Annotated in this window: 47 protein-coding genes and 1 pseudogene (1 of these 48 running past the window's edge); 16 read left to right on the plus strand and 32 right to left on the minus strand. The window is 66.4% G+C overall.

Annotated elements, in window-relative coordinates; genetic code table 11:
• Positions 1-1353, minus strand: a 1353-nt coding sequence (locus tag G3O06_RS08490) for a serine/threonine-protein kinase (RefSeq protein ID WP_241019616.1), incomplete at its 3' end; no start/stop codon positions are given.
• Positions 1354-1793: 440 nt separating this feature from the next.
• Between G3O06_RS08490 and G3O06_RS08495 the strand changes: the two genes are divergently transcribed.
• Positions 1794-2012, plus strand: a complete 219-nt coding sequence (locus G3O06_RS08495; RefSeq protein ID WP_205815718.1) for a hypothetical protein — start codon at positions 1794-1796, stop codon at positions 2010-2012.
• Positions 2013-2042: 30 nt separating this feature from the next.
• On the opposite strand, the gene G3O06_RS08500 is transcribed toward G3O06_RS08495, so the two are convergent.
• Together G3O06_RS08500 and G3O06_RS08505 are read right to left on the minus strand one after the other, a co-directional pair.
• Positions 2043-2285 (minus strand): hypothetical protein, encoded by a 243-nt coding sequence (locus G3O06_RS08500; protein ID WP_241019623.1) that lies wholly within the window; start codon positions 2283-2285, stop codon positions 2043-2045.
• Between the two features lie 42 nt (positions 2286-2327).
• The gene (locus G3O06_RS08505; protein WP_205815719.1) at positions 2328-2873 is read right to left on the minus strand and encodes a lecithin retinol acyltransferase family protein; all 546 of its coding nucleotides are present in this window, start codon (positions 2871-2873) and stop codon (positions 2328-2330) included.
• A 480-nt stretch (positions 2874-3353) separates the two neighbouring features.
• Here G3O06_RS08505 and G3O06_RS08510 point away from each other — a divergent pair, with 480 nt between their 5' ends.
• Both G3O06_RS08510 and G3O06_RS08515 read left to right on the plus strand, forming a co-directional pair.
• The gene (locus G3O06_RS08510; protein ID WP_174966837.1) at positions 3354-3638 is read left to right on the plus strand and encodes a hypothetical protein; all 285 of its coding nucleotides are present in this window, start codon (positions 3354-3356) and stop codon (positions 3636-3638) included.
• 82 nt (positions 3639-3720) lie between these two features.
• Positions 3721-4491: a protein phosphatase 2C domain-containing protein gene (locus tag G3O06_RS08515; RefSeq protein ID WP_254608993.1), complete on the plus strand. Its 771-nt coding sequence runs from the start codon at positions 3721-3723 to the stop codon at positions 4489-4491.
• Positions 4492-4516: 25 nt separating this feature from the next.
• On the opposite strand, the gene G3O06_RS08520 is transcribed toward G3O06_RS08515, so the two are convergent.
• The 8 genes from G3O06_RS08520 to G3O06_RS08555 form a co-directional block, all read right to left on the minus strand.
• Positions 4517-5827 (minus strand): sigma-54 dependent transcriptional regulator, encoded by a 1311-nt coding sequence (locus tag G3O06_RS08520; protein WP_205815720.1) that lies wholly within the window; start codon positions 5825-5827, stop codon positions 4517-4519.
• Entirely contained in the window at positions 5824-8895 is a 3072-nt protein-coding gene (locus G3O06_RS08525) for a peptidase domain-containing ABC transporter (RefSeq protein ID WP_174996817.1), read from the minus strand. The genes G3O06_RS08520 and G3O06_RS08525 overlap by 4 nt, the downstream gene beginning before the upstream one ends.
• 18 nt (positions 8896-8913) lie before the next feature.
• Positions 8914-9666, minus strand: a complete 753-nt coding sequence (locus tag G3O06_RS08530; protein WP_174966841.1) for a peptidylprolyl isomerase — start codon at positions 9664-9666, stop codon at positions 8914-8916.
• A 107-nt stretch (positions 9667-9773) separates the two neighbouring features.
• A complete protein-coding gene (locus G3O06_RS08535; protein WP_174966842.1) occupies positions 9774-11183 on the minus strand; it encodes an HlyD family efflux transporter periplasmic adaptor subunit in 1410 nt (469 codons plus the stop codon).
• Positions 11161-13029: an FHA domain-containing protein gene (locus tag G3O06_RS49640; protein WP_205815721.1), complete on the minus strand. Its 1869-nt coding sequence runs from the start codon at positions 13027-13029 to the stop codon at positions 11161-11163. The genes G3O06_RS08535 and G3O06_RS49640 overlap by 23 nt, the downstream gene beginning before the upstream one ends.
• A 191-nt stretch (positions 13030-13220) precedes the next feature.
• Complete coding sequence (locus G3O06_RS08545) at positions 13221-14648, minus strand: efflux transporter outer membrane subunit (protein ID WP_241019645.1); 1428 nt, start codon at positions 14646-14648, stop codon at positions 13221-13223.
• 378 nt (positions 14649-15026) lie between these two features.
• A complete protein-coding gene (locus G3O06_RS08550; RefSeq protein WP_174966844.1) occupies positions 15027-15452 on the minus strand; it encodes a DUF4399 domain-containing protein in 426 nt (141 codons plus the stop codon).
• 42 nt (positions 15453-15494) lie between these two features.
• On the minus strand, positions 15495-15923 hold the full coding sequence (locus G3O06_RS08555) for a DUF4399 domain-containing protein (protein ID WP_174967220.1): 429 nt from the start codon (positions 15921-15923) through the stop codon (positions 15495-15497).
• 324 nt (positions 15924-16247) lie between these two features.
• Here G3O06_RS08555 and G3O06_RS08560 point away from each other — a divergent pair, with 324 nt between their 5' ends.
• Both G3O06_RS08560 and G3O06_RS08565 read left to right on the plus strand, forming a co-directional pair.
• Positions 16248-18215 carry an SUMF1/EgtB/PvdO family nonheme iron enzyme gene (locus G3O06_RS08560; RefSeq protein ID WP_205815722.1) on the plus strand — a complete coding sequence of 656 codons (1968 nt, stop codon included), beginning with the start codon at positions 16248-16250 and terminating at the stop codon, positions 18213-18215.
• 701 nt (positions 18216-18916) lie between these two features.
• Positions 18917-20287 (plus strand): MFS transporter, encoded by a 1371-nt coding sequence (locus G3O06_RS08565; RefSeq protein WP_205815760.1) that lies wholly within the window; start codon positions 18917-18919, stop codon positions 20285-20287.
• A gap of 333 nt (positions 20288-20620) precedes the next feature.
• Here G3O06_RS08565 and G3O06_RS08570 read toward each other — a convergent pair whose 3' ends face one another.
• The 6 genes from G3O06_RS08570 to G3O06_RS08595 form a co-directional block, all read right to left on the minus strand.
• Positions 20621-20809 carry a hypothetical protein gene (locus tag G3O06_RS08570; RefSeq protein WP_069249558.1) on the minus strand — a complete coding sequence of 63 codons (189 nt, stop codon included), beginning with the start codon at positions 20807-20809 and terminating at the stop codon, positions 20621-20623.
• Between the two features lie 349 nt (positions 20810-21158).
• Positions 21159-21839 (minus strand): Fe2+-dependent dioxygenase, encoded by a 681-nt coding sequence (locus G3O06_RS08575; protein ID WP_174980257.1) that lies wholly within the window; start codon positions 21837-21839, stop codon positions 21159-21161.
• Positions 21840-21882: 43 nt separating this feature from the next.
• Entirely contained in the window at positions 21883-24255 is a 2373-nt protein-coding gene (locus tag G3O06_RS08580; protein WP_205815723.1) for a TonB-dependent siderophore receptor, read from the minus strand.
• Positions 24256-24291: 36 nt separating this feature from the next.
• Entirely contained in the window at positions 24292-25122 is an 831-nt protein-coding gene (locus tag G3O06_RS08585) for an ABC transporter ATP-binding protein (protein ID WP_205815724.1), read from the minus strand.
• Positions 25119-26201: an iron ABC transporter permease gene (locus G3O06_RS08590; protein ID WP_205815725.1), complete on the minus strand. Its 1083-nt coding sequence runs from the start codon at positions 26199-26201 to the stop codon at positions 25119-25121. Before G3O06_RS08590 ends, G3O06_RS08585 begins: the two co-directional genes overlap by 4 nt.
• The gene (locus G3O06_RS08595; protein WP_205815726.1) at positions 26198-27403 is read right to left on the minus strand and encodes an ABC transporter substrate-binding protein; all 1206 of its coding nucleotides are present in this window, start codon (positions 27401-27403) and stop codon (positions 26198-26200) included. The genes G3O06_RS08590 and G3O06_RS08595 overlap by 4 nt, the downstream gene beginning before the upstream one ends.
• A 157-nt stretch (positions 27404-27560) precedes the next feature.
• On the opposite strand from G3O06_RS08595, the gene G3O06_RS08600 reads away from it, so the two are divergent.
• Complete coding sequence (locus tag G3O06_RS08600) at positions 27561-28274, plus strand: response regulator (RefSeq protein WP_174966851.1); 714 nt, start codon at positions 27561-27563, stop codon at positions 28272-28274.
• A gap of 5 nt (positions 28275-28279) precedes the next feature.
• Positions 28280-29689, plus strand: a complete 1410-nt coding sequence (locus G3O06_RS08605) for a HAMP domain-containing sensor histidine kinase (RefSeq protein WP_205815727.1) — start codon at positions 28280-28282, stop codon at positions 29687-29689.
• Positions 29690-30022: 333 nt separating this feature from the next.
• Here the strand turns inward: G3O06_RS08605 and gabD are convergent, their stop codons facing one another.
• From gabD to G3O06_RS08650, 9 genes and pseudogenes are all read right to left on the minus strand, one after another.
• Positions 30023-31486: an NADP-dependent succinate-semialdehyde dehydrogenase gene (gabD, locus tag G3O06_RS08610; RefSeq protein ID WP_205815728.1), complete on the minus strand. Its 1464-nt coding sequence runs from the start codon at positions 31484-31486 to the stop codon at positions 30023-30025.
• A gap of 189 nt (positions 31487-31675) precedes the next feature.
• Positions 31676-32383, minus strand: a complete 708-nt coding sequence (locus G3O06_RS08615) for a GntR family transcriptional regulator (RefSeq protein ID WP_174966858.1) — start codon at positions 32381-32383, stop codon at positions 31676-31678.
• 14 nt (positions 32384-32397) lie between these two features.
• Entirely contained in the window at positions 32398-33486 is a 1089-nt protein-coding gene (locus tag G3O06_RS08620) for an ABC transporter ATP-binding protein (protein ID WP_205815729.1), read from the minus strand.
• A 16-nt stretch (positions 33487-33502) separates the two neighbouring features.
• Positions 33503-34297, minus strand: coding sequence for an ABC transporter permease (locus tag G3O06_RS08625; protein WP_205815730.1), 795 nt, complete (start codon positions 34295-34297; stop codon positions 33503-33505).
• 1 nt (position 34298) lies between these two features.
• Positions 34299-35183: an ABC transporter permease gene (locus G3O06_RS08630; RefSeq protein WP_205815731.1), complete on the minus strand. Its 885-nt coding sequence runs from the start codon at positions 35181-35183 to the stop codon at positions 34299-34301.
• A gap of 96 nt (positions 35184-35279) precedes the next feature.
• On the minus strand, positions 35280-36311 hold the full coding sequence (locus tag G3O06_RS08635; protein WP_205815732.1) for an ABC transporter substrate-binding protein: 1032 nt from the start codon (positions 36309-36311) through the stop codon (positions 35280-35282).
• Positions 36312-36474: 163 nt separating this feature from the next.
• Positions 36475-36906: pseudogene (locus G3O06_RS08640) on the minus strand (flavin reductase); the annotation flags it as partial.
• Positions 36907-37170: 264 nt separating this feature from the next.
• Positions 37171-37857: a GntR family transcriptional regulator gene (locus tag G3O06_RS08645; protein ID WP_174966863.1), complete on the minus strand. Its 687-nt coding sequence runs from the start codon at positions 37855-37857 to the stop codon at positions 37171-37173.
• Between the two features lie 141 nt (positions 37858-37998).
• Entirely contained in the window at positions 37999-38289 is a 291-nt protein-coding gene (locus G3O06_RS08650) for a DUF1330 domain-containing protein (RefSeq protein WP_174966864.1), read from the minus strand.
• Between the two features lie 110 nt (positions 38290-38399).
• Between G3O06_RS08650 and G3O06_RS08655 the strand changes: the two genes are divergently transcribed.
• The 7 genes from G3O06_RS08655 (at position 38400) to G3O06_RS08685 (ending at position 45291) form a co-directional block, all read left to right on the plus strand.
• On the plus strand, positions 38400-39002 hold the full coding sequence (locus tag G3O06_RS08655) for an amino acid synthesis family protein (RefSeq protein ID WP_174966865.1): 603 nt from the start codon (positions 38400-38402) through the stop codon (positions 39000-39002).
• Positions 38971-39789, plus strand: coding sequence for an alpha/beta hydrolase (locus G3O06_RS08660; RefSeq protein ID WP_174966866.1), 819 nt, complete (start codon positions 38971-38973; stop codon positions 39787-39789). Before G3O06_RS08655 ends, G3O06_RS08660 begins: the two co-directional genes overlap by 32 nt.
• A gap of 1 nt (position 39790) precedes the next feature.
• The gene (locus tag G3O06_RS08665) at positions 39791-40726 is read left to right on the plus strand and encodes a flavin reductase (RefSeq protein WP_205815733.1); all 936 of its coding nucleotides are present in this window, start codon (positions 39791-39793) and stop codon (positions 40724-40726) included.
• Between the two features lie 11 nt (positions 40727-40737).
• Positions 40738-41775 (plus strand): LLM class flavin-dependent oxidoreductase, encoded by a 1038-nt coding sequence (locus G3O06_RS08670; RefSeq protein ID WP_205815734.1) that lies wholly within the window; start codon positions 40738-40740, stop codon positions 41773-41775.
• Positions 41776-41787: 12 nt separating this feature from the next.
• Complete coding sequence (locus G3O06_RS08675; RefSeq protein ID WP_205815735.1) at positions 41788-43257, plus strand: aldehyde dehydrogenase; 1470 nt, start codon at positions 41788-41790, stop codon at positions 43255-43257.
• 109 nt (positions 43258-43366) lie between these two features.
• Entirely contained in the window at positions 43367-44779 is a 1413-nt protein-coding gene (locus G3O06_RS08680) for a cytosine permease (RefSeq protein ID WP_174966869.1), read from the plus strand.
• A 122-nt stretch (positions 44780-44901) separates the two neighbouring features.
• Positions 44902-45291: a carboxymuconolactone decarboxylase family protein gene (locus tag G3O06_RS08685; RefSeq protein WP_175032740.1), complete on the plus strand. Its 390-nt coding sequence runs from the start codon at positions 44902-44904 to the stop codon at positions 45289-45291.
• A 121-nt stretch (positions 45292-45412) separates the two neighbouring features.
• On the opposite strand, the gene G3O06_RS08690 is transcribed toward G3O06_RS08685, so the two are convergent.
• From G3O06_RS08690 to G3O06_RS08705, 4 genes are all read right to left on the minus strand, one after another.
• Positions 45413-47743 (minus strand): EAL domain-containing protein, encoded by a 2331-nt coding sequence (locus tag G3O06_RS08690; RefSeq protein WP_174966875.1) that lies wholly within the window; start codon positions 47741-47743, stop codon positions 45413-45415.
• 53 nt (positions 47744-47796) lie between these two features.
• Positions 47797-49899, minus strand: coding sequence for an EAL domain-containing protein (locus tag G3O06_RS08695; RefSeq protein ID WP_205815736.1), 2103 nt, complete (start codon positions 49897-49899; stop codon positions 47797-47799).
• Positions 49900-50260: 361 nt separating this feature from the next.
• Positions 50261-52231: an FAD-dependent oxidoreductase gene (locus tag G3O06_RS08700; RefSeq protein ID WP_205815761.1), complete on the minus strand. Its 1971-nt coding sequence runs from the start codon at positions 52229-52231 to the stop codon at positions 50261-50263.
• Positions 52228-53010 carry an SDR family oxidoreductase gene (locus tag G3O06_RS08705; RefSeq protein ID WP_174967224.1) on the minus strand — a complete coding sequence of 261 codons (783 nt, stop codon included), beginning with the start codon at positions 53008-53010 and terminating at the stop codon, positions 52228-52230. Before G3O06_RS08705 ends, G3O06_RS08700 begins: the two co-directional genes overlap by 4 nt.
• A gap of 776 nt (positions 53011-53786) precedes the next feature.
• On the opposite strand from G3O06_RS08705, the gene G3O06_RS08710 reads away from it, so the two are divergent.
• Positions 53787-54527, plus strand: coding sequence for a carboxymuconolactone decarboxylase family protein (locus tag G3O06_RS08710; protein ID WP_205815737.1), 741 nt, complete (start codon positions 53787-53789; stop codon positions 54525-54527).
• Positions 54528-54537: 10 nt separating this feature from the next.
• Here G3O06_RS08710 and G3O06_RS08715 read toward each other — a convergent pair whose 3' ends face one another.
• Positions 54538-55449 carry an NAD(P)-dependent oxidoreductase gene (locus G3O06_RS08715; RefSeq protein WP_205815738.1) on the minus strand — a complete coding sequence of 304 codons (912 nt, stop codon included), beginning with the start codon at positions 55447-55449 and terminating at the stop codon, positions 54538-54540.
• Between the two features lie 152 nt (positions 55450-55601).
• Positions 55602-57269 carry an NAD(P)/FAD-dependent oxidoreductase gene (locus G3O06_RS08720; RefSeq protein WP_205815739.1) on the minus strand — a complete coding sequence of 556 codons (1668 nt, stop codon included), beginning with the start codon at positions 57267-57269 and terminating at the stop codon, positions 55602-55604.
• 218 nt (positions 57270-57487) lie between these two features.
• Here G3O06_RS08720 and G3O06_RS08725 point away from each other — a divergent pair, with 218 nt between their 5' ends.
• Positions 57488-57671 carry the beginning of an IclR family transcriptional regulator gene (locus G3O06_RS08725; protein ID WP_254608990.1) on the plus strand. 737 nt of this gene lie beyond the right edge of the window, so the window shows 184 of its 921 coding nt (coding positions 1-184); the start codon lies at positions 57488-57490; its stop codon lies beyond the right edge, outside the window.

Below are 57671 nucleotides of genomic sequence, written 5' to 3' on the forward strand. Positions count from 1 at the left end.
TGCCGCGGCGCCAGCCGTCACGCCACTGCCTGCGCCGGCAGACGCGTGCACGGCCGTGTCCGCGGCGGGGCGCCTTTCGCCGCTGCGCGAAAGCGCCTGGTAGCCGTACCAGAGCACGGCGATCGCCGCCACCGTGCAAGCGCCCACGGCCGCCCCGGTGCGTGCGCCCGATGCACGCATGGGGCGCTTGAGCACGCCCATGCCTTCCAGGAACAGGTTGACGCTGGGCGTGCGCGTTGCGCGGTCGAACGACAACGCGGCGCTCAAGGTGCGCCATTGCGTGCGATCGAGACCGGGGTGGCGCTCGGGCCGCAAGTGGTCGTGACGCGCCTGGGTGGCCGACAACCGGTTGAACGGATGGTGTCCGGTCAGCAATTCGTAGGTGACGCAGGCGAGCGCGTAGACGTCGTCGCGCGGATCCGGCTCGAGATGCTCGAACATCTCCGGGCTCGCGTAGGCCGGCGTGATGCCGCCGAGGCTCGCCGGGTCGAACACGGTGACGTCGGGATCCTCGTCGCGCCGCTGGAATGCGCGTGCGATCCCGAAGTCGATCACCTTCACTTCGCCACGGTCGGTGAGAAACACGTTGGCAGGCTTGAAATCGCAGTGAACGAAGCCGCGTTCGTGCGCGTAGGCCAGCGCCTGGCCCATGCCGGCAATGATCGGCAACGCGGCATCGAGCGGCATGCCCTTGAAGTCCGGCGCGCGCAGCACCTTGCTGAGCGGCCGGCCCGACAGATACTCCATCGTGAGATAGACGAGCGGACCGTCCCGATCGAAGTCGTAGACGGTGACGATGTTGCGATGGGCGAGCGTCTGCGCCTTGCGGGCTTCGCGCTGAAGCGCGATCAGTGAAGTCGGCTGGCCGCGAAACTGCACGTTGAGCACCTTGATCGCAATGTGGGGCTTGCGATCCGACGCCTCCAGCTTGCGCAGGTCGAGCGCCTTGTACACGGTACCCATCCCGCCGACGCCGAGGCACTCCTCCAGCACGAAGCGTCCGTTCAGCGTATCGCCGATGCCTTTCACGCGTTCGCTGTCGACGGACATTGCGCCGTCCGACGGCCCGGGCGGAGGGGCCGGACGCGCCGCCGGCCGAGGCGGGCTCTCGTGGATCCGGGTTGCGTCGCCCGCGGATGCCGTTCTGTCATGACATCGCTCGATGCGCTTCAGCACTTCCGCATAGATATCGTCCGACAGCGGCTGCGTGGTTTGCGTCTGGTCGAGTACTTCGCGCAGACGGGCGCAATCGACCTGATCGGTTGCCAGCACCCGGTCGATCTCCGAGAAGAACGCGTCCTGCGACAGCGTCCCGCTCTGGAATGTCTGAATCAGCTCCGCAAAGCTCATCATTCGTATGCCGTGTACTCAGCTTCAGCTTGCCGACCCGTTACGGCGCCTCACGGTGCCGCCAGGGCAAGGACTGTCCATGGCGGCACCCTGCAGCGCGACGTAGCGGCGATGCACCGGACACGATCGATCCCGCCGCCACGTCATCGTCAGACGAATTCGACTGCGCGCCGCACCGGCCGCGGGCCTTCTGACAGGACGTCTAACAAATCATACTAGTCTGCGGTAACGCCCTGTGCAATCGGTGCCGGAACTAGAATTCGGGCAGATTCATCGCGAACCGGCTTCGGGTGTTCACCGTCCGCATCGCCTGCGCCCCGCCTTCCATTTTCCGGCGCGCGTGGCCGTGCGGCGAACCTATACTGGACAGATCCCCGGCACGCCCGCGCATCGCATGATGCCGCGCGGCTGCCCTTCTCCCGTCCGATATCGTGGAGCCAACCATGGGCGTGCTCGTCATCAACGATCTTCCCGAAAGCGTCGACCTCGACAGGCAGGCGATGGCCACCATCACCGGTGGTGCGAAGGTACGCGCGCATCAGACGATGCTTGCGCCGCAACCTTTCCCCTACCTGCACACCGACGCCCGCGATGCTGCGTTGGCGCGTGCACCGGTGGCCGAAGCCGTGGCACCCCCGGCGCGTCCGACGCTGTTGCGTTGACGGACGCACCGCTCGACCCGGCGCGCACGCTCAGGTCGCTCGCGCCGTCATCGCTGGCCGCCGGTCGGCCGGCGGGAACACCCACCATGAGCCGTCGTCGTGACGAAAGAAGAAGATGGCGATCGTGCCGGCCGGATGCACGGCCTCGACGCAGACAAAGCGCCGCCGTTGCGCAGGCATGCGGCTGAAGCGCACGACGCGCGCCGGCACGCGCGCGCTTGGCGCGAGCCACTTGTCGACCTGCATGCGCAGCGAAGATACGATCCCGTTCATGTGAGCCTCCTCGTGGCGATGTCGTACGTGTCGCGACGTCGCTCATGCGGTGGCGACGGCGGCTGCGGCACCCCGTCCGCCCGCATGCCGCGCGACGAGCAACGCGCGGCAGACCGACAGCGCGAACCGGAATGCCGTCCGCGGATGCATGACGCACGTGCGAACCTGCTCGCTGTGGCCTGTCCCTTCCACACACCACGTGCAGAAGTGCTCGCAGTTGTTCGTCAGCAGGCGGTAGCGGTCTTCGCCCAGGCGGGAACGTGCGCGCAGCACCGCGGTGCGCCCCGCATAGGCCGCGGACGGATGCGGCATGACGCGAACCGCGTGACCGTCGGCGAAGCGTTCGAGCGTGACTTCCTCGATCGGGCCGCGATGCAGCGATGTGCAGAGCCCTGCGTAGTGGACGACGCGTCCGTCGCCGACATAGATGCCGTGATGGCTGTAGCAGCCGCGATCGGAAACCAGGTGCGCGCCAAGCGGCAGTGCCTCGACGCTGCCAGGCAGCGAAACCGCATGCGCGATTGCGTCCGCAGCGCCAGCCGCCGCGCAGGGCGCGGTGCTGTTCGCTGGTTGAAGATCGCGTTCCATGACGGGCTCCATCTGCAGGTTGGCGGCCGCCCGTGTTGCATAAGGGTTAGCCGGTTGCCAACTAACCTGCATCAAGCGTGCCAATCACCGGGAGCCCGTCGCGCAACGCTCGACGGGCGATGCGCGGCGAGCCGGGCGCCGCGCTGTCGCCGCGCAGCCAACCATTTGCGGGAGCGTTCGTTGGTGCGACAACACCAGTTGGCGCGCCGGACAGCCGTTTGCGTCCGCCGGCGCATGTGTCGGTTTCGCGGCCACGTTCGGGCGCACGACTGTTGGCTGGCGCACAACCATTGCAGGACCCGGGCGCGACGCACTAGCATGCAAGCAACGCGTGTCGATGACGCGTTGCCTTGCGGCGTGCGGCGCTCAGCGGATCGACGCACGCCCCCGGGCAACGTACGCGGGCTGTGTCACGCATGGCACGGGGTTTGCATGTATCGGGTACCCGGTCCGTCGGCCAGCCCCTTTCGGAGACTCATCATGACCACGCTCGCAATTACCGACCTTCACATGCAGCACGACATCGACCGCAAGACGATGTCGTTCATCCGCGGCGCAGGCGCGCCGTGGGTATTCGGCTGGATCCAGCCCTACGCGCCGCCGGCTCCGTCGTTCGGGCCCGTCGTGAACCTCTATCAGACGTACAACACGTTCTACGCGAACCAGGTTCTCAACCAGATTCAGAACGTCGACGTCACGAACTCGGCGCCCGGCGCGAACATCGCGGTCGGGGTCGGCGCGGACGGCAGGAACCGGCTCGTCTAGCGTCTTCATGCCAACCGGCAACGCACGTTCACCTGCCCGTTATCGGCATGAGCGGGCACTGGACGAAAGGGAATGGCGGGCCGTGAGTGCAGAACTGCAATGGACTTCGGCGTCACGCACTGACGTGGGCCTGGTTCGCGAGATCAACGAAGACGATTGCCTCGCGCTGCCGCACCGTGGCCTGTGGGCCGTTGCGGACGGCATGGGCGGACATTCGGCCGGCGACCTCGCGAGCAGGACGATCGTGCAGGCGCTGGAACGGCTGCCCGCCCCGGCCACGCTGGCGGACTTCATCGAGGCAGCGCGCACCGCGCTCGATGCCGTCAACGTGCGCTTGCGCGTATCGGCCGCCGAGCGCGGCGTACGCCTGATCGGCAGCACGGTGGCGGTGCTGCTGGCGAGCGGCCGCCAGTGCGGCTGGCTCTGGGCCGGGGACAGCCGGATCTACCTCTATCGCGACGCACACCTGACGCAGCTCACGCTCGACCACAGCCACGTCGCGGAACTGCAGGCCCAGGGCCACCTGAGCGCACAGCAGGCGCGCCATCACCCGTCGCAGCACGTGATCACGCGCGCCGTCGGCGCCGCCGAGCAGCTGCATCTCGACGAACGACGCATCGACGTATGCGACGGCGACATGTTCCTCTTGTGCAGCGACGGACTGAGCAACGAGATGGACGAAGCCGACATCTCGGCCGCCCTCGCCTGCGGCGATTGCGCGAACGCAACGGACGCGCTCGTCGACCTCGCGTTGCGCGAAGGCGGCCGGGACAACATCACCTGCATCGTGATCCGCGCCGACGATCCCGAAGCGTCGGATCGGACGCTCGCCAATCCCGCCGTGCAGCGCTGAGCGATCGAGCGGCCGCGCGTGACGTTCACGCGTCCTTGTCGGGCGCCGCGCCGTCCTGATGACGGAACGCTTTCGAACGGATGCCGTGCTTCTTGAGCAGCATCTGCAGGTGCGACCGGTTCATCTCGCAACGGCGCGCCAGTTCGGCCACGGTTCCGCCGGTCTCCTGCAACCCGCGTTCGAGAAACGCGCGCTCCGCCTCGTCGCTTGCCGCGCGCTTCGCGTCGCTCAGCGACATCGGCCTGCCCGGCGCACCGTCATCCGTCGCACGCACGGCGCCCGACACGGCCTTCGGACGGATGTCCTCGGGCAAGTGCTCGATATCCGCGATGTCGCCGGCCAGGCACGACAGCCGGTAGACGAGGTTGCGCAGCTCGCGGATGTTGCCCGGATACGCATAGGTCAGCAGGAAGTCGCGCAGTTTCGGTGTCGTCTTGATGGGGCGGCGCTTCAGTGCCCCGGCTGCCTCGTCGCCGAAGTAGGCGAGCAGCAGCGGAATTTCATCGCGCCGTTCGCGCAGCGCCGGCAACGTCAGATGAATGACGCTCAGGCGGTAGAACAGGTCCTCGCGAAAGAGCCCCTGTTCGCTCAATTGCCGCAGGTTCTTGTTGGTGGCGGCGACGATGCGCGTATCGACGCTGATCGGCTCGTCCGAGCCGACCCGCTGGATCTCGTGCGACTCCAGGACACGCAGCAACTTGACCTGGCCCGACAGCGGCAATTCGCCGATTTCGTCGAGGAAGATCGTGCCGGTATGCGCGCTCTCGAACTTGCCCTTGCGATCGTTCGACGCGCCGGTGAACGCGCCGCGCCGATGGCCGAACAGCTCGGATTCGAGCAGGTTGTCGGGAATCGCGCCGCAGTTCACCGAGATGTAGGGGCGGTCGGCGCGCGCCCCGTTCGCGTGGATGACTTTCGCCATCAGTTCCTTGCCGGTCCCGCTCTCGCCGTCGATCAGCACCGGAAGGTCGGTCGGCGCGGCCTTTTCGGCGATTTCGAGCGCAGCGAGCAACTTCGGATTGTCGCCAAAAATGCCCTCGAAGATGAAGCTGCGCTCGATCAGGGCCTGTCGGCGTCGCTGTACCGGGGGCGCGGCCGCTTCCAGCGCCTCGGGTGTCTCCGGCGCGGCCACGGCGGCCTCGACGAAGCGCTCCTTGCGCGACATCTGCATGACTTCGTCGCGCAGCACGTTCGCCTGGTTGAGCAGCTTCTCGATGTCGGCACGCTCGAGCTTGGGTGCCCAGCGCAGCATCGAGCGCAGGATCTCGATCTTCTCGAGCAGGCCGGCATACGAGATCGCGGAGTTGCCGAATCCGTGCGGGTCGAAGAGTTTCATGCGGCACCCAGCTGTTTCTGCACGAGCTGGTAATACATGCCCTTGAGGGCGACCAGCTCGTCGTGCGAGCCCTGTTCGACGATCGCGCCTTCGTACAGGACGAGGATCTTGTCCGCACGCATGATCGTGCTGAGCCGGTGCGCGATGATCACCGCGGTGCGCCCTTGCAGGATTTCATGCATGTTCGCGAGGATGTTGCTCTCCGACTGCGTGTCGAGCGACGAGGTTGCTTCGTCGAACACGAGCAGGCGCGGGTCGTGATACAGCGCGCGTGCGATGCAGAGCCGCTGGATCTGGCCACCCGACAGGCCCACGCCGCGCTCGCCCACCACCTGTTCGTAGCCGAGCGGCAATTTGCTGATGAATGCATGCGCGTCGGCCATCCGGGCGACCTCCTCCATGCGGCGCCAGTCGGGGCTCGTGTCGCCGCATGCGATGTTCTCGGCAATCGATCCGGAAAAGACCAGATTGGATTGCATCACGTAGCCGATCTGCGCACGGTAGCAAGCCTTGTCGATCGCGCTCATGTCGTAGCCGTCGACCACGATCTTGCCGTCGGTGGGCGCATAGAATCCCACGAGCAGCTTCGCCAGCGTGGTTTTCCCCGAACCGCTGCGCCCGACGATGGCCACCATCTCGCCGCGCTTGATCGTGCAGTTGATGTTCTCGAGCACGTAAGGCGTTTCGTTGCCGCCATAGCGGAAATACACGCCGTCGAAGCTGATGTCGCCCTGCAGGTCGGGCAGCAGCACGCGCGAGGCCAGCTCGGCCGGCTGCTGCTCGGGCTCGATGTCGAGGACGTCGCCGAGCCGCTCCATCGCCACCGCCGCATCGTTCATCAGGCTCCACATGCCGACGAGCCCCATCAGCGGCGCCAGCACGCTGCCCATGAACGCATTGAAGGCGATCAGCTGCCCGATGCTGAGTTCATGCGCGAGCACGAGGTTCGCGCCGACCCACAGGATCACGATGGTGGTGGCCGCATTCAGCAGCTGGCTGCACAGCGCCACCACGATATTGAAAGCCTGCGCACGATACTGGACGTCGAGCGCCTTCGCATACTTGCGCTCCCACTTCAGCCGTACCGAGCGTTCGATACCCATGCCTTTCACGGTCTCGACGCCCCCGAGCGTCTCCATCAGCAGCGACTTCGCATCGGTGGACGCGGCAAACACCTCGCGCGCATAGCCTTTCAGCTTCGGGGTCGCGAGCGCCGTGAGCGCCATGATCGGGATCACGAAGGCGATCAGCACCAGCGTCATCTTCACGTTGTAGAGAAACATGATCGTGAAGTAGATGAAGATCATCAGGAGATTGAGCGCGGTCGTCACGGTGGACTCCGTCAGGAACGCGCGGATCGTCTGGTTCTCCTGGAAGCGCGCGAACACGTCCCCGCTCTTGCGGCGGGCGAAGAACGAATACGGCAGCGACATCGTATGTTTATAGAACTGCGACATCATCGCGAAGTCGAGACTGCGCACCATGAAATTGGAAAGATGCGCGCGGATCGTCGTCATCAGCTGGGTAAACACGTGTGAAATGACGAGCCCCGCAATCAGCAGGTGCAGCAGGCTGACGTTCTGGTGCACGATCACGCCGTCCAGGATGCTCTGGATGATGATCGGCGGTATGACGCCCAGCACCTGGATCACGAAGGTCGCCAGGAACAGATGCGCGAGGATCTTCCTGTAAGGGCGCAGATAGCCGATGAAGCGCACCCATGGCGAACGTGACTCGGCCGGCGCCGCGGCCGGCCCGCTCGCGGTGAACAGCAGGCACGTGCCGCTCCAGCCGCGCTCGAAGGCCTCGACGCTCAGCTTCCGGAAGCCGAGCGCCGGATCGGCGATCCGCACCCACGACTTCGACACACCGTACACGACGACGTAGTGGTATCCCTCCCAGTGCACGATGAACGGAAGGTCGAACCCGAGCAGCGCCTCGTATGTGCACTGCACGCCGCGCGTCGCGAAGCCGACCGCCTCGCCGGTGCGCGCGAGACTGTCGAGCGTCGCGCCCTGCGTCGTCACGTTCGCGAGATCGCGCAGCTTGCCGAGCGTCATCGCGACGCCGTAGTGACGGCAGATCATCGCGAGGCACGCCGCCCCGCAATCCATTTCCTCGGCCTGCTCGACCAGCACGAAACGCTTGATCATGCGCTCGCCGAACGCGGCATCTGCGCCGATATCGATCTGCAGCGGGTGGCGACGCCGTTCGGCGAGCTTCTTCTGCCGCTTCAGTTCCTGCTCGACGAAGCGGATGCGCTCCTCGAGCACCTCGCGCAGTTTCGGGTTGCGCTCGAGCATGAAGTGCACGGTCTTTTCCGGAATGACGAGCAGACGCGTGTCGGTGACGGCGGTGACGGTCGCCGCCTGCTCCTGTCGCAGCAGGCACGCGCGCTCGCCGAAAATCTCGCCCGCGCCGAGCGTCGCGAGCGGATAGTCGTTGCCGTCCTCGTGGCACGAGACGCTCACCTCGCCCTGGCGCACGACATACAGCCGGAGGTCGCCGCCCGGCCCCTGCCGGACGATCTCCTTGCCGGCCGCCACGCGCTTCACGCCGACGCTCGACACGTACTCCTCGAGCTCGGCGCGCGTCAGCTTGCCGCGCAGGTCGAACAGCCGCGTCACGAACCCGCCGGCCGAGCTGATCGCGACATAGCTCGTCACGAACGCCTGCGCGGCGGGATTGTCGCGCAGGATCGGCTCGATCGCGCTGCGCGGGATGCACAGTACCTCGGTCTTCGTCGACGCGCGCACCGACACCTCGTGCCAGTAGTCGCGCAGCATCGCCATTTCACCGAACACCTCGCGTTCCTTGCGCACGCCGACGCTGGTTTCCTTGCCGCGCTCGTCGGCGATCAGGCGCACGGACCCGAAACGCAGCACATACAGCCCCTCGGCCGGCTCGCCGCGATTGCAGACGGTGTCGCCGAACGCGTAGGTGCGCACCTGCGCCTGCGCGGCCATGCGATCGAGTTCTTCGGGCGAGAAGAGCGACAGCGGCTCCACCGACGCGAGAAACTCCGCGAGCGGCGGGATGCTGGCCGGGGCGGGGGCGTGTGCGTCCATTGCTGCGGGTCTCCGTGATCAGCGTGCGTCGATGACGTGTTCCTGCGCGCGCTCGGCGAGCCACTCCTCGCGCAGCAGGCGACGCACCTCCGACGCGACGTCGGCGTCCAGCGTGGCCGGGTGTTTGGCGGTAACCGAGAAGATCTCGAAGAACGCGCCGTCGGGCGCCGCGAACGGCCCGAGCAGGTCCCCTACCCGCGCGTTGAACACCTTGGCCTCGATATCCGTCTTCAGCGAGCCGCGCAGCACCTTGCCGATCACGCCGCCGCGCTCGCTCGTGTCGGCGATCGAATGCTCGTGCGCCATGTCGCCGAAGCAGTCCGGGTCGTCCTCCAGGATCGCCATCATTTCGCGGGCCTTGCCTTCCGAATCCAGCACGATGTGACTGACCTCGATGCTGTCGAACTTCGGCGAATTGAGCTTGAAGTACGCTTCGACGGCCGCGTCGCTGCACACCGTGTCGAGCGTCTTTTCCTGGTACAGCGTGTCGGTGATGAAGCGCTCGAACTCGTCGAGACTGACGCCGAACACGTCCAGGTAGCGGTTCATGTCCGCGGCGCGGTGCAGGCCGCGCACGCGGCGAAACTGGTCGGCACGCTCCTGGATTTCCTCCGGCGTCACCTGCATGCCCATCTTCCGCGCCGCGATCACCGTCAGCCGGTCGCGAACCTGCTGCTCGACGAGGCCCTCGAACTGCCCGGTGAGCTTCAGCACGCGGATGAAGTCGTCGGTGCCGATCACCTCGTCGTCGATACGCACTATTGCCGTCATGTCGTTCCCCTTGGTCCTGTAAGCGGCGATCGCCCTGATTCGCCGCCGGTGCCTCGTCTCACCCCCTGCCTCCGCGTCGCTATGCCGCTACGCCGTGGCAGGCGCCATCAGCCCGCGATCTGCCTGAACGGGTCCAGCGCAAACCCGATCACGCGGCGCTCGCGCACCACGATTTCAGCGGTGGCCGTCATCCCGTAGCGCAGCGGGTATTTCGTGCCGGCAATCGTGTACGCGTTGCGCCCAAGCGCCACGCGGCCTTCGTAGACGGGTTCCTTCGTCTGCGCCTGCGGCTTCGTCGCCGGCGAGATGTACTCGAGCGTGCCGTCGATCACGCCGTAGCGCTGATACGGAAACGCATTGAACTTGAGCTTCACGGGCAAGCCTTCATGCAGGAACGCGCGGTCCTGCTCCGCGATCGCGACCTTCACCACCGGCCGCGCATCGGACGGCGCGATGCTGCCGAGCGGTGTGTTGGCGAGTATCTTGTCGCCGGGCTGCGTCGTGGTCACATCGGTGATCACGCCGGAGACAGGCGCGAGCACGAGCAGGAAATTGTCCTTGTCGATGTTCTCGAAGCGGATGCGCGCGGCGGCATCCGCGGCGAGGCGCGCCGTCTGCACCTGCAGGCGCAGCTTCTCTTCGGTGTTCGCGATGTCGCGCAAGGTCGCGTCGTACTGGATGCGCAACCCGGCCAGCGTCTCGCCGCTGCCCTCGAGTTGCGCTTTCGCCTGCGCGAACTCGTGGCTCTGCTGCGCCTCGAGCTGCGACAGCCGCGCCTGCGCGACGCGGTAGCTGTCCTGGGCCTGCAGGTAGGCGCTGCGCTTCTGCTCCACCTGGCTCTGCGACACGCCGCCGCCGCCGGGCAGCGCGAACAGGCGCGCGTATTTGTCCTGTTCGTCCTTCGCGAGATCGAGTGCGTGGCGCGCGTTGTCGATATTGCTGCGCGCTTCGTCGATCTGGGCCCGCTGCGATTGCGCGAGCTTGCTGGTGCCTTCGGCCATGCGGTTCTGGTGCAGGTGCTCCTCGACCTCGATCTGTTGCTTGAGGGCCTCGGCCTTGCGCTCCATCAACTGCTTCTTGTCCGGAAACTGCTTCCATTCGCGTTCCGCGTCGTCGAGCTTGAGGCGTGCATCGAGCGCGTTGGTCGCAGCCTCGATCGCGCCGCGCGCGTTGATCCGGCCGATCACGTCGTTCTTTTCGACCGGTTGACCCTCGGCGATATAGATGTCCACCAGCTCGCCGTCGACGGGCGCGTAAATGCGGCGCACCTCGGACTCCGGCGCGAGCGCACCCTGCGCGGTCACGATCACGTCGGCGCGGCCGACGAACGACCACAGCAGTGCACACACGACGAGCCCGACCATCGCGATGATGGTCGCCTGCGTGAGCCGCCATGGCCGCGCGGTCAGGATCGCGATGCCTTCGACGCTGTGATCCTCCAGCGCCTCACCCAGCGAGCGCGGCGGTTCGGGCGGCGTTGCCTGCCGCGCGCGCTTAAGGAGACTGTCGAGCTTCACCGCGCCCTCCCGACGAAGCGAGCCGTTCCAGCGTCGCGACATGTGCAGCGAATTGCGGCGTCGCGAAGCGGAACTGCTTGAGGCGATCCAGTACGGCCGGTCCGTGCCCGGCCCGTGCGTCGCTCTCGAACTGCAGGTACTGCTGCAGATCGGCGCGCACGGCATCGAGGCCGCCGAGGCGCGGATAGCGCTGCTCGTTATCGGCGAGCAGCGCCGGGAGCGCGTCGAGCCGGTCGTCGTCGAGTGCCGACGCGATCGCGCGCTGCAACCGCTCGAGCGCGGCCACATAGACGGAGTTGTCGCTTTGCAGCTTGCGCAACTGACTGAGCGCGTCGGCATACAGCACGCCGAACGCGGGAACGTATGACGAAATCCGGTCGAGCAGCCGCTGATGCGCACCCGGGTCGGCGTTCCAGCGGCCGGTCAATGCCTTGATCGGCGCTTCGTCGCGATAGATGCGGATCGGCGCTTCCGCCCCGCCGCGCCCCGCAACGAATGCCTGCAGTTCGCCGATCCACGCCACTTCGTCGACGAGCGGCCGTGCGTCGGCGTTATGGCGGGCCAGCGTGCGCATGTCCTGCACGACGGCGCGGGCGCGGTCGAACGCACGCACGTTCATCGCGGCAATCCAGTCCGGCACTTTCGAGCGGACGAGTGCCTCGGTACCGAGCGCGCGGAACGCCGGGTCGTCCGGATGGCTCGCGAGATAGCGGTCGGCGAGTTGTGTCGCCTGCGCCGTGTCGCCGCGCGCCAGCATCGCGTGCATCTCGCGCAACGGCGCGTCGTGGAAATACAGCGTCGCGAGCAGCAGGACGAGCGCCGCGAGCAGCCCGCCGCTCCACCAGCCGAGCCGGCGCAGGTTGACGTGCCCGCTACCGCCGAACGCCTCGCTCAACTCCGACAGGAAGACTTCGGCCCTGCCGCGCCGGCGGCGCGCGTCATGCGCGGTTTCGGCGGCACCATGCGCGGCGTGCGGGTTGATCTCGTCGTCCTGCTGGACGGCCGGAACCGTGCAGAAGATGTCGAGGAACGAATGCGCGGTATCGACGAAGGTCGTCCGGTCGGGGTCCACGGCGGCCCCATTCGCGGCGGCGCCGGGCGGCGACGTGGCCGTCACGGTCGAGTCCGGCCCCGGCTCGCGCTGCAGGCCGACGCGATAAACGAAATGATCGCCGCCGAACGCGAGCATCGCGCCGTCGTCGAGCGGCACCGCATGCTCGTCGAGACGCCGCCCGTCGACGAACGTGCCGTTCGTGCTGCCGAGGTCTTCCACGAATACGTCGCCGTCCTGCACGTAGATGTGCGCATGACGCCGCGACAGATAGTTGACCTGATGCGGATACGCGTTCCGGTAGCAGGCGAACGTGTCGTCGGTCTTGCTCACGAGAAACGGGAAGGCGGTAATGATGACCGGTTGCAGGCCGAGATCGCCGCGCTCCGGCGCCAGCGTGACGATGGCCGGCCGTGCCGGCTGATGCGTCGCACGCGGCACGAACGAGACGCGGTATGCCAGCGCGCCGGCGAAGCGCAGTTCGTCGCCGTCGCGCAGCAAGTGCGGCTTGTCGCCGACATCGACGCCGTTGACGGCCGTGCCGTTCTTGCTGCCGAGATCGGCGACATAGGCCGCGCCATCTTCAAGGAAGATGCGCGCATGCCGGCGCGACAGGTCGGCCACCCGCTCGGGGCGCGCGGACGCGAACGGCGTGTTCGTGCGCCCGACGGCGAACAGCGCCTTGTCGATCCGGATCTCGCTCAGTTCCGGATCGGAAACCGGCTTGAGCACGATGTCGAACTGCCGGTCGAGCGCGGCCTGTTTCTCGGCAATCGAAGCGGCGTCTGGAATCATGATTCTGCCAACGATCGACATGCGCCCGCCAATGGTCGCGCCGCGCAGGAAGCGCGACGCGCTTTCGAACCACCTGGGTGAAGCCGCGCCGCCACGGCACATGGCGGCACGATCGTGAAAAAAGTTTAGGCGACGGATGACGGTAGTCAATCGGCTGGCACCGATCGCGCAGTGACGCAAGGCTGGCGTGTTCATTGCATCGCTTGCCGGACGGGCTCGCTGCTTGCATTCGAGATTTCGACCGCGCGCCAGCCGCCGCCGATCGCCTTGTAGAGCGTGACCGTGTCGCTCAGAATCTGCTGATGATTCGCGAGCAGCGCGAGTTCCGCGGATGCCACCGAGCGTTCCGATTCGAGCACCTCGAGCTGCGACACGAGCCCTTCCTTGAGCTGCGCCTCGACCTGCGCGGCGACGGTGCGCAGACGCTCGCTCTGCTGCTGAAGCTGCACGCGCTGCTGCTTGTGCGCGTCGAGATCGACGAGCGCGTTTTCCACTTCCTTGAACGCGGTGAACACGGTCTGCCGGTACTGTTGCTCGGCGACCTTCGTCTGCGCGTCGGTCGTCTTGATGTGCGCGCGCACGCCCGGGTCGAACATCGGCAGGTTGATGCTCGGCAGGAAGCTGAACGTGAATGCCTTGAAGAGATCCGACAGTGCAAACGCCGCGGTGCCGCCGCGCCCCGTCAGGCTGATCGACGGCAGTTGCGCCAGCTTCGCCGCCCCCACTTCGTCATACGATTCGAGCACACGATACTGCGCGGCGACGACATCCGGTCGGCGCGCGAGCAGTTGCGCGGGCAGCCCCATCGGCACGTCCGGCAGCTTGACGCGCTGCCGGAGATGGCCGGCAGGCATCCTGAATTCGCCGGCCGGCACGCCCAGCAGCGTCGCGAGCGCGTTCTCGGCCGTGTCGCGCGATCGGTGCAGCTCGATCAGCTGGTTCGCCAGCCCGTTGATCTCCGCGCTCTGCCGCAGGACTTCCGTCTGCGGCGCGATGCCGTTCGCCAGCATCGACTGGTAGATCGCGAGGATCTTCCGGTTCTTGTCGAGCGTGCGCTGTTCCTGTTCGATCTGGTCGTCGAACTGGAGGATCTCGAAGTACGTGCTCGACACGTCGGCGACGAGCGTCAGGTAGCCCGCGCGCCAGTCGGCCTCGGTCGCGTGATACTCGGCCTTCTGCGCCTGCACGCCTTTCTCGACCTTGCCCCAGATGTCGATCTCCCAGTTCACCTGGCTACCGAGGTTGTAGGTCCTCGACGGCGCTTGATGCGTGTTCTTCTCGAAGTCCACGCCCGCGCCGAGGTCGGCGCTCGGCAGCGCGCCGGCCTGGACTTCGCCGACCTGCGCGCCGGCCACGCCGATGCGAGCCGCCAGCACCCTGATATCGGCGTTGCCCGCGATGGCCTTGTCGATGAGTGCGTCGAGATACGGATCGTCGAAGCTCTTCCACCAGTCGGCATTGACCGTGTCCGACGCGGATACCGGCCCGTGCGCGTGTGCCCAGGTGGTCTTTGCCGGCATCTCCGGGCGCTGGTAGACGGGCATGTTCAGGTCCATGCATCCGGACAGCAACGCCGCGCACGCGCCGGCGGAACCGGCCATGCGGGCCAGCGAACGCATGAGACCGCGGCAGTTGCGCGTGGCTGTCGGCGACAGGTGGGTGTTCACGATCGGCTCCTTCGGGGGAACGCGGCGACGATGCGGGATCGGGTGGATGTGTTGGTGTTCGTGCTGCAGCGTTGCACGCTCGTGTCTCATACCGCATGGGGCGTGCCAGCCGCTCGCCGGACCGGCGGAAATCTTGCTGGACGGCTTGCCGGCGCGGGGCCGGGCGACGAAGACGGAGGGGAAGCGACGTGTGCGCGGCACACGGACCGAGGATGCGTGATGGGTCGTTGCCGACAGTTCCGGCTCAGGATGTCGGGAACACACCGACACTTGCGGAAGCTTGAGCGTGCGCACCCCAGGCCACACGACCGAAGATCGGCGTGCGCGACGTCACTTCACGTAGACCGTGATTTTCTTCGAGTAGATGGGGGGATTGTGCGGCACGTGATTGGCGTCGCCCATCAGCAACTGCAGCGTGTGCTTGCCCGGAGGGAGATCCAGCGTGGTTTCGGTCTCGCCCGCGCCGAAATGCAGGTGATTCCGGTCGGACGGAATCGGCTGGTCCATCGGCGGCAGGTCGGTATCGACCAGCAGGTGATGGTGGCCCGTGTTCGGAAACTGCACATGCGACGGCGCGACTCCCATGTCGCGCAAGCCGAACCACACCCGGAACGGACGTCCGGCCGGCAGCACCTGGCCATCGTTGGGCCATCCGATGTAGACGACGGCCTTCGGGGGATGCGTGCTGGTCTCCGCGGTCGTCGCGCCCGTCCATAGCAGCGTGACGGCAACGGCGAAGAGGATGAGCTTGTTCATGGCGGCAATTCCCGGTTCGTGCGGCAGGCGCGGCATGGCACGCTACTTGACCGTGATCGTGATCTTCTTCGAATACACCGGCGGATCGTGCGGCACGTGGTCGTGGTCTCCCATCAGCAGCTGCAGCGTGTGCTTGCCGGGGGGAAGCTCGATGCGCGCCTCGGTTTGGCCGGCGCCGTAATGGAGATGATTCCGGTCCGACGGTATCGGCTGGTCGAGCGGCGGGAGATCGGTATCGACGAGCAAATGATGATGGCCCACGTTGGGCCGCTCGATGCCTTTCGGGCAGATGCCCATGTTGCGCAGGCCCATGCGCACCCAGAACTTGCCGCCCGTGATCGTCGCACCGTCCGACGGCCAGATGATGTATGCCTCGGCGCCGGGCGGCGACGGCGTACGTCCGGCGGCAAACGCGATCCGCGGCGCCAGGACGGTGGCGGCCAAAGCCAACAACGTAGCCCTTCTTCGCATCGTGTTGCTCCTCGCGTTGGTGGCGGCGCGCGGCGTCGGACAGTGGAGCGTGTCTAACAGCTTAGGACGTAATCGACCGGAAGACACATAGCGATGTCCATGGGTGACAGGCCAGCGCCGATGCGTGTACGCATATGTCTGTTTTTCGCGAAAACCCCGGGTGGATCCGGTGATCGCCGCCGAGCGCACGTGCTATCTTGAATGTGTCCCTCCGTGCCCGCGGCAGCCGCAAGCCGGCAATACGCGCGCCGCGGCCGGACACCCGGCAACGGCTGCGCTCCGCCTTCGGCACCTCGTCCGACGGCGCACCCTGGGGGGCTGAATATGTGGCGAATACTCTTGCCCGCATGCCTGTTTGCGTCGATCTCCGTGACATCGAGCACCTGCTCCGGCGAGGACCTGCGTCCTTTTTCGGTGCCGCCGGCAGCGTCCGCGCGCGCCGGGTCGATCGAACCGCATGGCGTCGCGCTCGTCATCGGCAACGGCGCCTATCGTGACCATCCGCTCGCCAACCCCGTCCATGATGCCGATGCAATGGGCGATGCGCTGCAGGCGCTCGGCTTCGACGTCATCACGTTGCACGACGCTTCCCGGCAGCAAATGCTCGACGGGCTGGCCGCGTTCGAGCACCACATCGCGGCCGGCGGCACCGCGCTGGTCTATTTTGCGGGCCACGGCGCCAGCGCGGGTGGAACGACATGGCTTGCGCCGGTCGATGCCGACGTCGGTTCTCCGGCCAGCCTGTCGCGAACGGGTATCGATCTGCAAACCGTGTTCGACGCGACCTCGCGGCCGCACGGCGAACGGATTGATCTGATCATTCTGGATTCCTGCCTGATCGCGCCGCCCGGTGCCGGCAACATGGCACCCCGCAAGCCGCCGCCGCATACGCTCGTCGCCTACGCGGCAGCGCCTGGCGAAGGTGCGGCCGACGGTGCAACGCACGGTGTCTACACGGCGGCGCTGCTGAAGACGCTCGCGTTGCCGGGGCTCGGGATCGCACAGGTCTTCGACCGTGCCGGCGCGCTGGTCGAACGCGCCACCGGGTATCGGCAGATGCCCTGGATCGCGTCTTCCCTTTCCGATGCGGCAGGGACGTTCGCGTTCAGCGGGGCGCGTCGTACAGGAACCGGCGTGGTGCATTCCGGCGGCGGCACGGAGCAAGGATCCGACGTGTTGGCGGACGTCGGATCCGTCGCGCTCGATAGCCGGGGCGTGATGCCGAAAGACAGCTCCGAACAGTATGAAATTACGTTCTGGGAGTCGATCAAGGACAGCAAGGAGGCAGGCGATTACGAGGCCTATCTGAAGACTTACCCGAACGGCCGCTTCGCACAGTTGGCGCAGGCCCGTCTCACACGACTGCGCGCAGCCGCGCCCAAGGCGCCTGCGGCGTCCGCACCTGCGCCTGCGCCCGCGCGGACGGCGAGCCCCACGCCCGCCCCCGTTCCGGCTCCTGCGCCGCCAGCATCGACGTCGGCGCAGCCGGCGCACACGGCCAGCTCACCGCCGAAAGCACCGCCTCCCGTTGCGGTGGCGGCGCCATCGGCCCCCCCACCGAAAGGGGCGGCGGCCGCCAATGAAATCCGGGATTGCGCCGCATGCCCGACGATGCTGGCGGTCAGTCCAGGGGCCTTCGCAATGGGTAGCAATTCCGGCGATTCGTCGGAAAAACCTGCGCATCGCGTGACGCTCGATCATTCTTTCGCGCTCGCGAAGTACGTGGTGACTGTCGCGCAATGGAACGCGTGCCGCGATGCGGGTGCCTGTCCGCGCCTGCCCAGTGACAGCAATACGGTAGCGAACGCACCCGCGCGCGATTTGAGTTGGGACGATGCGCAACTGTACGTGAAGTGGTTAGCGAAAATAAGTGGCAAGTCTTACCGGCTGCCGACCGAGGCTGAATGGGAATTCGCGGCGCGAGGCGGCACCGCAACGCGCTACTGGTGGGGCAACGAGATGCACCCGGGCAACGCAAACTGCAAGGACTGCGGCCCACCGTGGCGTGCCGATGCACCCGCTGACGTCGGCACGTTCGCGGCCAATCCTCTCGGCTTCTACGACATGGCGGGCGGCGTGTGGGAATGGGTCAGCGATTGCTGGCACAACTCGTACAAGAATGCCCCGGCCGACGGGCGCTCGTGGGACGAGCCGAATTGCCAGGTACGCGTGATCCGCGGTGGTTCGTGGAGGGACGGTGCGACCTACATGCCGGTCTCGACACGCTTCAAATACGACAGCAGCGTACGTTTTTCGGCAAACGGATTTCGCGTGGCTCGCGACGTGAAGTAGATATCGGTCTCTCCGAGGAACTGCGCGGAAGCCGCGGTTGCCCCGGTCGGTCCTCGGCACCACTTCGCCAGGACACGGGTCGGTGTCAGCATGCGCGGCCCGGCGGGCGCGAGCCCGCTCGTGACCGGCTTGCAGCCCGTCGTGAAAGTTGCCGAAACGGAACCGGCCACCAGCAAGTCACTCGCTAGCGAAGAGACACGCTCGTCGCGCGTCGTCATGCGCCCGCCGTCCGGCGGGCGCGTTTCACCTGGATCGAAGCCGGGCGGCGAGATCCGCGTAACCGGGTTACCGCTCGCTTTCGGGTTCGATCGAATTGATTGCAGCGAAGAATGCAACCAGTGACCGACCCACTGGCCTTGGCATCAACGCGGCCTTCGCACATAGCATGCTCTGCATCGACCGCCGACGAGAGGCCGCTGCGATCGGCGGGCTCCGATATCGTCCACGCGACGACAAACGATCCGCTCGCCTGTGCTGAAGCGATGCCCGTGCTCGGCACAGGACGAGCCTCCAGCTGAACGCAAATCGCGCCAACCTCATCGCGCCGTAGCGAATGCCGATTTAATATCACGGAATGATACATAAGGATCACTGAATGAAAACCCGTGAGCTGCGGGAGTCATTCCCGGCTCGCGCTTGCCGGAACCTGTCGCGGGGCGTATGGTTTATTTCTCTATCGCCCTTTTTCGGGAGATATCAAAATGGCTGCCATGCAATCCGCGGCCACGCCCCTCTCCGACGAGGAAGCCCGGCGCCAGTTGCACCGCGCCGTCATCGCCAGCACGATTGGCACCACGATCGAATGGTATGACTTCTTCCTCTACAGCACGGTCACCGGCCTGGTCTTCGCAAAGCTGTATTTCCCGCAATCCCATCCACTCGTCGGCACGCTTCAGGCGTTCCTGATCTATGCCGTCGGCTTTGTCGCACGCCCGGTCGGCGCGGCGATCTTCGGCCATTACGGCGACCGTATCGGACGCAAGGCCACACTGATCGTGACCCTGTTGCTGATGGGGCTCGCCACGTTCGCCGTGGCCTTCGTTCCGCCCTACGCCGCGATCGGCATCTGGGGCGCCGTCATCCTCACGGTACTGCGCTTCATCCAGGGCGTCGGCGTGGGTGGCGAATGGGGCGGCTCGGTCCTGATGTCGATGGAGTGGGCGCGCACCAATGCGCATCGCGGTTTCGTCGCGTCGTGGCCGCAATTCGGCGTGCCGGCGGGATTGTTCCTCGCCAACCTTGCCGTACTGGCCATGAGCTGGATTTCCGGCAGCGCTTTCCTCGCGTGGGGCTGGCGCGTGCCGTTTTTCCTCAGCATCGTGCTGGTGGCGATCGGACTCTACATCCGCCTGAACATTCTCGAGACGCCGATCTTCGCGAAGCTGCTGGCCGAGCGTCGGATCGAGAAGACGCCGATGCTCGAAGTGCTGCGCAAGCAGCCGAGGGATATCGTGCTGTCGGCATTCGCGCGGATGGCCGAACAGGCGCCCTTCTATATCTATACGGCGTTCGTGTTCACTTACGGGATCACGGCGCTGGGCGTCACGCGCGAACTGCTGCTGGCGGCGGTGCTGGCCGCATCCGTGGTCGAGTTCTTCACCATTCCGCTGTTCGGGCACGTGTCGGACCTGATCGGGCGGCGGCGGATGTACATGATCGGTGCGGCGGCCGCCGGCGTGTTCGGATTCATCTACTTCGCGATGGTCGACAGCCGGAATCCGGTATGGATCTTCGTGGCCATCGTGTTGTCGCTGGTTCCGCATTCGATGATGTATGGACCGCAGGCCGCATTGATTGCCGAGTCGTTCACGGGGCGGTTGCGGTATAGCGGCGCGTCGATGGGTTATCAGCTCGCGTCCGTCATTGCCGGTGGCCCGGCACCGCTGATTGCAACGGCGCTGTTTGCCTACTACCACTCGGGGTACGCGATCGCGGCGTACGTGCTGGTGTGTGCGGTGCTGAGCGTGGTCGCCGCATCGAAGCTCGGGGACTATACGAACAAGGATATTTCGCGGGAATACGACGACGCTCGGGGGCTGGGGGATCATGGGCACGCGCCGCCGGTGACTTGACGAATCGGCCGGCTCAGGCCGACTACGAGACCGTAGCCGCGATCCCATAGCGTCCCGGGCGCGAGACGGTCGATGCTTGCGGGCGCATCGACGTGCCTTTGGCGGGCCATCGCCCGCGCCGGCATGTCAGCGAATTGGCACTCAATACGATCCGGGCCGCGCGCGGCACTGGCGCCGCGATAGGGTCGATGGCCGCAGGCGGCGAAATTGCCGCGACGTTCATGATCCGGCGCTCGCCGTCCGGCGGGCGCGTTTTACATGGATCGAAATCGGGAGAGCCGCCGGACGGCGAGATCGGCGCTGTCGCGCAGCGGCTCGCGTGGCGTAACCGGGTTATCGCTCGCTGACCTTCACGCGCGGCAGCCATTCGGCTTCTGCGCCCTGCGTGCCTTTCAGATGAGCGGGAATCGCGTCCTGCGCGTGCGCGCCGAGGCGACGTGCTGCCTCGGTGTCGAGATGCCGGCCGTCGAACGTCGACTGGCGACGGGTAATCATGTTGATGCGAAGGCGTTTTGCCGCCATGGTCGGTATTCCTAGAGGAAACGGGACCCCGCCGACTGGCGAAGTGCCATAGATTTACGCGAGAAAGATGTCGCTGCGATGACGCGGCGCGCGACGCCTGCGCCATCACATCGCAGCGATCAGCGCCATCCCGTCCCACCTGCCCCAGCGCCTCAAGATCGCGATGGACCGGCACGGCAGCAAGCAACTCATGATGGACAAGAAACAACGCGTTGAGTTCAGTGCGCTCAGCGACCGTCAAAGTCCGCGCATCACCGCTCTCTATCCCTCCGCCCTCTTACCGTTCCTGTTGGATTCCCGTCTCATCCATGCTGATGCCTTTCATTCCCGGATTGCATCGAGCCCCCCGTCAAGCATCCGCCCACATCCTCAACAGGTTGTGATACGCCCCCGTCAGCTGCAGCAACGACTCCCCGTCCGCGTCCTGCTGCGTCAACCGCTGGATCGCGACATCCATGTCCAGCAGCAGACTCCGCTGCGCATCCTCGCGCACCAGGCTTTCCACCCAGAAAAACGAGGCCAGCCGCTCGCCGCGCGTCACGGCCTCGACCTTGTGCACGCTCGATCCCGGATACAGGATCATGCTGCCGGCGGCGAGCTTCGCGCGGTGCTCGCCGTACGTGTCGCGCACGACGAGTTCACCGCCGTCGTAACTCGCCGGATCGTTCAGGAACAGCGTCGCCGACAGATCGGTACGCACGCGCTCGCGCGACGCGCGGATGCCGCGCACTGCGTTGTCGACGTGATAGCCGAACGATTCGCCGCCCGCATACCGGTTGAACAGCGGCGGATAAATGCGCTTGGGCAGCGCCGCCGACATGAACACCGCGTTCTGCGCGAGACGGCGAATGATCTCGTCGCCGATCTCGCGCGCGAGCGGATCGTCGCCGTCGAGCTGCCGGTTCTCCTTCACGCGCCGCGATTGCGCGCCGGCCGTCGCGCGGCCGTCGATCCATTGCGCGGCCCGCAGCCGCTCGACGAGCTGGGCGGCCTCCGCCGGGCTGAACACGCCCGGAATCTCGATCATCATCGTGTGCTCTCCTTCGAAGCGGATGCGGTGGCGCTCGCGCGCGTCAGAACCGGACGTCGGCGGTTGCCATGACGGTGCGCCCGGCTCCCGGCACGCCGTACAACTGGAAGCCGTCGAGCGACGCGCCGATCGCCGAGTAGTAGAACGTGTTGAACAGGTTCTGCACGTTCAGGCCAAGCGTCAGGTGCTTGTCGACTTCGTAGCGCGCGGCGATCGAATGCAGCCAGAACGACGGCGCCTTTTCGCCGTCCGCGACGTACACCGGATGCTTGCCGCTCGCGCCGTTCACGGTGCTGCTGTTGTTGCTCTGGCCACCGACGTAGCGGTTGTCGGTATAGCGTCGCGTGCCGACGTACTGCGCACCGTAGCTGACCGACAGCTTCGGTGTGACCGCATACGTCGTCCACAGGTTGAACGTCGCGTTGGGCACGTTGGCGGGCCGCAGCCCGGCATTCGCGCCCTTCGTGATGCGTCCGCGCATCGCGGCAAACCCCGCGAATGCGGACCATCGGTCGGTCAGGTTGCCCGACACGCCGAGCTCGAGGCCGTCGACCCGGCGCGGCGGCAACGCACGCACGACCGTCGTCGTGCCGTCGCCGTAGTCCCACGAATCGGACAGCTCGGTGCGAAACAGCGCGCCCGTCAGCGACAGCCGGTGGTCGAACAGGTCCCATTTCGAGCCGAGTTCCCAGGTTTGCGCGACGGCCGCCTGCAGGTCCTGGTTCGACGTGTTGCCGTAGATCACGTTGTTGGTCGTCGCGCCGACCGCCGACGGTTGCGCGGCCCGGCTGTAGGTCGCATAGACGCTGCCGAACGGCACCGGCTTGTACGTGATGCCGATGCGGCCGCTCAACGCGCCGTCGTTGCTGCGCGCGACGGTGTGCGCGTCCGCCGCGCCGTTGACCTGCTTCAGCGAGAAGCGGTCGTAGCGCACCGCGCCCTCGACGATCCACTTCGGCGTGACGGTCACGGTGTCGCGCAAGTACACGCCGGCATCGGTGAGCGACGCGTAGTCGCCCGCGCCGCCTTCGAGCGTCGGCACGCCACCCATGTTCGTACCGTATGCGTTCGTCAGGTTCATCACCGGATTGACCGACGGCGCGAGAATCGTGCGCGCGAGATCACCGTAGCGCTCGTGATACACCTCCGCACCCGCAACGACGTCGTGATGCAGGCCGCCGGTGTCGAACGACAGGTTCAGGTTGGTTTCGTTCGCCACGATGTCGTACCGCTTCGACGTGCCGTAGTTGCTGCCGCGCAGCACGGCCAACGGTGACGCGTTCGCGATCGGCGCGTAACCGCTGTACGACGCAAGCCCCGCGCCGCTCGTGACGAGCGGCCCCGTACCCGTGTAGCCGTACGACGTGCCGCCGGTCGAGTTGAAGCGCGCGGGCGAAAGGACGGTAATGCGGTCGGTCTGCTCGAAGCGGCTGATATTGGAAATCCGCACGTTGTCGTTGAAGTCGTGCTCGACCTTGACCGTCGCGCGATCCGTCACCTCGCGATCGGTGAACAGGTTCGGGTCGCCGTACCAGCCGTTGCGCGGCACGCCCGGCATGCGCGCGCCGCCGGTGCCGCGCTCGATCGGCACGCCCGTGTCGGGCGTGTTCACGTCGTTCTGGTGCAGATAGTCGATCGTCATGCGCGTCGGCGTGCCGAGGCCGAGCGCAAGCGAACCGGCCACGCCCCAGCGGTCATAGTCGGTCACCGCGCGGCCGTCGACCGCGTTGTAGTGGCGCATCAGGTTCAGCCGGAACGCCGACGTCGGTGTGAGCTGCTTGTTGAGGTCGGCCGTCACGCGCCGGTAGCTGGCGGTGCCGAGCGTCGTCGACAGGTGGTACGCGTCGCCGGCATGCGCCTCCTTGCTGACGAGGTTCACGCTGCCGCCCGGCGCGGCGACGCCGGACTCGATCGTGCCGGTGCCCTTGAACACCTCGACGCGCTCGACGTTGAACGTATCCGTGCGCCCGGCGAGGCCCGCGTCGCGAATGCCGTCGACGGTAATGCTCTGCTCGCCCGAGAAACCGCGGATCGTGAACATGTCGCCCCAGCCGAGATTGCCTTCGCCCGACGTGAACGTGATGCCGGGCACGTTCTTCAGGATGTCCTGCAGGCTCTGCGCCTGCTGCTCGTCGAGCACTTTCTTCGGGATGACGGTGACGCTCTGCGCGACGTCCAGCAGCGGCGCGGTGAACTGGTCCGACTGCAGGAACTCGGTGCGGTATGGCGACGAATGCGCGTTGACGTCGATCGCGGGCAGCGGCGCGCCCGGCGACGACGAAGCGTCCGGCGCAGCGGCCGAAACGCCCGACTGCGCATGCGCGGCCGACAACATGGCCAGCCCGAGCGTGGCGCCCAACAGGTTCGACAGCACGGCCGACGGCGATCGGCCGGCTCGTTGATGAGACGACGACATGAATCCTTCCGGTGATGAGAGAAGTGAAGAGGACGGCTAGCGCGATGGGGCGGCAACCGGGTCGTGGGCCGCGAGCCCGTCGATCAGCACCTGGAGCTGGCCGCGCGAGCAGCGCTCGATGCGTGCGGCGACGCCGAACACGTCGGCGAGGCTGGCCGGCGTCACGACGTCTTCCGGCGTGCCGAAGCGCACGATGCGGCCACGGTGCAGCAGCATTGCGCGGTCGCAACCGCGCAGTGCGGCGCTGATGTCGTGCAGCACGACGACCGTCACGAGCTGCCGTTCGCGCGTGATGTCGCGCAGCGCGGCCATCACCTGGTGCTGGTGATTCAGGTCGAGCGCCGACAGCGGTTCGTCGAGCAGCAGCACCTGCGGATCGCGGGCAAGCGCCTGCGCAAGACCGACGAGCTGGCGCTGGCCGCCGGAGAGTTCGTCGAGCGTGCGCAGCGCGAGCCCGTCGATGCCGAGCCGCGCGAGCACCGCAAGGGCGGCCGTATCGTCGCCCTCCCCGCTCCCGTCGCGGCCAGCCGTCATGACGCCCTGCCGTGTCGCGCGACGCGCGACGACGACCGATTCGAGCACCTGCAGGCGCACGCCGGCCGGCAACGCCTGCGGCAGGTAGACGACGCCATGCGAACGCGCGTCGCGCAGCCCCGGCACGAACGGCGTCGCACCATCGAGCGCGAGCTCGCCCGACGCAGCGCGCGTCAGCCCGCCAAGCGTGCGCAGCAGCGTCGACTTGCCGCTGCCGTTCGGGCCGAGGAGCGCGGTGATCCGGCCGCGCGGCAATGGCCCCGCACTCAGCGACGTGAGCACGTCGCGCCGCCCGTAACGTACGGTCAGCCCTGCGATCGTCAGCCCGCTCATGCTTGCCCTCCCTGCGATCGCACGACGATGCCGAGGAACAGCGGAATGCCGACCAGCGCGGTAACGATCCCGACCGGGATCAGCACGCCCGGCACGATCAACTTCGATGCGATCGACGCAAGTGACAGCATCAGCGCGCCGAGCAGCAGGCTGCCGGGCAGATAGAAGCGATGGTCCTCGCCGAACAGCGTGCGCGCGAGATGCGGCGCGATCAAACCGACGAAGCCGATCGTGCCGACGAACGACACCGCGAGCGCCGACAGCGCCGATACCCGCAGCAGCGTCGCGAGCCGCACGCGCTTCACGTCGACGCCGAAGCTCGCCGCACGATCCTCGCCGAGCCGCAGCGCAGTGAGCGTCCATGCGTTGCGCATCGACATCGGCAACGCGATCGCAAGTGCCGTGCCGAGCACCGCGAGCTTCGGCCAGTCGGCGCGCGCGAGCGAACCGAGCGTCCAGAACACGAGCCCCTGCAGCGCGTCGGCCGACGCGATGAACTGCATCAGCGACACGAGCGCATGGAACGCGAACACCAGCGCGATGCCCATCAGCACGACGCCCGTGGTGTTCATCCCGCGCCAGCGCGCGACCGCATCGAGCAGCAGCGCGGACAGGAACGCGAAAACGAACGCGTTCGCCGATACGACCCAGGTTTGCGCGACGCCGGGAATGGTCACGTCGAGCACGATCGCGAGCGACGCGCCGAACGCGGCGGCCGCCGATACGCCGAGGGTGTACGGGCTGGCGAGCGGATTGGCGAGGATCGTCTGCATTTCCGCGCCGGACAGCCCGAGCGCCGCGCCGACGAGCACGGCCATCGCCGCGTACGGCAGGCGGATCTGCCACACGATCACGCGTGCGGCCGGATCGGCGCCCGCGCGTTCGACGAGCGTGCGCAACAGCGTCGCGACCGGCATTCCCGATGGCCCGGACGACAGGTCGAACAGCACCGACACGACGATCAGCAGCGCGACGACGACGAGCGCGACCGCGCGCCGCCGCGTGAGCCGGCGGTAGTCGCGCACGCTTGCCGCACGGATACGGCCGGGCACGAGATCCTGAAGCACGGCGTCGCTCATCGTGCCGCCTGCGACGTGGCGGCCGGCAGCGGCGCATCGACCCACTCGGCGCCCTGCGGCGCGATCGCGAGGAAGCGGCGATGCAGTTCGGCCTGCGTCGCATGTACGTCGAGATCCTTGAACTGCTGCGGATAGAACCACTTCGCGAACGCTTCGATCGCGAGGATGTTGTACGGCGAGTCGTAGTAGTTGTGCGAGATGCCGTGCACGCGGCCGTCGTGGATCGCCTTGATCGCATCGAAGCCCGGCCGCGCGGCAAGCTGCGCGAGGCTCGCCGCCGCATCGTGCGCACTCGTCTGTGCGCCGACCCGCAGCGATGCGAGCCCCGGCTTCGAGCGGCTGCCGGTCGCGATGTACACGTCGGGCCGCGCGGCGATCGCCTGCTCCATGCTGATGTCGCCGAGCACGCCGGGCAGCAGCCCCGTGGCGATGTTGCGGCCGCCCGCGGCCGTCACGAACTCGCCGAAATTGCCGTTGCCGGCCGTGTGGCAACAGCCGGCATCCCACACGCCCGCGAGCAGGTCGACGAACACCTTCGGCCGCTGCGCGTCGGGAATCCGGTTTACGACCGCCTCGATGCGCGCGAGATGCGCTCGATAGAACGTTGCATACGCATTCGCTTGCGCGGTGCGATGCATGACCGCGCCGAGCAGCGCGATGCTCGGCAGCGTGTTCTGCAGCGGATGCAGCCGGAAATCGACGAATACGACCGTCGTACCGGTCGCCTCGAGCTGCTTCACGAGCGCGTTGTAGCGGCTCGGCCCGTGCCCGCCGAGGCTGAAGATCGCGAGATCGGGCTTCAGGCTCAGCGCCTTCTCGGCGCTGATGCTGTCCTCGGTTGCCTGGCCGATCAGCGGGATGCGGCGGATTTGCGGAAACGCCTGGGCGTACGCGTCGTAGGTCTGCGGGTCCATCAGCGGCAGGTCGCCCTGCCAGCCGACGATGCGCGCGAGCGGCTGCTTGCCGTCGAGCAACGCGACCGCCGACAGCAGCCGGCTCTCGCCGAGCAGGATCCGGCGCGGCGCCTGTGCCGGGATGCGCACCGTGCGGCCCGCGAGATCGGTCACGGCCGCCGGCGCAGGCGACACCGAGGGAACCGGCTCGGCCGTCGCCGCCGATGCGTGTGCAACGGTCGCGCCGAGCATCCATGCGATTGCGCCGATGCACGCGCGCCGCGCCCACGCCTGTCTGAAAATTGCCATAATGTCGCCTATGAATGAGAATCATTGCCATTTGAAGGGCGACACTGTAATTACCGCGTGTAATGGCGATGTGTTGGAAGCGCGGCCTTTTGTAATGGAATGTGTTGGTGCGCCATTCCTTTCAGAATCATTTCGATTTATCCGGAAGCTTCCCCCGATGGACCACATTCTTGTCGTCGACGACGATCCGAACATCCGTACGCTGCTCGGCGACTACCTGCGCGGCATGAACTACCGCGTCACGCTGGCCGAGAACGGCCAGCAGCTTCGGCAGGCGCTCGGGACGTCGAGCGTCGATCTCGTCGTGCTCGACCTGATGCTCGACGGCGAGGACGGCCTCGACCTCACACGCGACCTGCGGCAGCGCCACGACGTGCCGATCGTGATCCTGAGCGCGCGCGGCGGCCTGCTCGACCGGATCCTCGGCCTCGAGATGGGCGCGGACGACTACCTGCCGAAGCCGTTCGACCCGCGCGAGCTCGTCGCGAAGATCAAGGTCGTGCTGCGCCGCACGCGCGCGATTCCGGGCATGCGGCGCACGGAAGCCTCGTCGCGCGTCAGCTTCGCCGGCTGGCATCTCGATACGCGGATGAAGCAGATGATGTCGCCCGACGGCGTCGTCGTGTCGCTCGGCGGCTCGGACTACCGCACGCTGCGCGCGCTGCTCGATCACCCGAACCGCCCGCTGTCGCGCGAGTTCCTGCTCGATCGCGTGTTCGGCAAGGAGCTTGCGCCGCTCGATCGCTCGATCGACGTGTGCGTGAGCCGGCTGCGCCACCACCTGAAGGATGCCGCGCGCAACGCGGCGCTGATCCGCACGGTCCGCAACGAGGGTTACATGCTCGTCGCCGACGTCGTGCACGAAGCGTGATGGGCATGCGGCGCATGAAGCTGCGCGTGTGGCCCGACTCGCTGTTCGGGCGGCTCGTGACCATCCTTGTGGCCGGCATGTTCGCCGGCCAGATGCTGACCGGCACGATCTGGTTCGACACCCACGACAACCGCATGCTGGAAATTCCGTCGCGCCTGTTCGCGAGCCGGCTCGCCGATACGCTGCGCCTCGTCGACGCCGCGCCGGATCCGGCCGCGCGCGACACGGTCATCGCCGCGCTCGGCGACGCCCGCTACCGGCTCGAGCGCATCGACGCGCCCTCGCCCGCCGGCACGCTGAGTTTCGCGCAGCACGCAACGGCCGGCCTGATCGCCGGCGTCCTGTCGCGGCGGCTCGGTGCCGATGTGCCGTTTCGCCTCGTCGAAGCCGCGTTGCACGACGACGCAGGCCATCATGCCGGCCCGCTGAGCCTGTTCGATTCGCGGATGCCGACGGGCGAATTCCACGTCCAGGTCGGCCTGCCGTCGGGCGGCTGGCTCGACGTGCGTGCCGACGAAGGCCAGGCCGGCATGCATGCGATGCCCGCGTCGCTCGTCGTCGACTACCTGCTGAGGCTTTACCTGATCCGTTTCGTCGCGGTGTGCGCGGTTGCGTTCGTCGCCGTGCGCTTTGCGCTGAAGCCGCTCACGCAGCTCGCGCGCGCCGCCGAAGCGCTCGGCCGCGACATCCACCGGCCACCGCTTGCCGTCGACGGGCCGTCGGAAGTGCGCCGCGCGGCCGAGTCGTTCAATGCGATGCAGCAGCAGTTGATCGACAGCTTCGCCGGGCGTGCGCGGTTTCTCGGCGCGGTGTCGCACGACCTGCGCACGCCGCTCACGCGCTTGCGGCTACGCACCGAGATGCTGCCGGATCCGGAGTGGCGTGACCGGCTGCGCGGCGATCTCGACGAAATGGAATCGATGGTGCGCGGCGCGCTCGACGCGGTGCGCGGTGTGGAAGTGACGGAGCCGCGCTGCGGCATCGATCTCGATTCGATGCTCGAAGGGCTGGCGGAAGATGCGCGCGATACCGGCCAGGCGGTCACGATCAGCGGATACGCGGCGGCGCCGGTGTCGGGCTTCGCGCGCAACCTGAAGCGCTGCCTGCAGAACCTGCTCGACAACGCCGCGCACTACAGCGGCGGCGCGCCGGTGACGATCGACGTGCGCGACGGCAAGGATGCCGTGCGCATCGTCGTCGGCGATACCGGCCCCGGCCTTCCCGACGACTGGCTCGAACGCGTGTTCGAGCCGTACCGGCGCGGCAAGCACGCCGACCTCGACGACGGCGGCACGGGGCTGGGGCTCACGATCGCGCGCAGCATCGCGACGCTGCACGGCGGCACGCTGATTCTGCGCAATCGGGACGGCGGCGGGCTCGATGCGGTGCTCACTCTGCCGCGCGAAGAGGCATGACTGACGTGGGTGCGCCAGAAAGTTGCGAGCGCGTGCGCTCTCGTTCAGGGAGCCGAAACCGCTCCGCTGCGATCCGCTTGCCGCCCGGCACGAGATCAGCCAGAATCGCGACGACCGAATCGAACCGGACGGCCGCTTTGCGCAGCACGGCGGATCTCAATTGGGCGCCTGAATGCCTCCTTTGATCGAAGCAATCCTGGGCATCACGGCTGTACTCCTCGTCGGCTTGGGCTCGCAACGGCTGGCTGAGAAATATGGCAGTCACTCAGGGCATGTCTAGTCCGCTCCGACTGCGTGCCGGATTACTCCGGCACGCAATTGCGATTGCACGAATCAAACCGCCAGGCACAGGTATTTGATCACGACGTAGTCGTCGATGCCGTAGTGCGAGCCTTCACGGCCGAGGCCGGATTGCTTCACGCCACCGAACGGCGCGACTTCGTTCGAGATCAGGCCCGTGTTCACGCCGACCATCCCGTATTCGAGCGCTTCCGCAACCTTCCACACGCGGCCGATGTCGCGGCTGTAGAAGTACGCAGCCAGGCCGAACTCGGTGTCGTTCGCGAGGCGGATCACTTCGTCGTCGCTGCTGAACTTGAACAGCGGCGCGAGCGGCCCGAACGTCTCGTCCTTCGCGACCTTCATCGCCGACGTGACACCCGTCAGCACGGTCGGCTCGAAGAAGCCGTGGCCGAGCGCGTGGCGCTTGCCGCCCGTCACGACGGTCGCGCCCTTCGCGAGCGCGTCCTCGATATGCGCCTCGACCTTCAGCACCGCGGCTTCGTTGATCAGCGGACCTTGCGTGACGCCCGGCTCCGTACCGCGGCCCACCTTCAGCTGGCCGACGGCCGCCGCGAGCTTCTGCGCGAACTGGTCGTACACGGCTTCGTGCACGTAGAAGCGGTTCGTGCACACGCAGGTCTGGCCGCTGTTGCGGTACTTCGATGCGATCGCGCCCTGCACGGCCGCGTCGAGATCGGCGTCGTCGAACACGATGAACGGTGCGTTGCCGCCGAGCTCCAGCGACACCTTCTTGACCGTCGCGGCGCACTGCGACATCAGCAGGCGGCCGACCGGCGTCGAACCGGTGAACGACAGCTTGCGCACGATCGGGTTCGACGTCAGCTCGCCGCCGATCGCCTTCGGGTCGCCCGTGACGACGCTGAACACGCCGGCCGGCACGCCCGCGCGCTCGGCCAGCACGGCCATCGCGAGCGCGGAGAACGGCGTGGCCTCGGCCGGCTTCACGACGATCGGGCAGCCAGCGGCGAGTGCCGGGCCGACCTTGCGCGTGATCATCGCCGCCGGGAAATTCCACGGCGTGATCGCCGCGCACACGCCGATCGCTTCCTTCGTCACGACGATGCGCTTGTCGCTCGCCGGCGTCGGGATCGTGTCGCCGTACACGCGCTTGCCTTCTTCCGCGAACCATTCGAGGAACGATGCGGCATAACCGATCTCGCCCTTCGCTTCGGCCAGCGACTTGCCCTGCTCGGTCGTCAGGATCCGCGCGAGATCGTCGGCGTTTTCCATCATCAGGTCGTGCCACTTGCGCAGGACAACCGCGCGTTCCTTCGCGGTCTTCTTGCGCCATGCGGGCCATGCGGCGTTCGCGGCTTCGATCGCGTGACGCGTCTCGGTCGCGCCCATCAATGGCACCGTCCCAACGAGGTCTCCGGTTGACGGGTCCCGGACTTCGAAGGTTTCGCCGCTTGCGGCGGCCTGCCATTCGCCGTTCACGTAGGCCTGTTGGCGAAACAGCGCCGGATCCTTCAACGCGCTTCCAAATTCCATCATCGTTCCTCGACTTGCAGAAAAATGTATCGGGCAATCCAATACGAATCCAATATGAAATCCGGCCACGAAGCGACACGTCGACTGCCGTGGCGCGCCGAAACCGGGTCAAGCATTGCAACAAATTCAGGACGGACTTGAGTCAGAGAAGACACTCCCGCGTCAACCAGTCCGATCGACGCGTCTGCGCCATCATCCGGCGTGTTTCCCACTGGCGTGCTCCTGCCCTTCGCCCAACAACGTCCGGGCAATTTCGGCGACGCGGTTGACATGCGCAAGCGCAGCCTCGCTCGCGGCCGCGGCGTTCCCGTCCCGTATCGCAGCGACGATCAGGCGCATCTCCTGCACCGCCTGCTGCCCGCGATCGTCCGAGGAGATGGTCATCGCCCTCAGGCGGTTGATCCGCGCCATCAGGGACTGCACGATCTCCCACGCCACCTGCTTTTTCCCCGCAAGAAACATGCGCTCGTAAAACGACGTCGTGAGCATCCGGACGCTGCGGTAATCCCGGCTTCCGAATGCATCCCGAATGCGATCGATCAGCGCTTCCAGTTCCGCGATCGTCCGTTCGTCCGCAAGTCGCGCACACGCCGAAGCGGCCTCGCCTTCCAGCAGGCCCCGAATCTCGTAGATCTCGGCTGCCCGGTCGAGATCGAGCACGGCGACGATCGGGCCCTGGTTGGGCACCGTATCGACGAGCCCTTCCGCTTCCAGATGGCGCAATACCTCGCGCACGACGGTACGGCTCACGCCCAGTTCTTCGCACAACGTCCGCTCGACGAGCCGTTCGCCCGGCAGAAAGCGTGCATCGAGGATGGCCGTGCGCATTTTCTCGAGGACGAGTTCCCGCAGCGTGGTCGTACGGCGCTCGACCTTCAGGGATGGAAACGATTCGTGCATCGCCGGCTACCGGTTCATGCCTGCGCGAACAGACGCACGTCGCGTGCGTCCCAGTCCACCAGCGCGCGGGTACCGACGACGATGCCGCTGTCCCGGTGATCGCCCGCCGGCATCCGGACGGAGATCTCCTGCTCCCACGGCGTCGTGACCGAATAGTGCATCGCGTCGCCCAGATACGTGATGTCGCGAACGGTCACCGGCAAGCCGGCCGTGTCTTGCGCCGCCTGGGCCGCGCGGATGCGCATCTGCTCGGGGCGAACCATCAGCGTGCCGTCGCCGCCGACGGCGACGGACGCATTGCCCGCGGTCGCCACTTGGTGGCCGCTCGGAAACACCGCGCTCGATTGCGCGGTGCCGCTCGACGTGACGCGCACCGGAAGAAAATTGGAATTGCCGATGAAGTTCGCGACGAAGCGAGAAGCCGGGTTCGCATAGAGCTCCTCACCGGTCCCGCATTGCTCGATGCAGCCCTTGTTGAATACGGCAATACGGTCCGACAGGCGCAACGCCTCCTCCTGGTCGTGCGTGACGTAGAGAATGGTGACGCCGGTTTCCTGGTGAATGCGGCGCAGCTCGAGCTGGATCTCTTCGCGCAGCTTCTTGTCGAGCGCGGAGAGCGGCTCGTCCATCAGCAGCACCGGCGGATCGTAGGCCAGTGCGCGCGCGATCGCCACGCGTTGCTGCTGCCCGCCGGACAACTGGGCCGGCATGCGGTCACGGAACTCCGAAAGATGGACCAGCTCCAGCATCTGGTCGACTTTCTTCCGGATTTCCGCTTCCGGCTGGCGGCGCACCCGCAACGGAAATGCGACGTTCTGGCCCACGGTCAGGTGCGGAAACAGCGTGTAGCGCTGGAACACCATGCCGATGTTGCGCTTGTTCGGCGCAACGGCGAGCAGCGGCTTGCCGTCGAGCAGCACCCGGCCCTCGGTCGGCTCCTGAAAACCGGCGACGATATAGAGCGTAGTGCTCTTGCCGGAACCGGACGGCCCCAGGAACGTCATGAATTCGCCCTTTCGGACATCGAGCGACACCTGGTCGATCGCGACGACATCGTCGTAGGTCTTGCGCAGGCGCTGGATTTGCAGGAATGCGGAAGTCATGGCTCGGTTACCTCATTTATCGAGCGCGGCGCAGCAGCGCGCCCGCCAACATCAATACAGTCGTCAGGCCGACCAGCAACGAAGAGGCTGCCGCGACCACGGGCGTCAGGTCCTGGCGCAGCGTCGCCCAGATGCGTACGGGCAGCGTCTGCAACGTGGGGCTCGACATGAAGATCGACACCACCACTTCGTCCCATGACGCGAGGAACGAGAAGATCGCGGCCGCGAACAGGCCCAGCCGGATCGCCGGTATCGTGACGCGCAGCTTGACCTCGAGCGGCGACGCACCGCAGATCAACGCGGCGTCTTCGAGCGCGGTGTCGAAGCTCGCGAGCGAGTTGCTGATCGAAATGATCGAGAACGGCAACGCGATGATCAGGTGGCCGATCACGAAGCCCGTCATCGTGCCGTCCAGGCCGACGCGCAGGACGAATGCATAGAGCGCCACGGCCAGCACGACCACCGGCAGCACCATCGGCGTGAGGAAGAACGCCTGCACGGCGGCGCGCCCGCGGAACTTGCCGCGCACCAGCGCCAGCGATGCGAGAAAGCCGATCAGCACCGACAGCACGGTCACGATGACGGCGAGCTTGGCGCTCGTCATCAGCGAATCGAGCCAGCCGGCGTCGGTGAACAACTGGCGGTACCAGTCCAGCGTCCAGCCGGGGGGCGGGAAGATCAGCCACTGCGAATCGCCGAACGACAGCGCGACGATGAACAGGATCGGAAGCAGAAGAAACAGGGCAACCGCGCCGCCGACCGACAGCAACAGCCAGCGCAATGCACCCAGACGGTCGAAATCCAGCAACATGTCAGCGCCCTCCCATACCGTTGCGCGCGGCGCCCGTGAAGCGCAGCTGAAGCGCATAGAGCGAAAGCGTCACCGCGAGCAGCACCAGTGCCGCGGCGCCGGCGAGCCCCCAGTTCAGCAACTGTTGAACGAGCTGCGCGATCAGCTCCGCCAGCATCATGTATTGCGCGCCACCGAGCAGCGCCGGCGTCACGAAGTAGCCGAGCGCCATCACGAACACCATCAACGCACCCGACGCGATGCCGGGCATCGCGAGCGGGACGAGGATGCGCCAGAACGCCTGCCAGCGGCTCGCCCCGCAGACCGCCGCGGCGCGCAGCGTGGACGGGTCGATGCTGCGCAGCGTCGCGTGCAGCGGCATCACGAGGAACGGCAGCATGATGTAGGTCATGCCGATCGTCACGCCGACCAGGTTGTTCACCAGCGCCAGCGGCTCGCTGATGAGGCCGAGCGCCATCAGCATCCGGTTGATCGGGCCGGTCGCCTGCAGCAGGACCATCCACGCGAACGTCCGCGCGAGCAGGTTGGTCCACATCGACAGCAGCAGGATCGAGAACAGCACCGAACTCAGCTTCCTGGGCGCGATCGCAAGCAGCCATGCGGTCGGAAAGCCGATCGCGACGGTCACCACCGTCACGACGGTCGCAACCAGGAACGTGTTGCCGAACACGCGCAGATAGGTGGTCGAGCCGAGCAGCTGCACATAGTTCTGCAAGCCGGGCGCCGGCTCGAGCACGCTGCGCAACAGCAGCGACAGCACCGGCAGCAGGAAGAAAATCGCGAGCAGCAACATCGCCGGGACCAGCAAGCGGATGTTGCGCCAGTCGGGCCGCCGGCGCGCGGCCTTCGCCGGCGGATGAGCGACGGAACTCAGAACATTGGGCATGGTGTCTCCTGCATCTCTCCTGTTTCAGTCATGCACCGCCCGTGTCACGGCCGGGTCGGGGCATGCCTGCGTCAATCGTATTGACGTCGAGTCGTGCTACTTCGATTGCCACGCATACCAGCGCTTCGCAATCGCATCGCGATGGTCGGCCCAGTACTTCATGTCCAGGTTGATCTGCGAATCCTTGTACTGATCCGGCAATGTCTTCGCCACCGCGGCGGGCATCTGCGCCGCCGACTTCACGTTGATCGGTGCGTAACCCGTATCGGCCGCGAACTTCGCCTGTGCCTGCGCGCTGGTCGCCGCCGCGAGGAACTTCATCGCTTCGGCCTTGTGCTTCGCGCCCTTGGGAATCACGAGCATGTCGGCGGCCGTCAGGTTCTGGTTCCACGAAATGCCGACCGGCACGCCGGTCTGCGCGAGCGCATGCAGGCGCCCGTTCCAGAACATGCCCATCGGCACCTCGCCCGACGCGAGCAGCTGCTGCGATTGCGCGCCGCCGCTCCACCACACGATGTTGCCCTTGATCGTGTCGAGCTTCCGGAACGCCCGGTCGAGGTCGAGCGGATAGAGCTTGTTCGCCGGCACGCCGTCGGCCAGCAGCGCGATTTCGAGCACGCCGGGCGCCGACCACTTGTAGAGCGTCCGCTTGCCCGGGAATTTCTTCGTATCGAACAGGTCGGCCCACGACTGCGGTTGCGCGCCCTTGAAGCTCGACTTGTTGAAGCCCAGCACGAACGAGTAGTAGAAGCTTCCCACCGCATGGGTCGTCGAGAAGCGCGGGTCGAGGTCGTCCTTCTTCACCACCGAGTAATCGATCGGCTCCACGAGGCCGGCCTGCGCGGCCGCGTACGCGAAGTCACCCTCCACGTCCACCACGTCCCAGTTGACGTTGCCGCTGTCGACCATCGCCTTGAGCTTGCCGTAGTCGGTCGGCCCGTCCATCAGCACGTTGATGCCGCTCGCCTGCGTGAACGGCTGCGCCCAGTCCTTCTGCTGCGACGATTGCGTCGTGCCGCCCCAACTCGTGAACACGATCTGCTCCGCGGCCGGCGCCGGCGCCGCAACCAGCGTCGCCGCGCAAAGCATGGCCATCGGGGCGAAACGTGAAAGGCTTCTGCTGCTCATGGTCTCTCTCCAGGGGGAAACGGTTGCGCGTCGCGACCACCGGGGCGGCGGCCATCCGAACACGCGTATTCAGGCCGGCGACGCAGATCGCGCCGGCTTCATGATCTTGTCGCTCATCGCCGAGCCGCGATGGCGCCTGCGCATTCCGGTTCGACAGGTGTCCTCAATGTGCAAGCGCGAGCGTCTGCACCGTTCCCGCTTCCGCATCGCCGACATAGATGCCGTACGCGTCCTGCCTGCGTTCGCGCACATAGCGCTCGAGCATCGAACGCACGGCGGCGTCGGCGATGTCGTCCCACGGAATCTGCCAGAGCGGCACGATGCGGATGCTGTCGTCGAACCACGGCGAACCGGTGTGTATCACGCGGCCGCGGTAATAGATGTGTACGCCCGGCTCTTGCTCGTCGCTCGCCTCGAACACCGCGAACAGGAAGTCGAGATGCGCGTTGAGCCCGAGCTTCGCGAGCACGCCGCGCAGGCTCGCCGGATTGCTGGCCGGTTCGAGCCGGATGCCGGCCGGCAACCGCAAGCCTTGCGCGGTATCGACGAGCACCAGCCCGTCGCGATGTTCCAGGATCGCGCCCACCTGGGCACGCGCGCCGAGCGCACGACGCAAGCCGTGCGCATCGAATGCCTGTTGCGCGGTGTGTCCGGTCATCGACTCAGCCATGGCGTTCTCCCGTGATCGCTGCGTTACCCGATGAGATTATGGTATGCCATCTTATGGCCCACAACAATGCGCATCGTATTATGGAATACCATGAGTCGAATCGGCGGACAAAACAAAAGGCCGCCGGCATGGTGTGCCGGCGGCCTTTCGTGTCGAACGTCGCGCGCCGATCTGGCGCGCGGGATCCCGTCAATTGTCGGCGACTGCCTCGTTCTGCTCCGCGAGCGCCGCCAATGCCAGTTCGGAAACCCGTTTGATGTGCGCGGCCGACGCCGCCGAAGCCGCGTCGCCGTCGCGCCGCTCGATCGCGTCGAGCAAGCGGTTCATTTCCGCATTCGAGTCGCCGCCGCGCCCCGGCATCGCGATGGTCAGCGCGCGCAACCGGTTGATCCGCGCGTTGAGCGTCTTGACGACCGTCAGCGACACCTGCTTCCCGGCTGCTTCGAACAGCGTTTCGTAGAAGCGCTCGGTGTATTCGAGCACGCGCGGCAGCTCCCGCTTCTCGAACGCATCTTCAATCACCGCGCGGACCTCGCGCAGCTGCCGCACGACCTCGGGTGTCGCACCCTCGGCGCAGGCTCGCGCGGCATTGGCTTCGAGCAGGCCGCGCAATTCGTAGATCTCGCCCACCTGTGCCGGATCGAGCCGCGCGACGACCGGGCCTTGCCGCGACACGGTCTCGACCAGCCCTTCGGTCTCCAGATGGCGCAGCACCTCGCGCACCACCGTGCGGCTCACGCCGAGCTCGTCGCACAGCGTGCGCTCGACGAGCCGCGCGCCCGGCCGGAAATACCCCTGCACGATCGCACCGCGCAGTTTGTCGAGCGTCAGTTCACGCAGGGTCTTGGCATTGCGGTCGATCTTGAGGTCTTGCATGGGCGGCACTCTGGAAACAGGTTGGTGGCCTGCGCCGGCCGGGAGGCCGACGCAAACATGGAATGCCATATTATGACTTAACTGTCATCAGGCTTTCCATCCCGCGCGGCCTCGGCCTGCAGCCAGCCGTCAGTGCGCGGATCAGCCTTCCAGCCCTTCGACGATCGCGATCTGCGCGCGGCAATACCCATCCCGCTTCGATTTCGCCGCCTGGTACTCGGGCGAGTGATAGCACGCGAGCGCCGTTTGCATGTCGGCAAACCGGATCACGACGTGGCGCTCGAACGACTCCCCCTCCAGCACCTGCGACGGGCCTCCGCGCGCCAGGAAAACGGCACCGAACTTCCTGAACGCCTGCGGCGCGATATCCGTGTAGTCCTTGTATTTCGCGGCATCCAGCACCGTCACGTGGGCAATCCAGTACGCAGTCATTTTCCACCTCCACTTTCGAGAAATTTCCGGACGAGGGTTAACACTCATGGCATGCCGTAACATGGTATACCACAATCAAATCCACAATCAACGCACGAAAGGAAGGTGCCATGAGCCTGATTCGGAAATCCGTCCTCCATGTCGAGACCATCTACGTCGATGGCGACAAGGTCGCGGCCAAGCCGCTGAAGATGATCGGGGCGGTCGCCGTGATCAAGAACCCGTGGGCAGGCCGCGGGTATGTCGAGGACCTGTCGCCGGAGATCCGCGCGCTGGCGCCTCAGCTCAGCGAACACCTGACGAAGCTGATCCTCGACGAAGCCGGTTCGGGCGAAGCCGTCGAAGCGTTCGGCAAGTGCGCGATCGTCGGCCTCGACGGCGAGATCGAGCATGCGTCCGCGCTGATCCACACGCTGCACTTCGGCAACACCTATCGCACGGCCGTCGGCGCGAAGTCGTACCTCGCGTTCAACAACACGCGCGGCCCGGCCAATGCGCCGCTGCTGATCCCGATGATGGACAAGAACGACGAAGGCCGCCGTTCGCACTACCTGACGCTCCAGTTCGCGATTCCGGACGCACCGGCCGCCGACGAACTGGTCATCGCCATCGGCGCCGCCACCGCCGGCCGTCCGCATCACCGCATCGGCGACCGCTACAAAGATCTCGCAGAGCTCGGAAATGACGTCAAGAACCCTGCTGCTGTCAAATAAGCGCGCCGCCCACTTTCTCGAGCAAGGTGCCGGCGAACCGCTGGTCCTGATTCACGGCGTGGGCATGCAGGCGAACGCGTGGTATCCGCAGATCGACGACCTGTCGCGCGAATTCCGCGTGATCGCGGTCGACATGCCGGGCCACGGCAAAAGCGATGCGCTCGCCCCGGACGCCGACCTGCAGCAGTTCGTGCAGTGGGCGATCGAGTTCATCGAAGCGCTTCACGCCGGCCCCGTGAACCTGGCCGGCCACTCGATGGGTTCGCTGATTGCCGCCGGCGTGGCCGTCACGCGGCCCGACCTGGTCAAGCGGGTGGCCGTCCTGAACGGTGTCTACCGCCGCACCGAGCAGGCCCGCGAAGCCGTGCTGCAACGCGCCGCGGAACTGCGTTCGGGAACCATCGACGTGGAAACGCCGCTGCGGCGCTGGTTCAACGCCGACGAAGCGCAGCAGGTCGCCGCGCAGAAGGTCGAGTCGTGGCTGCAGTCCGTCGACCTGGAGGGTTACGCCACCGCGTACACGGCGTTCGCGAAGGGCGACGAAGTGTATGCGGACGGCTGGCACCGGATCGCCTGCCCCGCGCTCGTGCTCACCGGGTCGGACGACCCGAATTCGACGCCGGAGATGGCCAGGCAGATGGCGCAGGCCGCGCACGACGGAAAGGCCGTCGTGATCGAGAACGAGCGCCACATGGTGAACCTGACCGCGCCCGACGAAGTCAATCGCGCCCTGCGTGCCTGGTTGCAGACCCAGCCACAGGCGGAAACCCTGAAATCGGAAGTGTGACATGAGCCAAGCAACCAGCCAGGAAGCCCCGACCATCAACACCCGGGAGCTGCGCGACGCGTTCGGCGCGTTCATGACCGGCGTGACGATCGTCACCACCGCGCGCGACGATGACCAGCCGCTCGGCTTCACCGCGAACTCGTTCTCGTCGGTGTCGCTGGACCCGGCCCTGCTGCTCGTGAGCATCGCGAAGACGTCGAGCAATTACCAGACGTTTTCCGCCACGGGCCATTTCGCGATCAACATTCTCGCGGAGGGGCAAAAGGACCTGTCCAACACGTTTGCCCGGCCGAGCGAAGATCGCTTCGCGAAGGTCGACTGGCAACTGAGCGCCCATCGCAATCCGCTCATCGACGACGTCAGCGCATGGTTCGACTGCACGACGCACGCGGTGATCGATGCGGGCGATCACGCGCTGCTGATCGGCAAGGTCGAGGCGTTTCATTCCGCGGGCTACGCGGGCCTCGGCTACTACCGCGGCGGCTATTTCACGCCGGCGAAGGTGTCGGCCGAAGTCATCGCCGGCCCGAAGGTGATCGTCAGCGCGATCATCACGCGCGACGACAAGGTGCTCATGGTGAAGACGGCCGACGGCAAGTGGGCGCTGCCCACGAAGGAGATCGGCAACGAAGGCGCCGACAAGGCGCTCGCCGAACTGTTCCGGCGCTACCAGCCGGACGCATCGGCAAGCTTCATCTATTCGGTCTACAACAATACCGAGACGCACTACCAGTACATCTCGTTCCTCTGCAGCGCACCGGACGAAGCGGCGGTCGCCGGCGAATTCGTGAGCCTCGACGACATCGAGCCTGACGCGTTCCAGGACAGCGCGCTGGCCAGCATGCTCGAGCGCTATCGCAAGGAGAGCCAGTTGAAGAGCTACGGCCTGTACTTCGGCGATCACAGCACCGGCACCGTCCGCCCGCTTCTTTCCTGAAAGGTCACATCATGCGTTTTTCGCTTTTCGTTCACATGGAGCGCGTCTCCGACCAGACCAGCCAAAAGCAGCTGTACGACGAGATGGTCGAGCTGTGCCAGATCGCCGATCGCGGCGGCATGCACGCCGTCTGGACCGGCGAGCACCACGGCATGGATTTCACGATCGCGCCGAACCCGTTCATCAACCTCGCCGATCTCGCGAACAAGACGAAGCGCGTGCGGCTCGGCACGGGCACGGTCGTCGCGCCGTTCTGGCACCCGATCAAGCTCGCCGGCGAAGCCGCGATGACCGACATCATCTCGGGCGGCCGCCTGGAACTCGGGATCGCGCGCGGCGCATACTCGTTCGAATACGAGCGCCTGATGCCGGGGCTCGATGCATGGGGCGCCGGGCAGCGCATGCGCGAACTCATTCCGGCGGTGAAGAAGCTGTGGGAAGGCGACTACGCGCACGAAGGCGAGTTCTGGCAATTCCCGGCGACGACGTCGTCGCCGCTGCCGCTGCAGCAACCGCATCCGCCGATCTGGGTGGCCGCGCGCGACCCGAACAGCCACGAGTTCGCGGTGGCGAACGGCTGCAACGTGCAGGTCACGCCGCTGCACTTCGGCGACGAGGAAGTCGAGAAGCTGGTCGGCCACTTCAACGCCGCGTGCGAGAAGTTCAGCGACATGCCGCGCCCGAAGATCATGCTGCTGCGTCACACCTATGTGGCGAGCAGCGAGGGCGACGCGCAAGTGGCGGCCGACGAAGTCAATGTGTTCTACAACTACTTCGGCGCGTGGTTCAAGAACGAGCGGCCGATCAGCCGCGGGATGATCAAGCCGTTGAGCAAGGAAGAAATCGCCGCTCACCCGTTCTATACGCCGGAAGCGATGCGCAAGAACAACGTGATCGGCACGCCCGCCGAGGTCATTGCGCGCCTGAAGGCCTACGAGGCGCTCGGCTTCGACGAGTACTCGTTCTGGATCGACACCGGCATGAGCTTCGAGCGCAAGAAGGCGTCGCTCGAACGGATGATCCGCGATGTGATGCCCGCGTTCCAATAAGGTCCCGACGCCATGAATGTGCATTTTCAGCTGTATATCGACGGCCGGTTCGAGCCCGGCGCCGCGACGTTCGGCAGCGTGAATCCCGCGACCGGCACGGTGTGGGCGCAGATGCCGGAAGCGCGAACCGACGAGGTCAACCGCGCGGTCGCGGCGGCCGGCCGCGCATTGACCGATCCGCAATGGGCCGGACTGTCCGCGTCGGCGCGCGGCAAGCTGCTGCACAGGCTCGCCGATCTCGTCGAACAGGCCGCCCCACGGCTCGCTGAAATCGAAACGACCGACACCGGCAAGATCATCCGGGAAACGTCGAGCCAGATCGCCTACGTCGCGGAGTACTACCGCTACTACGCCGGCATCGCCGACAAGCTCGAAGGCAGCCACATCCCCGTCGACAAGCCCGACATGCAGGTCTGGCTCGAACGGCAGCCCGTCGGCGTGGTCGCCGCGATCGTGCCCTGGAACAGCCAGTTGTTCCTGTCCGCGGTCAAGGTCGGCCCGGCGCTCGCGGCTGGCTGCACGGTGGTGCTCAAGGCGTCCGAGGAAGCACCGGGCCCGTTGCTCGAATTCGCGCGGCTCGTGCACGAGGCGGGATTTCCGGCGGGCGTCGTCAACGTCATCACCGGCTTCGGCCCGGAATGCGGCGCGGTGCTGAGCAGCCACCCCGGCGTGGACAAGGTCGCGTTCACTGGCGGCCCCGAGACCGCGCGCCACATCGTGCGGAACACGGCCGGCAATCTCGCGAAGGTGTCGCTGGAGCTCGGCGGCAAGTCGCCGTTCATCGTGTTCGCCGATGCCGACATCCAGAGCGCGGTGAATGCGCAGGTGGCCGCGATCTTCGCGGCGAGCGGCCAGAGCTGCGTGGCGGGTTCGCGCCTGCTGATCGAGGCCTCCGTCAAGGAGCGGTTCCTCGCGCTGCTGGTCGAACGCGTGTCGCGCATTCGCGTGGGTTCGCCGGGCGAGATGGCAACGGAGTACGGGCCGCTCTGCACGGAGCGACAGCTTCGCCACATCGAGGCGGTCGTCGCGAGTTCGGTGAGCCAGGGCGCGAAAGTGCTCGCCGGCGGGAACAAGCTGGAGCGCGACGGGTACTACTACGCGCCGACGATTCTGGACTGCACCGGCGTCGACCATGCAGACAGCATCACGACCGAACTGTTCGGCCCCGTGCTGTCGGTCGACACGTTCGAATCCGAGCAGGAAGCGATCGACAAGGCCAACAGCACGGCCTATGGCCTCGCGGCCGGCATCTTCACGACCAACCTCACCCGCGCTCACCGTGTGTCGAAGCGCGTGCGCTCGGGCATCGTCTGGATCAACACCTATCGGGCGGTGTCGCCGCTCGTGCCGTTCGGCGGCTTCGGCTTGTCGGGGCACGGCCGCGAAGGCGGCCTGAGCGCCGCGCTCGAATACACGACGACGAAATCCGTGTGGCTTCGCACGTCGGACGAGCCGATCAGCGACCCGTTCGTGATGCGTTGAGCAACGGCGCATTCACCCGCAGTACCGATCAAAAGCCTCGAAGGTTCGCCGGGCCGCACACACGAACGTGCGCGCGCCGGCATGCCCGGGCAATAAGGATGGAGACAGCATGACACACCCGGAAAGCGATAGCGGCGTTCTGGCTATCGAAAGCAATTCGATCGACTACGTTGCACCCGAGGCCCGGCACGGCAAACCGGCCGACCTGTTCACCCTGTGGTTCTGCACGAACGTCGCCCCGCTGGCCGTGATTTCCGGCGCGACTTCGGTGCTGGTGTTCCACCTCGACCTGGTGAGCGCGATCCTCGCGATCGTGGCCGGGCAATTCTTCGGCGCGATCTTCCATGCGCTGACCTCCGCGCAAGGGCCGCTGGTCGGCGTACCGCAGATGATCCAGAGCCGCGCCCAGTTCGGCCGTTACGGGTCGCTGCTCGTGGTGGGATTCACGACGCTGATCTACCTCGGCTTCTTCGTCTCGAACATCATCCTCGCGGGCAAGACGCTCCATACGGCAGCGCCGTCGGTGCCCGTGCCGGTCGCGACCGTCGTCGGCGCCATGCTCGCGACGCTGGTCGGCGTGATCGGCTGCCACTTCATCCATCGCTTCAACAAGGTGGGCGCGTGGTTCATGGGCGGTGCGCTCGTCGTCGGCATCGCGCTGATGGCGCCGAGCCTCGACGCCCGGATCTTCCAGCAGGGCCAGTTCGATCTCGCAAACTGGTTCGCGATGTTCGGACTGTGCGCGGTATGGCAGATCAGCTTCGCCCCCTATACGTCCGATTATTCGCGCTATCTCCCCGCCTCCACCGGATTCGCGAAGACCTTTGCATACACGTACTTCGGCACGTCGCTCGGCACGATCTTCGCGTTCCTGTTCGGCGTGCTGGCCGTCAGCACCGGGCACTCCACGGACGCGATGCAGGCGATCCGCGATCAGACCGGCGTGTTCGGCTACGTGCTGATCTTTCTGTTCCTGGTCAACATCATCGGCCACAACGGGATGAACCTGTATGGCGCGGTGCTGTCGTTCATCACCGCCGCGCAGACCTTCCGGCCGCACTGGGTGCCCGGTCGAAGCGTACGCGTCGTCGTGTCGATGGTCCTGCTGGTCGCGTCGACCGCCACCGCGCTGTGGGCATCGAGCAACTTCATTGCGATCTTCCTGAATGCGGTCTTCGCGATGCGCATCGTGCTCGCGCCGTGGATCGCGATCAACCTGATCGATTTCTACCTCGTCAACGACCGGCACTACCGGGTCGCCGAAATCATCGGCAGCCATGGCGGCGCATACGGATCGTTCAACGTCAGGAACATGGCGATCTACGTGTTCGGCATTGCCGTCCAGGTGCCGTTCATGGACGAGAGTTTTTTCCACGGCCCATGGGCGTCGATCCTTGGCGGCGCGGACGTGTCGTGGATGGTGGGCCTCGTCGTCACGGCACTGGCCTGCTATCTGTTCGCGTCGAAGGACGGTTCGCGTGCCCGCCGCGGGTGTCCGGCAGCCGCTGAGGCGATGAAGTGAACGCGATGGCCGTTCGCCGGCGAGGTTCGCGCGGAACGGCGCTCGAGCGTCGCTCCCCCATCCCGTGCAAACGGTGACGGCAGGTTTCCAAATGCGCGCTTGCGCCAACCAAGGAGTCGAATATGAACGAAGATGATGCGCTGTTTCAGAAGGGGTTGCCGATTCGCCGCGAAGTGCTCGGCGCCGAATATGTCGATGCGTCGATGGAAAAGGCCGACGCCTTCATGATGTCGTTCCAGCGTGCAACGACCGCCTGGGCCTGGGGATGGGCCTGGGGCGACGACACGCTCGATCGCAAGACCCGCAGCCTGCTCAACCTCGCGATGTTGACGGCGGCCGGCCATACCAACGAACTCAAGCTGCACGTCAAGGGGGCGCTCAACACCGGGGTGAGCGTGGATGAAATCAAGGCGACGCTGCTGCACGCGACCGCTTACTCGGGCATTCCGCACGGCCTGAGCGCATTCAAGGCCGCACACGAAGTGCTGGTGGCCGAAGGGGCGTTGAAGTGAGTATCGCGAGCTGAAACAGGTTGAGCGGACAGTGCCGATGACGGAGCAGCCGTGTCGGCACTCACGCCTGACGATCCGCATCGGGCATCCGCTCGTCCAGTCGTTTCGTCGACGGTGGCACTCACGCCTGCCTGGCCGTGGCCTGCGCCGCCAGCGCGGCCCGCTCGATCCAGCGGATCGCCGGCGCATCCTGCTCGCCCGGCGCGGGCTTGCCGATCAGGAAGCCCTGCACCTCGCGACAGCCGGCATCCGTGATGCACGCCAGTTGTTCCTCCGTCTCGACGCCTTCCGCGACGGTCGTCACGCCGAGGCGCTTGCCGAGATCGGCCACCGCACGCACGACGGCCGCGCAGTCCGGGCGCGTGACCGCATCGCGCACGAAGCTGCCGTCGATCTTGATCTTGTCGAACGGGAACGCGCGCAGATGCGCGAGCGACGAGAAGCCCGTGCCGAAGTCGTCGAGCGCGACGCGCACGCCCATCGAGCGCAGCGCGCGCAGGTCCGCGATGGCCTTGCCCTCGTCGTGCAGCAGCGCGGTTTCCGTCACCTCGATTTCCAGCCGGTCGGGCGTGAGGCCCGCGCCGGCCAGCGCCGCCGCGAAGGTCGGCACGATCGTGCCGTGGCCGAGCTGCGCCGCCGATACATTGACGGCAACACGCGCGCCGTCCGGCCAGCGCGCCGCCTCCCGGCAGGCCTGATCGAGCACGAAGCGTCCGAGCCGCTCGATCAGCCCGCCGCGCTCGGCCACCGGAATGAAGCGGCCCGGCGAAATCCAGCCGGCGCGCGGGTGATGCCAGCGCAGCAGCGCCTCGCGCGTCGTGATCTGCCGGGTGCGGACATCGACGATCGGCTGGTAGAACACGTACAGCCCCTGGTTCTCGTCCAGGGCGACGCGCAGCTTCGATTCGAGCGCGATCCGCTCCTGCGCGCTCGTTTCCATGTCCGGCGAGAACATCCGGTACGTGCCCTTCCCCGCTTTCTTGGCCGCATAGAGCGCCATGTCCGCGCGCGACAGCAGCACGCCGGCGTCGTTGCCGTGATGCGGCGCCAGCACGCAGCCGATCGACGCGCCGATGCGGAACTGCCGCTCGGGCGACGTCGCATAGGGGGCGACGAGCGTGTCGACGAGCCGCGCGGCCGCGCCCATCGCGCCGTCCGCGTCGGTGTCGCGCAGCAGCACCGCGAATTCGTCGCCGCCGATGCGCCCGAGCATCATCCCCGGCTCGGGGCACTGCCCGCGCAGTCGTTCCGCGACCTGGCGCAGCACCGCGTCGCCCGCGGAATGCCCGCACGCGTCGTTGATCAGCTTGAAGCCGTCGAGATCGATGAAGAGCAGCCCGAGCACCTTGTCCGCGCGCCGCAGGCTCGCGTCGAATTCGGCAAGGAAGGTGGCGCGGTTCGGCAGGCCGGTGAGCGAATCGTGATGCGCGAGCTGGTGGATGCGCGCTTCCGCCTCGGCCTGCTGCGTGACGATCGACCACGACAGCATCGGGCCGATGTAGCGCCCCTGGGCGTCGCGCACGGCCGAGACCTGGATGTCGAGCACTTCCGGCCCGAGCGGAATGCGGGCGCGATGCGGCAGGTTCGCCGGATCGGCGAGCAGGCGGCGCTGGTGCTGCGGGTGCGGGTGAAAGAAGTCGATCGACGCGCCGAGCGCGTCGTCCGCGCGGATCGGCAGCAGATGCTCGATCGAGCGCAGCAGGTTGCGCGACGTCGCGTTCAGGTAGTTGATGCGGAACGTCTCCGGGTCGGCCGTCATCACGGCCACCGGCATGTCGTCGATCATCCGCATCAGCCGGGTCTGCGCCTGCTCGCGCAGACGCGATTCGGCCTGGGCATCGACGGTGCGCAGGAAGCCCCGGTAGTTGACCGTGATGACGGCGATCAGCGCCGCGGACACGAAGGCCATGTTGACAGCGGTCGCGACGAGCGTCGGCTGGCGCGTCGAGAGGAAGAACGCGATGAACACGACGTTGACGATCACGGCCACGCTCAGCGCAGCCGTGCGCAGGTACATCAGGCTGAAGATGCAGCCGATCACCGTGATCGCCATGTAGAACGCAACCTGGGCCTTTTGCCACGCGTCGCCGTACGGGAACAGCAGCAGCGCCCACGCGGTGAACGTCACCGCGATCGGGATCACCAGCCAGTTCGTGACCGTGAGCGCGCGCAGCACGGTGTCCGGCGTCGGTTCCAGCTGCCGGGCGCGGTGCCAGTGCAGCAACCGCGCGAGCGACACGAGCGTCATCGCGGCCGGCATCGCGACCGACAGCCACCACGGCGTACTGCCGAGGTGCGTGACGGCGAGGCTCCAGGTACTCGAGATGAGGATCAGGTACATCACCGGGAGCTGGCTGGCGAATACCCGGTATTGTGCCGCGAGCAGGTCCGGGTTCCGGGCCGGCGCCGCGATGCTTGCCAGTCTTGTCATCCGTGCGTGGTGGATTTTCATGTGAGCCTGCGTGCTGCAACCCGGGTTCAGGTTGCCGTGTCCGGCGTCGTCGGTTACCCGCGCGGGCCCGCGTCCATCTCGGCGTTGACGGCCGATTCGGACGCGGGTACCGGCGCGCTGGCGCGGTTGCTGCCGGTCAGCGCGATCTGCCCGCTGCCGACAATCTCGTTGAGTGGTGCGGGCCTGCCGAGCAGGAAACCCTGCGCTTCGTCGCAGCCTTCGTCGGCCAGCAACGCAAGCTGGTCGTGTGTCTCGATGCCTTCGGCCAGGATCGGAATGCCCAGGCTCTTGCCGAGCGCGAGCACGGCGCGGATGATCGCGCGGTCCTGCGGTTTCGCTTCCGCGTCCGCGACAAACGACTGGTCGAGCTTGATGCGGTCGAACGGGAACGAGCGCAGCGTGTCGAGCGACGAATAGCCGGTACCGAAATCGTCGAGCGCGATGCTCACGCCCAGCGCCTTGATCTGCCGCAGCGTGTCCAGCGCGCGCTCGCGGCCGGCGAAGATCGTCGATTCGGTCAGCTCCAGCTGCAGGCGCGAGGCCGGCAAGCGGGTTTCTTCGAGCACCTCGGTCACGAGCGCCGTCAGGTCCGCGTGCATGAACTGCACGGCCGATACGTTCACCGCGACGGCATAGGGCGGCTCCCACGTCGCCGCCCGCGCGCATGCCTCGCGCAGTACCCACGCGCCGATGTCCAGGATCACGCCGTTTTCCTCGGCGAGCGGAATGAACTCGGCGGGCGGAATCGTGCCGAGCGTCGCATGCTGCCAGCGCAGCAGCGCCTCGTAGCCGCGGATCTCGCCGGTCACGAGCGAAGTCTGCACCTGGTAGTGGATGCTCAGCTGATTGTCGCCCACCGCGCGGCGCAGGTCGGCCGAGAGGCTGCGCCGCGCGCGGACGATCAGGTCCATCGCCGGCTCGTAGAAGCAGATCGATTGCGCGATGCTGCCCTTGGCGCGGTACATCGCGAGGTCCGCATTGTTGATGAGGATGGCCTTGGTGGCGGCATCGTCCGGGTAGATGGCGACACCGAAGCTCGCGCCCGGCACGACCTCGTAGTCGTCCAGCCTGACCGGCTTGTAGAGCGCCGGCTCGAGCCGCTCGAGCAGATCCATCAGGCGTGTGTCGTCGTCCATCCGGCAGAGCGCCGCGAATTCGTCGCCGCCGATGCGGGCGACGAATTCGCCGTCACGCAGCAGGTTCGCCATGCGCCGCGCGAGGATGCGCAGCACCTCGTCGCCGGCGTGGTGGCCGCGCAGGTCGTTGATTTCCTTGAAGCGGTTCAGGTCGATGCCGATCAGCGCGAGCTTCGTGCGTTGTTCTTGCGCAAGCGCGATTTCGAGGTCCAGCCGCTCGTTGAAGCTGGCCCGGTTCGGCAGGCCGGTCAGCATGTCGCTCAGCGCCAGCCGGCGCAGGTGCTCGAGCGATTCGGCCCGCACGTTGCTGTCGATCAGGTAGCTCACGAGCCCCGTGCAGACGATCACGAGCGACGTACCCGCGACCGCCAGCGCCAGCGGGCGCAGCGCGCTCACGTCGGTCCACGTGCCGTCGAGCATCAGCGGCGTGATGCGCAGCGCGGACATCCCGGTGAAATGCAGCGCGAGGATCGCGAGCGACAGCACGCCGGCCATCTGGTTGACCGCGTGCGGCGACGGCCGCATCGCGAGGTGCAGCGCGAGCGCCGCGAGGGTCATCGCCAGGAGCACCGACGCGATCAGGTAGCCGACGTCCCACGACACGATGCCTTCGACCCGCCACGCGAGCATGCCGGTGTAGTGCATCAGCACGATCGCCACGCCGACGATCGCGCCGCCGAGCGCGGGCGCGACCTTGACGACGCGGCAGGTCGTCAGCGCGAAGCCGATCGTACTGCCGCCCACCGCGATGAGCAGCGACACGAGCGTGAGCGGCAGGTTGAAGTGCACGGGCGCGCCGGCGTCGAAGCCGAGCATCGCGATGAAGTGCGTGCACCAGATCGCCACGCCGGCCGAAATGGCCGTCAGCACGTGCCAGCCGAGCCGCTGCGTGCCGGAGGTGTTCACCGTGCGCTGGAACAGGCGCGCGGTGACCCACGAGCCGCCCCCGCACAACAGTGCGGCAAGCAACACCAGCCAGTGATTGTGCCGATGAACGATGCACCCGAAAACTGTCGCCAAAACCTTCTTTCCCCTATCCGTCGCATGGGCTGATGCCGTGCCTGATCGACGCGGCGGGGGCGATGCCGCCTCGATCAGGAGCGCCTTCAAGATATCGGCATGTGATGAATAAACTGAACGCCACGCGGCTGGGCGCAAACGATTGCCGGCAACTATTTTTTGTGGAAAAAAGTGCCGGAACGAGGCGGGATGGGGAATCGAAGGCTCGGTCGATGGCTTGCCAATCGAATGGGTGCAGTAGGCAATGGGTGATGCGGCGGGAATCCGCGGTCAGGCAACCGCCAGCTCGACGGGGCTGCTCGCACAGTCTGCAGCGATCCGTCGAGGCTGACACGTTCCAGTCAATCGACCTGCCGGTTTCCTACTTTATCGATCGTGCCGCAATGTGACCTTCCCGAATCGCGGGTTGAATGTCTCGAGCCGACAGCGCATCGCCCACCAGATGCAACTGCGCCACACGCCCGCGCAACGCCTCCCAGATTTCGTTCTGTGACTCCCGGTAGCCCACCAGCACCACCGTGTCGGCCGGGATACGCTCGGTCTGATTCCCGAAGAGCGGCCTGATCTCGGCACTGCCGCTGTCGATCGACACCAGCGCCGATTGCGTGACGATGCGCAGCGTGCCCGCGCTGTGCAGGCGGCGCAACGCGGCCTGCGTGCGCCCGGTGGTCTCGACGGCCGGGGCGAACATCAGGTGGCGCGTCACATAGGTCACCTCGACGCCGCGATTGATCAGCGCTTCGCAGCAGCCGATGGCTTCGTAGTGTCCGACGTCGTCGAACACCAGCGCCGTGCGCCCCACGTCCTGCGGCGGTGCCATCGCGAGATCCAGCGGCGTCAGCACCGTCGCTTCGCGCGCAATCCGCACCTGCGCGGCCGGGTCGGCCGTCTGCCGGAACTCGCGAACGTCCGCGGGCTGCGAGCCGGTCGCCACGATGACGGCGTCCGGCGCCTCGGCCAGCACGTCGTCCGCGTCCACGTATGTCGACAGCCGCACGTCCGCACCGAGGCGATAGATCTCGTTCTCCAGCCAGATCGCGATGTCCCCGATCGGGTGGAGTTTCGGCAGGTGTTTCGCGCAGTTCAGCAGGCCGCCCAGGTCGGACATCGCCTCGACCAGCGTCACGCGGTGCCCGGCGAGCAGTGCCGTGCGGGCGGCTTCCATGCCCGCCACGCCGCCGCCCACCACCAGCACCTTGCGCGGTGTTGCGGCTTTCGCAATCGTCTCGTCGGACAGCGTCCGCTCGTAGCCTACCGCCGGATTCACCGCGCAGCCCATCCGGCCGGCGAACGCGCCGCCCAGGCACCCCTGGTTGCAGCCGATGCAAGGCCGCACCTCGGTGCCGCGCCCTTCCCGGCTCTTCACGACCAGCATCGGATCGGCGATCATCCCGCGCACGATGTTGATCATGTCGGCCTGCCCGGTCTTCAACGCCTGCTCGGCATCGTCCAGCGTCGCGTAACGGCCCACGACGATGCGCGGCACCGTCACGCCCTCCGATATGCGCTCGACGTGCGGCATCTGGTAGCCGACCGGCGCGTCCATGCCCGCATAGCGGTCGACGTGGAAGTAGTAGTCGCCGTGCGTGATGTTGACGAAATCGATCAGCCCCTCGGCCTGTGCCCGCAATGCAATCGCATTGACGTCCTCATCCGTGAGAATGCGCGGGTCCGAGCTTCCGCCGATGCGCACGCCGAGCGCGAAATCCGGCGACGTCGCCGCGCGAATCGCGCGCAGCGTTTCCAGGAACGCCCGGATGCGGTTGTCGAAGCTGCCGCCGTACGCATCGGTACGCTGGTTCAGTACCGGCGAGAAGAATTGCGAGAACAGGTAGCCCGCTCCGGCCAGCACTTCCACGCCGTCCAGTCCTGCGACCTGCATCCGGGCGGCCGCCTTGGCGTACGCATCGATCACCTCCTCGATCTGGTCGGTGGTCATCGGAATCGGCGGCGCAACCGAGTAGCGTCCCGCCAGTGCCGATACGGCCCACGGCAGGCCGCCGTCCGCCGCCGGATCGGTGTAGCCGCCGTGCCAGAGCTGCGTAAACAGCTTCATGCCCGTCGGGGCGATGGCATCGACCAGCTTGCGCATCGGCGCAATCGATCCATCGTCGCTCGCCGTCAGCGAAAAGGTCGATGAGCGGTGAACCGACGTGCTTTCGATGATCGACAACCCCGCGCCGCCTTTCGCGCGTGCCAGGTGATAGGCAATCAGGTCGTCGTTGACGTAGCGGTCGGCCAGGCGTGTCGCATGCGCGGTGCGCACGATCCGGTTCGGAATCTCGACGGCGCCGATCCGAAGCGGCGAGAAAACATGCTTGTACATGGTCAGGCTACCGAGCGCTTGGAGGTGATGCCACCGTCGACCGTGACGATGGTGCCGCTGGTGTAGCCCGAGCGGGGCGACGCCAGATAGACGAACAGATCGGCGACTTCGTCGACCGTCGCCGCACGCCCCAGCGGATAGCCGGCCATCAGCTCGTCGGAGCGCGCTTCGTCACCGAGCAGGCGCGCCGCGTGGTTTTTCAGCACCTTGGCGATTCGCTCGGTGCCGACCGGCCCCGGATTGACGCCCACCACGCGGATGCCATCCTCCAGGCTGCGGCCGCCCAGCGCACACGTAAACGCCATCAACGCGGCGTTGCCGGTCGAACCCGCGATGTAGTTGAAGTCGAAGTTCTGCCCGCCATTGCCGATGTTGTTGAGAATCACGCCGCCGCCGCGTGCCTTCATCCGTGTGTAGATCGCGCGCGTCAGGTTGATGTAGCCGAACACCTTCAGCTCCCAGCCCTTGCGCCACGCCTCCTCGTCGACGTCCCACAGCGTGCCACCCGGAATCGCGCCGGCGTTGTTCACCAGCACATCGACGTCGCCCGCGAACGCAACGACCTCGTCGATCGCGCCGGGCGCCGTCATGTCCAGTGCCAGCACGTCCACGCGCGCGTCGTGCGCGGCGCGCAGGTCGGCCGCCAGATTTTCCAGCTTGTCTGCCGAGCGTGCGGTCAAGACGAGGTGGCATCCCTCTGCGGCAAATGCCTTCGCGAGGCCCTCGCCGATGCCCTGTGATGCGCCGGTGATCAAGACTCGCCGGCCTGCAAGTTTCATGTCCATGTTGGGTTTCCGTACTTTCACTACACGAAATGCGTCATTCCAGTGTCGACCCGGGGCGTGCGAGCGTGACGGCAACGTCCCTGCAGCCTGCTTCGAATGTTGAACGCGGAACCGGGCCCCGGATCATCAGGCCCGGGCAACTCTTCCGTACTTTGATACGTCGCCAGGAACCGTTCCGTACGCGTCCGGGAATGCGCCGTCAGGCCCTCCTGAACGACGCTTCACCAGCGCCACCCGGATACGCTCACTACGTCGATTCGCCGATCCGCTCCCCCGACTGACAGGCACACGCTCGTGCGGACGTCGATGCGAAAGACGGCTTCGATCGAGAAACCGGCACATCGGGAATCGATTCGCTCGAATGCCGATAGCCCGATGCGCAGGCGCTCGGCGGCACGATGTAGCCGATCTGGATAACGACTGACCGTGCCTGGCGGGGATGCATGAAATTCGTCTCCGGAGTTCTTATCCTCGTTCATGCATGGTCGAGTGTCGGGTTAGCGTCGTCAATCGAGCGACGCGCTCTGTCCCGTGCTTTGGAAGCCTCCGTTCTACAGGAACGTGCGCGTTCATTTCGCGTTCCGCCGTTACTTTCAAAGTACGGAAACGTGAGCCGGTTTCAATTGCGGCGCATTCCTCTCGTCCCTTTCAATCGGGGCTGACGTGACGCAAAGCGGGAACGGCAACGGGCGCATCCCGGCGGTCGCCGGAAACGCTTCGATTTCCCGGGCACACGTCGATACGCGTTACCTGACACGCTTCCAGAGGAGACACTCATGACAGACAAATCAGCGCTCAAGGCCGAATTCGAACGACTACACGGCTACTGGAGCGACGTGCACGACCAGGCGCTCGCAGAGGATCCCGTCTTCTTCAACGATTACCTCGTGATGGCCCGCGCCGCACTGGATGCCGGCCATCTCGAGCCCAAACTCTGCGATCTCGTCATGATCGCGGCAAGCGCGAGCGTCACGCACCTGAACGGCGACGCGGTTGCGCTGCACATCCAGGGCGCGCTGCGTCACGGCGCCACGCGCCAGGAAATCGCGGAGGCGTTGCAGATTTCGTCGGTGCTCGGCATCCACTCGTACATGGTCGGCGTACCCGTGCTGTTCGAGGAAATCGAGGCAAACGGCCAGTCGGTCGATACGGCATTTCCGCTCGACGAAAAATTCGAGCAGGTCAAATCGGCGTTCACTGCCAGCCGGGGCTACTGGAGCGATCAACTGACGTCGATGGTCCGCAGTTCGCCGGCGTTTTTCGACGGCTATACCGCGTTCTCGTCCACGCCCTGGCGCGAGGGCACCCTGGCGCCCGTCGTCAAGGAGCTGCTGTATGTGGCGATCGACGTCTCGACCACTCACATGTTCGAGCCGGGCGTGCGCATTCATACGCGCAATGCGCTGCGCTACGGTGCGACACCGGCGCAGGTGCTCCAGGTCATGCAGATAGTCAGTTGCCTCGGCATGCAGAGTTTCCTGCTCGGCGTTCCGCCGCTGCGGAGGGCTGCGGCGTAGCCGGCGAGCATCACGCTTGAACGGCACGCCCCCGAACGCGCGTGCCGTTCCGCTCCTCGACGTACCGGAGGATCGACGTAAAGTCGTCGCCGCCGCGGCCGGCTTCGTACGCCGCGTGCCAGACGTCCCGCGCGCGTTCGATTGCCGGCATCGTCACTTCCATCAGGCGTGCCTCGGCAAGGCCGAGCGCCATGTCTTTCTCGATCACGGCGAGCGCGGCACCGAAGTCGAATGCCCCCGACACGGCCCGGCTCATGATCTTCGAGCACGCGAAACTCTGGCCGGAACCGGAGTCGATCAACCGCATCATCATGTCCGCGTCGAGCCCGGCTTTCGCGCCCATCGCGAGCCCCTCGGCGCAGACCACCAGGTTGGCTGCCATCACGACGTTGTTCACGATCTTCATGATCTGCGCCATGCCGGGGCGGTCCCCCATCGGAAACACTTCCTTGCCGATCCGTTCAAGCAGCGGCGACACCTGCTCGACCGCTGACGGCATGCCCGATACCAGCATCGCGAGCGTGCCGGCCCGCGCCGCGGACGGGCCGCCGGAGACCGGCGCGTCGACGATATCGATCCCGCGTTGCGCGAGGCCGTCACCGATCCGCTCGATCATGTCCTGGCCGATCGTCGACATCTCCACGTAAAGACGCATCGCGGAACCGTGCACGACGCCGTCGCGCCCGAGGCCGACAGCCAGCGACACGTCCCGGTTCGGCAAACAGGCGAAGACGATGCTCGCCGCGTCGGCGACCGCGCGCGGCGATCCATGCGCGACGGCGCCGCCGTCAACGAACGGCGCCATCGCCTGCGCGGACGGATCGTACACATGCAGCCGGCAGGCCTGCCCCAGCAGGCGCTCGGCCATCGGCGCCCCCATCTTCCCCAGCCCCAGAAAGCCGATGTCCTGTACTGATGTCATCACACCCTCGAACAAGCTTGTGAATGGTCGATGAAACCGCACGCGCTGCCGCGGCGGTTCATCTCGTCGTCGTGGTCGCTTCAGCGCAGCGGCGGCGCGGCTTCAACGCCCTTCAGGCTCGCAGCGACTTCACGCGCAATCGGCATCGCGCGTCACGCCTCGGCTGCCTGACCATCGGCGATCACGAAACCGCGATAGTCATCGCGGACGACTTCGTCGCAAATCGCGCGGTACCGGTGAAACCCGCCCACATACGGCATGAACACGCGTGGCTTGCCCGGCACGTTCGCGCCCGTGTACCACGACTCGGCCAGCGGATACAGCGTCGCATCCGCCACCTCGTTGACATGCTCGACCCAGCGCGTCTCCGCTTCCGGATCCGGCTCGATCGTCGAGGTGCCGTGGGCGGCGAGCTTGCCGATGCAATCGGTGATCCAGTTCATGTGCTGTTCGATCGCGCACACCATGTTGGACTTCACCGACGGGCTGCCCGGGCCGGTCACGATGAACAGGTTCGGGAAACCCGCCGTCATCAGCCCGAGGTAGGTGCGCGGCCCGTGCACCCATTTCTGCTTCAGCGGCAGGCCGTCGCGTCCGCGGATATCGATGTCCGCGAGCGCGCCGGTGATCGCATCGAAGCCGGTCGCGAACACGATCGTGTCGAGCGCATAGTCGCCCGTCGCGGTCTTCACGCCCGTTTCCGTGATCTCGACGATCGGCGCCGATTTCGTGTCGACCAGCTTCACGTTCGGCAGGTTGAACGTCTCGTAATAGCCGGTGTCGAGGCACAGGCGCCGCGCGCCGATCGGATAGTCCTTCGGCACGAGCAGCTCGGCGGTCGCCGGATCCTTCACCGTGCTGCGGATCTTGTTGCGGACGAACTCCGCGGCCGTGTCGTTCGCCGCCTGGTTGGTCAGCAGGTCCTTGTACGCATACAGGAAACTGATGCTGCCGCCGGCCTTCCATTTTTCCTCGAACGTGGCGAGACGATCCTCGGGGGTGTCGTCCAGTGCGTTCTTCGTCGGCGCCGCGTGCCCCGCGATACCGAAGGGCGTGTTTTGCGCCTCGGCCCGCCAGAATTCGTAACGCGCCTTGTGCCGGCCAAGTTCGTCGCCGGTCAGTGCGCGGTTGCGAGCGGGCAGCGTGAAGTTTGCCGTGCGCTGAAACACGTACAGTTCGCTTGCCTGCTTCGCGACGATGGGGATGACCTGAATGCCGGACGAACCCGTACCGATCACGCCCACCCGGCGCCCGGTGAAGTCGACCGGTTCGTCGGGCCAGAGGCCGGTGTGATACCAGTCGCCCTTGAAGGTATCGAGCCCCTTGAATTCCGGCACGCGCGGCAACGACAGATTGCCGGTCGCCATCACGCAGAAGCGAGCGGTGACCACCTGCCCGTCGACCGTCTCGACGCGCCAGACGCCGTTCGGCGCGTCGAAGCTCGCCGACTGCACGCGCGTGTTCAGCCGGATGTCGCGACGCAGATCGAAGCGATCGGCGACATGATTGATGTATCGAAGAATGTCGCCCTGCGCGGAAAAGCGCTCCGGCCAGTTCCATTCCTGCTGCAGCTCGTCGGAAAACGAATACGAGTACTCGACACTGTCCACATCGCATCGCGCGCCGGGATATCGGTTCCAGAACCACGTGCCGCCGATGCCGCTGCCCGCTTCGAGCGCTTGCGCACGCAGGCCCAGCTTGCGGAGCTTGTACAGCGCGTAAAGGCCGGCGAATCCGGCGCCGACGACGATCACGTCGAGATCCGGTGCGGCATGTGCGCCGTCACGACGCGTCGAACCGATTTCGTCAGGGTATTGCATGGCGTGTCTCCAATGTTGTCATCCCGTGCGGACTCCATTGGAGACCTGCCTACCCTGCCCGACAATCGAGCGCGCGATGCCATCCCGTGCTTTGAAAGTTCGCGCGGCAGACAGCACATTTCCGGTGCAGTAGAATTTCAAAGCACGGGAGCCCCCGATTCTTGTCGACCGGAATTGCATGAACCACGCGCGCGGTTTGCTTCATCAACCTCGTGCTTGTGAAGAACGATCCGACGCGCGACGCATACCATCGACTCGACACCACGATGCCACCCGAAAGATCTCTGCCCCGGCACGCCGGCAAGAAGTCCCTCAGTGGACCCTATGGAATCGATCTGGCATGGCCCCGCGCACCGCAAGGCAATCAGGCCGATGCGGCCGTCGTCGTGGCGCCGCTCGCGC

It is taken from the genome of Burkholderia sp. Ac-20345 (assembly GCF_017104825.1).
Lineage (GTDB): Bacteria > Pseudomonadota > Gammaproteobacteria > Burkholderiales > Burkholderiaceae > Burkholderia > Burkholderia lata_B.

Bases quoted from the DNA above. Each gene is read 5' to 3' on its own strand.
- G3O06_RS08495 (WP_205815718.1), top strand. From the start codon at position 1,794: ATGGGCGTGCTCGTCATCAACGATCTTCCCGAAAGCGTCGACCTCGAC.
- G3O06_RS08500 (WP_241019623.1), bottom strand. From the start codon at position 2,285: ATGAACGGGATCGTATCTTCGCTGCGCATGCAGGTCGACAAGTGGCTC.
- G3O06_RS08505 (WP_205815719.1), bottom strand. From the start codon at position 2,873: ATGGAACGCGATCTTCAACCAGCGAACAGCACCGCGCCCTGCGCGGCG.
- G3O06_RS08510 (WP_174966837.1), top strand. From the start codon at position 3,354: ATGACCACGCTCGCAATTACCGACCTTCACATGCAGCACGACATCGAC.
- G3O06_RS08520 (WP_205815720.1), bottom strand. From the start codon at position 5,827: ATGAAACTCTTCGACCCGCACGGATTCGGCAACTCCGCGATCTCGTAT.
- G3O06_RS08525 (WP_174996817.1), bottom strand. From the start codon at position 8,895: ATGGACGCACACGCCCCCGCCCCGGCCAGCATCCCGCCGCTCGCGGAG.
- G3O06_RS08530 (WP_174966841.1), bottom strand. From the start codon at position 9,666: ATGACGGCAATAGTGCGTATCGACGACGAGGTGATCGGCACCGACGAC.
- G3O06_RS49640 (WP_205815721.1), bottom strand. From the start codon at position 13,029: ATGATTCCAGACGCCGCTTCGATTGCCGAGAAACAGGCCGCGCTCGAC.
- G3O06_RS08545 (WP_241019645.1), bottom strand. From the start codon at position 14,648: ATGCGTTCGCTGGCCCGCATGGCCGGTTCCGCCGGCGCGTGCGCGGCG.
- G3O06_RS08550 (WP_174966844.1), bottom strand. From the start codon at position 15,452: ATGAACAAGCTCATCCTCTTCGCCGTTGCCGTCACGCTGCTATGGACG.
- G3O06_RS08555 (WP_174967220.1), bottom strand. From the start codon at position 15,923: ATGCGAAGAAGGGCTACGTTGTTGGCTTTGGCCGCCACCGTCCTGGCG.
- G3O06_RS08560 (WP_205815722.1), top strand. From the start codon at position 16,248: ATGTGGCGAATACTCTTGCCCGCATGCCTGTTTGCGTCGATCTCCGTG.
- G3O06_RS08565 (WP_205815760.1), top strand. From the start codon at position 18,917: ATGGCTGCCATGCAATCCGCGGCCACGCCCCTCTCCGACGAGGAAGCC.
- G3O06_RS08570 (WP_069249558.1), bottom strand. From the start codon at position 20,809: ATGGCGGCAAAACGCCTTCGCATCAACATGATTACCCGTCGCCAGTCG.
- G3O06_RS08575 (WP_174980257.1), bottom strand. From the start codon at position 21,839: ATGATGATCGAGATTCCGGGCGTGTTCAGCCCGGCGGAGGCCGCCCAG.
- G3O06_RS08580 (WP_205815723.1), bottom strand. From the start codon at position 24,255: ATGTCGTCGTCTCATCAACGAGCCGGCCGATCGCCGTCGGCCGTGCTG.
- G3O06_RS08585 (WP_205815724.1), bottom strand. From the start codon at position 25,122: ATGAGCGGGCTGACGATCGCAGGGCTGACCGTACGTTACGGGCGGCGC.
- G3O06_RS08590 (WP_205815725.1), bottom strand. From the start codon at position 26,201: ATGAGCGACGCCGTGCTTCAGGATCTCGTGCCCGGCCGTATCCGTGCG.
- G3O06_RS08595 (WP_205815726.1), bottom strand. From the start codon at position 27,403: ATGGCAATTTTCAGACAGGCGTGGGCGCGGCGCGCGTGCATCGGCGCA.
- G3O06_RS08600 (WP_174966851.1), top strand. From the start codon at position 27,561: ATGGACCACATTCTTGTCGTCGACGACGATCCGAACATCCGTACGCTG.
- G3O06_RS08605 (WP_205815727.1), top strand. From the start codon at position 28,280: ATGCGGCGCATGAAGCTGCGCGTGTGGCCCGACTCGCTGTTCGGGCGG.
- gabD (WP_205815728.1), bottom strand. From the start codon at position 31,486: ATGATGGAATTTGGAAGCGCGTTGAAGGATCCGGCGCTGTTTCGCCAA.
- G3O06_RS08615 (WP_174966858.1), bottom strand. From the start codon at position 32,383: ATGCACGAATCGTTTCCATCCCTGAAGGTCGAGCGCCGTACGACCACG.
- G3O06_RS08620 (WP_205815729.1), bottom strand. From the start codon at position 33,486: ATGACTTCCGCATTCCTGCAAATCCAGCGCCTGCGCAAGACCTACGAC.
- G3O06_RS08625 (WP_205815730.1), bottom strand. From the start codon at position 34,297: ATGTTGCTGGATTTCGACCGTCTGGGTGCATTGCGCTGGCTGTTGCTG.
- G3O06_RS08630 (WP_205815731.1), bottom strand. From the start codon at position 35,183: ATGCCCAATGTTCTGAGTTCCGTCGCTCATCCGCCGGCGAAGGCCGCG.
- G3O06_RS08635 (WP_205815732.1), bottom strand. From the start codon at position 36,311: ATGAGCAGCAGAAGCCTTTCACGTTTCGCCCCGATGGCCATGCTTTGC.
- G3O06_RS08645 (WP_174966863.1), bottom strand. From the start codon at position 37,857: ATGCAAGACCTCAAGATCGACCGCAATGCCAAGACCCTGCGTGAACTG.
- G3O06_RS08650 (WP_174966864.1), bottom strand. From the start codon at position 38,289: ATGACTGCGTACTGGATTGCCCACGTGACGGTGCTGGATGCCGCGAAA.
- G3O06_RS08655 (WP_174966865.1), top strand. From the start codon at position 38,400: ATGAGCCTGATTCGGAAATCCGTCCTCCATGTCGAGACCATCTACGTC.
- G3O06_RS08660 (WP_174966866.1), top strand. From the start codon at position 38,971: ATGACGTCAAGAACCCTGCTGCTGTCAAATAAGCGCGCCGCCCACTTT.
- G3O06_RS08665 (WP_205815733.1), top strand. From the start codon at position 39,791: ATGAGCCAAGCAACCAGCCAGGAAGCCCCGACCATCAACACCCGGGAG.
- G3O06_RS08670 (WP_205815734.1), top strand. From the start codon at position 40,738: ATGCGTTTTTCGCTTTTCGTTCACATGGAGCGCGTCTCCGACCAGACC.
- G3O06_RS08675 (WP_205815735.1), top strand. From the start codon at position 41,788: ATGAATGTGCATTTTCAGCTGTATATCGACGGCCGGTTCGAGCCCGGC.
- G3O06_RS08680 (WP_174966869.1), top strand. From the start codon at position 43,367: ATGACACACCCGGAAAGCGATAGCGGCGTTCTGGCTATCGAAAGCAAT.
- G3O06_RS08685 (WP_175032740.1), top strand. From the start codon at position 44,902: ATGAACGAAGATGATGCGCTGTTTCAGAAGGGGTTGCCGATTCGCCGC.
- G3O06_RS08690 (WP_174966875.1), bottom strand. From the start codon at position 47,743: ATGAAAATCCACCACGCACGGATGACAAGACTGGCAAGCATCGCGGCG.
- G3O06_RS08705 (WP_174967224.1), bottom strand. From the start codon at position 53,010: ATGGACATGAAACTTGCAGGCCGGCGAGTCTTGATCACCGGCGCATCA.
- G3O06_RS08710 (WP_205815737.1), top strand. From the start codon at position 53,787: ATGACAGACAAATCAGCGCTCAAGGCCGAATTCGAACGACTACACGGC.
- G3O06_RS08715 (WP_205815738.1), bottom strand. From the start codon at position 55,449: ATGACATCAGTACAGGACATCGGCTTTCTGGGGCTGGGGAAGATGGGG.
- G3O06_RS08720 (WP_205815739.1), bottom strand. From the start codon at position 57,269: ATGCAATACCCTGACGAAATCGGTTCGACGCGTCGTGACGGCGCACAT.